This is a genomic window from Nostoc sp. 2RC, assembly GCF_014222165.1.
In the GTDB taxonomy this organism is placed as follows: Bacteria; Cyanobacteriota; Cyanobacteriia; order Cyanobacteriales; family Nostocaceae; genus Nostoc; species Nostoc linckia.
The window spans coordinates 1-43,054 of sequence record NZ_JACKZU010000017.1 but is presented as its reverse complement, the minus strand read 5'-3'; the positions used below and the strand labels follow the sequence as shown (position 1 = coordinate 43,054).

The 43,054-nt window shown below is 39.5% G+C and carries 15 protein-coding genes and 3 pseudogenes; 7 read left to right on the top strand and 11 right to left on the bottom strand.

What is annotated here, in order from left to right; translation table 11 throughout:
• Window positions 1-100: 100 nt before the first annotated feature.
• Window positions 101-322 (bottom strand): annotated as a pseudogene (locus tag GNE10_RS03840) (transposase); the annotation flags it as partial.
• A 207-nt stretch (window positions 323-529) separates the two neighbouring features.
• Window positions 530-1,027 (bottom strand): annotated as a pseudogene (locus tag GNE10_RS03835) (transposase); the annotation flags it as partial.
• 102 nt (window positions 1,028-1,129) lie between these two features.
• On the opposite strand from GNE10_RS03835, the gene GNE10_RS03830 reads away from it, so the two are divergent.
• The 3 genes and pseudogenes from GNE10_RS03830 to GNE10_RS03820 all read left to right on the top strand — a co-directional run bounded on the left by GNE10_RS03830 (window position 1,130) and on the right by GNE10_RS03820 (window position 3,375).
• The gene (locus GNE10_RS03830) at window positions 1,130-1,357 is read left to right on the top strand and encodes an MbtH family protein (RefSeq protein ID WP_185563727.1); all 228 of its coding nucleotides are present in this window, start codon (window positions 1,130-1,132) and stop codon (window positions 1,355-1,357) included.
• A gap of 213 nt (window positions 1,358-1,570) precedes the next feature.
• Window positions 1,571-2,137: pseudogene (locus GNE10_RS03825) on the top strand (thioesterase II family protein); the annotation flags it as partial.
• 11 nt (window positions 2,138-2,148) lie between these two features.
• Window positions 2,149-3,375 (top strand): NF041680 family putative transposase, encoded by a 1,227-nt coding sequence (locus GNE10_RS03820; protein ID WP_185563725.1) that lies wholly within the window; start codon window positions 2,149-2,151, stop codon window positions 3,373-3,375.
• Window positions 3,376-3,448: 73 nt separating this feature from the next.
• Here GNE10_RS03820 and GNE10_RS03815 read toward each other — a convergent pair whose 3' ends face one another.
• The gene (locus tag GNE10_RS03815) at window positions 3,449-4,009 is read right to left on the bottom strand and encodes a hypothetical protein (protein WP_185563724.1); all 561 of its coding nucleotides are present in this window, start codon (window positions 4,007-4,009) and stop codon (window positions 3,449-3,451) included.
• Between the two features lie 382 nt (window positions 4,010-4,391).
• On the opposite strand from GNE10_RS03815, the gene GNE10_RS03810 reads away from it, so the two are divergent.
• Entirely contained in the window at window positions 4,392-4,601 is a 210-nt protein-coding gene (locus GNE10_RS03810) for a helix-turn-helix transcriptional regulator (RefSeq protein ID WP_185563723.1), read from the top strand.
• Window positions 4,602-4,855: 254 nt separating this feature from the next.
• Window positions 4,856-5,758 carry a hypothetical protein gene (locus GNE10_RS03805; protein ID WP_185563722.1) on the top strand — a complete coding sequence of 301 codons (903 nt, stop codon included), beginning with the start codon at window positions 4,856-4,858 and terminating at the stop codon, window positions 5,756-5,758.
• Between the two features lie 117 nt (window positions 5,759-5,875).
• Here the strand turns inward: GNE10_RS03805 and GNE10_RS03800 are convergent, their stop codons facing one another.
• The 8 genes from GNE10_RS03800 to GNE10_RS03765 form a co-directional block, all read right to left on the bottom strand.
• Window positions 5,876-10,126 carry a non-ribosomal peptide synthetase gene (locus GNE10_RS03800; protein ID WP_185563721.1) on the bottom strand — a complete coding sequence of 1,417 codons (4,251 nt, stop codon included), beginning with the start codon at window positions 10,124-10,126 and terminating at the stop codon, window positions 5,876-5,878.
• An 82-nt stretch (window positions 10,127-10,208) separates the two neighbouring features.
• Complete coding sequence (locus GNE10_RS03795; protein ID WP_185563720.1) at window positions 10,209-18,803, bottom strand: non-ribosomal peptide synthetase/type I polyketide synthase; 8,595 nt, start codon at window positions 18,801-18,803, stop codon at window positions 10,209-10,211.
• Window positions 18,804-18,811: 8 nt separating this feature from the next.
• Window positions 18,812-25,156, bottom strand: a complete 6,345-nt coding sequence (locus tag GNE10_RS03790; RefSeq protein ID WP_185563719.1) for a non-ribosomal peptide synthetase — start codon at window positions 25,154-25,156, stop codon at window positions 18,812-18,814.
• Between the two features lie 64 nt (window positions 25,157-25,220).
• A complete protein-coding gene (gene asnB, locus GNE10_RS03785) occupies window positions 25,221-27,056 on the bottom strand; it encodes an asparagine synthase (glutamine-hydrolyzing) (protein ID WP_185563718.1) in 1,836 nt (611 codons plus the stop codon).
• 59 nt (window positions 27,057-27,115) lie between these two features.
• Window positions 27,116-27,844: a class I SAM-dependent methyltransferase gene (locus GNE10_RS03780; protein WP_185563717.1), complete on the bottom strand. Its 729-nt coding sequence runs from the start codon at window positions 27,842-27,844 to the stop codon at window positions 27,116-27,118.
• Between the two features lie 4 nt (window positions 27,845-27,848).
• On the bottom strand, window positions 27,849-29,276 hold the full coding sequence (locus GNE10_RS03775; RefSeq protein ID WP_185563716.1) for a condensation domain-containing protein: 1,428 nt from the start codon (window positions 29,274-29,276) through the stop codon (window positions 27,849-27,851).
• A gap of 1 nt (window position 29,277) precedes the next feature.
• Window positions 29,278-29,721 carry a phosphopantetheine-binding protein gene (locus GNE10_RS03770; protein WP_185563715.1) on the bottom strand — a complete coding sequence of 148 codons (444 nt, stop codon included), beginning with the start codon at window positions 29,719-29,721 and terminating at the stop codon, window positions 29,278-29,280.
• A gap of 16 nt (window positions 29,722-29,737) precedes the next feature.
• Complete coding sequence (locus tag GNE10_RS03765; RefSeq protein ID WP_185563714.1) at window positions 29,738-38,116, bottom strand: non-ribosomal peptide synthetase; 8,379 nt, start codon at window positions 38,114-38,116, stop codon at window positions 29,738-29,740.
• Window positions 38,117-39,133: 1,017 nt separating this feature from the next.
• Here GNE10_RS03765 and GNE10_RS03760 point away from each other — a divergent pair.
• Window positions 39,134-41,725, top strand: coding sequence for a TonB-dependent siderophore receptor (locus GNE10_RS03760; RefSeq protein WP_199342056.1), 2,592 nt, complete (start codon window positions 39,134-39,136; stop codon window positions 41,723-41,725).
• A 2-nt stretch (window positions 41,726-41,727) separates the two neighbouring features.
• Complete coding sequence (locus GNE10_RS03755; RefSeq protein WP_185563713.1) at window positions 41,728-43,047, top strand: glycosyltransferase; 1,320 nt, start codon at window positions 41,728-41,730, stop codon at window positions 43,045-43,047.
• Window positions 43,048-43,054: the final 7 nt, after the last annotated feature.

Here is a 43,054-nt window from a genome sequence, read left to right as displayed (position 1 = left end):
TTTACCTCTTCGTTTACCATTTTTTCTAATTTCAGTAGAGTTGCAGTATGGACATTGCACAGTAGATGACCTCAATTCATCCCTCTATTATGCAACGCCCATCTAGCCTCATTGTTTGTTGATTATTTTCTTGCTCACTAATTGTGACTTTTCGATTTTTGGCTACTCCTCCTAAATACTTTAATTTTCGCTTTTCTAGTTCTAATAGGAATGATGTATTGTTACCATATCCCGCATCTACAATCACTATTCCTGGTTGATATCTTCGCTCCAGAGTTTGGTCTATTAACTTGATTGCTATCTCTGTTTTTTTCTCAAATAGCAGGGCGGCCGCATCATGTCAATAAGGCTAGTCTATTCTCAATAGACGTAAAATTAATCTCATTAATCCCTGCTTATTGACAAAGATTTTAGCGATCGCTTTAAGCCTGGGAAAATAAATTAAGCCAGAAATAATGATTTTTTCGTTGGGTCTTAATCTTTGTCGTGATCAATAGTACTTTAGATGCGTTTGCCCTGTCTCAAATAGTGGGTCTTGTTTTCCCTCTGGTAGTGAATCAGCGTGCTGATATAACTCTATATCTAATGGTACGCTTTTTCTCCCATCATATAAATGACTTGTTACTACTACTAACCCATTATCTGTTTTGCCAATTTCTCCGATATATTGTCTTCCCACCCCCTGGGTAAAATTACCACTTTTTCTATGACCTGAATCATCTATTATCAAGCTGAATCCTCTACTAATTCTGGTCTGACTACATTTGTTCATTACCTGTAAGCGTCGTTCATTCACTAGTGAACTAGACCAAGGTGCATCTGTTAAAAAGTGGTGTAATCGATGGTAATTCACTCCTACGGCGTTCTCTGCTATTTGGAACAGGTTTTTACGCTCGCTTTCTCCTAATAATCCCCCTAAATAATGCCTAAACTCCCTTTTTTGCGCTTTATGACTAAATACATCGTCAAACCTTTGACACCATTTTTCAAAGCATGGGGGCATAGCTGTGGGTGTTGTCTCTTTCATCGGGGTTGGTTTGACGTAAAAGCTTTGCTATCTCTGTATCTTACCCTTTTTTAACTTCTTTTTTTGCCTAAGTCCCGTTAATTAAATAGTAGGAGCCAAATTATGTACCAAGACGACAAAGAAGACACAACAATTTACAAAGTTGTAGTCAATCATGAAGAACAGTATTCCATTTGGCCTGCTGACCGAGAAAATGCACTCGGCTGGAAGGATGCTGGCAAAAGTGGTTTAAAACAAGAATGTCTGGATTACATCAAAGAAGTTTGGACTGACATGAGGCCACTTAGTCTTCGCAAGAAAATGGAAGAAGCTGCTGGGGGGAAATCATAACGCATTTGATTTTTCGTAAAGGTTGTCCAAGGTCTAACCAATTCGCTGCTTTTCGCAATGGGCAACTCTTAAAGACGCTACGCGTAGCTTGTTTCTCCGTTCGCGTAGCGTTCCGTAGGAAAGGAGTACGCCCTGCTGCGCTAACGCAATTCGTTATTAAATCAGTGGGGGCACTAAGCCACCACTGATTTAACAGAAATTCGACAAGAAAATATGACAACTGCACAAACATTTAACTCCTGGCTAACATATACCAAACCTAATCCTCGTGCTTCGGTGCGTTTATTCTGCTTCCCCTATGCAGGTGGTAGTTCTATAATTTTTCGCACATGGGCTGATAGTCTACCTACAGCTGTAGAAGTTTGCTCTATTGAACTTCCTGGACGAGGAACCCAGATGAAGTCAGCCCCATTCTCGCGGCTAGAACCTCTTGTCGGTGCTTTAGCTCAGGCCTTGTTTACACATTTAAACAAGCCATTCGCCTTTTTTGGTCATAGCATGGGAGCAGTTATCAGTTTTGAACTAGCTCGTTTACTCCGCAAAGAGTACGGTCTTGAACCAGTACATATGTTTGTTTCCGGTCGCCACGCTCCACAAATTCCCGATCCACATCCACCTATCCATGCTCTAAGTGAACCGGAGTTCATAGAAGAACTACGCCGTCTCAATGGTACTCCCGAAGCACTACTGAAAAACGCCGAATTAATGCAACTTCTTGTCCCAATTCTACGAGCAGACTTTGAAGTTCTAGAAACCTATGTATATACTACCGAGCTACCACGTTTGAACTGATGGATGCAATCTTGCTCACACGTAATGTTTACAGCTTGGCAGATTTATCAATGTGTCCAGTATTCCGTCGTCAATGGTCAAGTATCTATGAAGCAATACAGGATACCAGACCACAACGTCAGAAGCTGATGCGACTGTATAGTGAAAAAATACCCAATTTTGGACGTATCGTTCTGGCAGGAGACCATACGGCATGGTCGAGGCCGGATGCGCCAACCCTGAGAGAAAGAACTTACGAGCATTATACTCAAGGGGGAAGAGGAGGTCGTCCCATTACTCCTGGATACGGGTATAGTACCATAGCTTGGATACCAGAAATTGAAGGAAGTTGGGCATTACCACTTAGACATGAGCGAATAACAAGTTGGGAAAATCCCATAGATAAAGCCGTATGGCAGCTAAAACAAGTGTGTCAGAGTTTACCATCTCGACCAATCACATTATGGGACATCGAATATGGATGTGCGCCTTTTGTGAATAAAACTGCTGACATTAAGGCAGATAAACTGATGCGGTTGCGTTCCAACTTGTGCTTATGGGGAGAACCACCAAAATACTCAGGCAGGGGGAAACCAAGAGTACACGGTGATAAGTTTAAACTCAACGATGTCACTACCTGGTCTGAGCCAGAACAAACCATTGAACAACAAGATGCCAAACTAGGTAAACTCAGAATTCGGTTTTGGACAAGAAAGCATTTTCGTCTTTCTCCACACCACCCAATGTCAATCATACTGGTTGAGAGGCTACTTGAGGACGGTTCTCCACGAGTCAATAAACCGATGTGGTTGGCTTTTGTGGGTGAAGAAATACCGTCTTTATCTCAACTGTGGAAACTCTACTTACGACGGTTTGCTGTTGACCATTGGTATCGCTTCCTAAAACAAAGGTTACATTGGACACTACCAAAGCTGGCAACGCCCCAACAATGTGACCGATGGAGCGACCTTATGCCACTTATGACTTGGGAGTTGTGGCTGGCTCGTGATATTGTCAACGACAATCCGCTCCCGTGGCAAAAACAAATGACTCAACTCACGCCTGGGCGTGTTGCACAAGCAATGCCTGCGATTTTGGTCAGAGTTTCCACTCCATCCATTCCGCCAAAACCACGTGGTAAATCTCCAGGTTGGAAGAAGGGGCAGTCTCGCCAGCGTAGAATTCGCTATCCCATCGTTAAAAAACGTACTTCTTGTTTACGTAGAACCGAGCCTCAACCTGCTTGATTCGCTATTTTTCTAATTTTTTACTTTACTTTTTCTCAACTCAGTTTCCCTGAGTCATTTTGCGCTTTTTAGTCTAAAGTCCAGCGTCATCCCGGTAAATGCCATCGTCGAGCAGTTCTAAGCCTTGTTTCTCGCATTCAGTGGCAATCTGAGCCATGATTTCATTGCCAGTAGTGCAAGGTTCTTCAAACGGTTCCTGCACTGGTAACGTGCATTGCTGGTACTGCTGCTTGATGTAACTTTGGCATCGCTCTGGTGTGATGTCTCGGAAAATCTCTTTGTTATTTACCAAGACTCGCCAGTACAGGTTCTCATGGTTCTCGTCATCGAAGCTAATGCTGGCTACCAGTTCGCCATTAACCAAGGCTTCTTGGTCGTAAAACGAGATTTCTGCAATTGTCGGAACTTCTGTAAACTGGGCTGGTGCGGGTAATGGGAGTGTTCCGTCTTTGTAATGCCATTGGATGAAGCGATGGCATCGGGCAAAAGTGGTATAGCGGAAGATTTCGTTACCATTCACCATAACTACCCAAGGCTGGGTGACGAACTCGCCGTTATCGTAGCTGATGTACGCGATTAGCTGTTTACCAGCAAAAATCTCGAAATGGTGGGGGTTGATTTCTTTGATTGCCAATTCTTCTGGTGCAACAGCTTGGGCTTGGGCTGCGATGTACTGGTCGAACTCGCCTTGGGCTATGTCCTGCTCGTCAATTTTCTGGAGTTGGGCGGCTTGGTGAGAAGCGATCGCACTAATCCACGCAGCCCTGCGTCGTCTGTCTCGTACTTCGATGGTGCAGCCGATTTCGCTGTAGATGCGCTTTAGCTGGGCTAGGGATTTTAGGCACAGCTGTTGTGCTGTCTAAATGGCATGAGTCATAATGAGTAGGTTCTTGAATAGGACTAGAGAGGCGCTTCAGATTACCAGTCCAGGCGCTTTCTCTATATCTATTAAATCAAGTTCACTTGTAGTTGTTAAGTTTGCTTGTAGTTGTATCTTGTAGTAGAATTTTGTATAGATGAGTTCGGAGCATCCATTTATGAAGCTAAGAGAGTCTCTGGGATTAACTCAGAGGCAAATTGCGGAGGCCGTAGGCGTCACAGATCAAACTGTTTCCAACTGGGAACGAGGAGTTTATTTGCCGCGACTAACTCCTATGCAAACAGCAAAATTATGTAAAATTACGCGACTGTCTATTGAAGAGCTTGCACAAGTGTTTGAGAAGTGAACCGAAATGTTTGTTGACGAAACTGTTGATTTATTAGCTTTTTTATCATTTGTGCTCCCAGCAGCGATCGCCAAAACTATTCTTAACTAGCAACTTATGACTGCTTACCCTAACTTTGAGTGGAGAGATGGTAAAGCAGTTAAAGTGCTTGTTTTTAGTATTGTGTATAGCAAGTTGGCTGTTAGATAGCACACTTGAAATTTAGCTGTGATGGATTTTGAGCAAGCAGTATATTAATTAGGAGAGGTGGATTGATGAACACCCCACGCCATAAGCGCAAACAAGCCACCTCTGCCGCATCAAGCAATCCGAAACTACCCAACTCAGACATTTCCTCTTCAGAAAATCCAGCTTCTGCAATCATTGATGTTTCTGCTGTCGAAGTCCCAGAATTAACTGAGCAAGAACAGAGCGATCGCTTGCACTTAGAGCGCAAAGTTGAGAGGGCGTTTTTTGAAGCGGGTAAAGCTTTGGCAGAGTTGCGCGACCGCAGGTTATATCGCTCTACTCATTCCACCTTTGAGGAGTATTGTAAAGATAGATTCGGTTACAACCGTTCTCGCTCTTATCAGTTAATTGATGCAGCTGTCGTTGTGGACAATCTGCATAAATGTCCACAAATTGTGGACATTTTACCGACAGCAGAGGGACAGGTTAGACCATTGACAAAGTTAGAAACCCAACAACAACAGGAGGTTTGGCAGGCTGCTGTGGAAAAAGCTGGTGGTAAAGTCCCAACGGGCAGGATTGTTAAAGACGTGGTGCAACAAATTATAGAACGTACCAAAGTACCCAACACCTACCAGATCGGTGAAGTTTGCCAGATTTTAGTCAAAGATAATCCAGAACTTAGGGGCAAGAGTGGCTGTTGGGCTATTGTTACTCAAGTAAACGACTTTAGCTGTACCGTGAGAACCTGGGATAGTGAATTGACGGTTGCAGTGCAGCATCTCAAGTCTTATGATTACTTGCCTGCCGAATGTCAGCAGGTGCAGCAGATTTGCGATCGCATTAGTCGGGTGTATTCGAGTGAACTGGAAGAGTCGGTGCAGAGATTTTTGGAGTCGTTGGGGAAACTGAAGCGGGCTTACTTAACCCAGTTGGAGGAGAAGGTGTTGAGGGTGCTGGAGTCAGAGTACGATAGTGAAATAACTTGACTAAACAATTTTGCTAAACTGCCAGTCAATGTATTGCAGTTTCAATGAAAATATCAAAAATAAATCAAATGTAACTTTTAATTTTGATATAAAATTAATACACGCAATTTAAACTCTTTATTTTTCAATATTTTCTAAATATTTATTTATTGCTTTTTGTAATTGATAAACGCTAGGCTTTCTAAGCATTGTGTAGTGATTGCCAAGAATATTAATAATTTGTAATGCTTGTGTTGAAAATACTTGCCAATTTGAATTTAAATTATCATGAATAACACTTTTACTTGCACGAAGCAATAAAATGCTATTAACAGATTTTTTCGGATTATAGTCAATCAAAGCTTGGGTATTATTCTGAAAAACTTTCCATAGATGGTGAAAATGTTGACGTTCAAGGTATTGAGGTAAAAATTTAAATATTTTGCCTTGTTGCCAAAAATAATCAAGTTTTTCTTCTAGCTTAAGCTTTGTGAGATTTGTATATAGAGTATTAAGATGATCTAGATTTAAGTTTTCATCTCCTGTAGATCTAGCTATATCTTGAGCTAAATCAATTAATAGCCGATCTCGCTCGTAATAATTGATATTTATGGATTGTGTTTTTGAAATTGGTGCTTGGCTATCTAGTAAAGCAAGTAAGTCAACCTTTTGACCTTGCTTTTGTAATTGAGTTGCCATCTCAAAAGCTATTACACCTCCCATCGACCACCCTCCTAAAAGATATGAACCTTCTGGTTGAATAACGCGTATAGCTGAGATATATGCAGATGCCATATCTTCGATGCTAGTATAAGGCTTACATTCTCCATCAAGACCAAGCGATCGCAAACCGTAAAATGGTCTATCTAAACCAAAAGAACTGGCTAATTCGTAGTAACAAAAAACATTTCCCCCTACAGGATGAACAAAAAATAAAGGTTTTTTTGAACCGCGAGGTTGAATGGCTACTAGTGGAGATGGATTTTGAGAAGAGTGAATGTTTTGGCTAAGAAGAGTTTTAAGTTTTTCAATAGTAGCTTCTTGAAAAAGTTGAAAAAGTGATAATCTACATCCAAAGAGTTTTTCAATTTTAGCCATCAAGCGCACAGCTAAAAGTGAATGACCTCCAAGTTCAAAGAAGTTATCTGTAACACCAATGGGAGAAATACCCAAAACCTCTTCCCATATTTGCGTAAGTTGAAGTTCTAAGTCATCACGAGGTGCTACAAAATCTTTCTCTAAACTTGGTTGCTTGAATTCTAGTGCTAGAAGTTTTTGACGATCTACTTTACCATTAGGCATCTGTGGTAAGTTTTCTATCAGCATAAAAGCTGACGGAATCATGTAATCAGGTAACTGTTGTTTCAAGAAGATTCGTAGTTCTTTAGCAGTAGGTTGCTGCTTGTTGTTAGGGACTACATAGGCAATTAATTGCGTATCCCTTGCATCATTTAGATGAGTTATTACAACTGTCTCTTGCACATTTGGGTGTTGTGTTAGTGCAATTTCAATTTCCTCTAACTCTATACGATACCCTCGGATTTTTACTTGATTATCTATTCTGCCTAAGTATTCAATATTGCCATTTTGTAAATAACGGGCTAAATCACCAGTTTTATACAAGCGATTAAATTTTGAATTTTGAATTTTGAATTTTGAATTATTAAAAGGGTTAGGAATAAATTTCTCAGCTGTTAAATCAGGTCGATTCAGGTAGCCTCGTGCTAAACCAAGACCACTAATATACAATTCACCAGGGATACCAATAGGTGTAGGGTTGAGGTGTTTGTCTAGTATATAGATTTGGGTGTTGTCTATGGGGCGACCAATAGGTACACTAGCAATTTGGAAGTTTTCTGGCACATCAACAGGTTCGTAGATTGTTGCGCCAATAGTCGCCTCTGTTGGCCCGTAGGCATTAAGCCAGCGAACTTTAGTGCCTACCTGTTGCTGCCATAGTGCTAATTTTTCGCGTTGTGCTTGTTCCGTTCCCACAATTACCAAGCGCAATTTAGGCGGCAATGCAATGTTTGAATTAGATAATTCAGATACCCACTGATGCCAGTAGGCAGTAGGTAGATTTAAAACCGTAATTTTTTCTGACTCTAGGAATTGCTGGAAATTTGAAAAAGATAGTACCCAATCAGGGCGAATCACAACTGTTGAACCGCATAACCAAGATGGAAAAAGTTCTTCTGCGGCAACATCAAAGCTAATAGAGGCAAATTGTAAAACTTTATCATTTGACCGGAGTTGATAGATTTTGGCAACAGCAAGACTATGGTTTACCAAAGCTTGATGGGCAATGATTACTCCCTTGGGTGTGCCTGTAGAACCGGAGGTATAAATTATATATGCTAAATTTTGTGATTTAACCTCAGTTGGATATCGTTGCGTAATTGTTTCAGAAATATTATTTTGCCATGATGTATCTAGACATACAACCTTAACTTTGTGTAACGATAACTCTGTAATTAGCCGCGTTTGGGTAAGCAACACTAAAGGCTTGGCATCTTCTAAAATAAAAGCTAATCTTTCTTTTGGATAAGAAGGATCTAATGGCAGATATGCGCCGCCTGCTTTCAAAATTGCTAGGATGCCAATTACCATTTCTAATGATTTTTCCAGGCAAATTCCTACGAGTACTTCTGGTTTAACACCAAGTTGCTTGAGGTAATGGGCTAAAGCATCGGCTTGCTGGTTCAATTCTTGGTAAGTTAACTGCCGATCTGCAAAAACAACTGCCACAGCATTCGGTGTTTGCTCTACTTGATCTGCAAATAATTGGTGAATACAGATATCCTGGGGATAATCGGCTTGAGTATGATTCCAACTCACCAACAACTGCTGCTGTTCGGCTGGAGTCAATATCGGCAAGTCTCCGAGGCGTTGTTCTGGATTAACCACAATACCTGTTAACAAAATCTGTAAATGTTCCACCATCCGACAGATAGTGTTAGCGTTAAATAAGTCGGTGTTGTATTCTAATTCCCCATACAATCCACATTCCTTTTCTTGCATTACCAAACTTAAATCGAATTTGGCTGTTTGATTTTCTAGGGGGAGTAAATTCAAATCCAAACCAGGAAGTTTTAATTCTTCCATCGGAGAATTTTGGAGAACAAACATTACCTGGAATAATGGATTGTAGCTGGGGTTGCGTTCAGGCTGGAGTTGTTCTACTAAATACTCAAAAGGTAAATCCTGATGGGTATATGCAGACAAAGTACACTCCCGCACCTGATGAAGCAGTTCTTGAAAAGTAGGATTGCCCGCACAATTAGTACGTAGCACTAGGGTATTGGCAAAAAGCCCTATTAATCTTTCTAGTTCTTTATAGTTACGATTGGCGATCGCAGTTCCGATCAGAATATCATCCTGCTGACTGTAGCGGTAAAGCAAGGTGACAAAAGCTGTTAGCAGCGTCATGAACAATGTCATTTCCTCTTGACGACTTAGTGCTTTGAGTGCTTCAGTCAAGTCTGAGGATAAGGAGAAAGATTGTGTTTTCCCACAGAAGCTTTGTAGCGCAGGTCGAGGACGGTCTGTAGGCAATTGTAGTATGGGAGGATAGTTAATTAATTGCTGCTGCCAATAATTGAGTTGAGATTGGAGGCGATCGCCAGTTAACCACTGTCGCTGCCAAATAGCAAAGTCAGCATACTGTATAGGTAATTCTAGTAAAGGTAAAGGCTTGTTACTACAAAAAGCTGTGTATAATACTGCTACCTCTTGCAAAAGAATACCCATCGACCAGTTATCACAAATAATGTGGTGGATTGTAAACGAAAGTATATGTTCTGTTTCGTCTAACTTTATTAAAGTGGTTCGCAGCAATGGTGCTTCAGTTAGCTGAAAAGGACAGTTTGTTGCCTGTGCAAGCAACTTCAACGCTTCGGCTTGGCGTTGATGACATTGGGGTATTTCCCGTAAATCAATGAGTGACAACGATAAATGCAAATCAGGAGAGATTGTTTGAATCGGTTTTCCATCAATACAAACAAAAGTTGTGCGTAAAGCCTCATGACGACGCACTATTTCATTGAGGCTGTGTTGCAAAGCAGATAAGTTGAGTAAACCTTTCAGTCGCACAGCTACAGATTCGTTGTAAGAAGCGTTTTCACCTTCCCACTGGTTGAGAAACCATAGCCTTTGTTGGGCGAAAGATAAAGGAATTTCTTGATTTCGTGAAATGGGCTGAATGGATGTAATTTTAAGATTGACTTGACGAAGGAATGCGAGAATTTCTTGTTTGCGTTCTACTAATTGCGATCGCACGACAGATGACAATTTACCTTTGGGTGCGTCATAACGTAAATAATCGCCTTCTGCCCAAATTTTGATGTCTAAGCGTTTCAACTCAGATAAGAGTTCTTCGATAGGTTTCATAATAGGTGTTGCTCAATTGGGGCATGGTTTTTTCTCACGCAGAGACGCAGAGGCGCAGAGAGTGAGAGTTTGAGATAACGATTCATAAAACTCCTTGTTCGCGCTCATCATCCGAGTTATCGCTAACCATATCTGCGATATAATTTGCCAGACGCGCCACTGTTGGTTGCTCAAACAAACTGGCTAAGGGTAGTTCAATTTGCAATTCTTCCCGCATTCGCGCGATCGCTTGGGTTGCTTTCAAGGAATCGCCTCCTAATTCAAAGAAGTTATCGTGGATTCCGATTTGTGTAATCTTGGTAACTTCAGTAAAAATAGCAACCAAAGTAGTTTCAATAGAGTTACGAGGTGCAACACTGTCTGCTGAATTTTTTTCCTGAGTTGGTAATGGTAGAGCTTTTCTATCCACTTTGCCATTTGCTGTTAATGGTAAAGTATCAAGTAAAACATAAGCTGAAGGTTTCATGTATTCGGGTAATTTTTGCTGTACAAAAGTACGTAATTGCTCGGTAATAGCCTTTGGCTGTTGGATAGGTTGAGGCTTTAACCATTGTTGAGTTTGAGTATGGTCTATTTTGCCGCCGACAAAGCTGTGGAGTAAAATTTGACTGGATTCTAGGATGAAAAATTCACGTAATTCCGCAAATTCTAAGTAGCCAATAGGACAAAGACCAAGATGATATTCTGGTGCGTGGTTCATCAGCAATTGACCGATATAACCAGCTTCCAACAAACAAAAATCTTTCGCCAATTCGCCATACATAGGAGCGATCGCATTCAATTGTCCAATCAAAAATACTGAAAAAGCGGATTGTTCAAAAATAAGTTGATTGCTACCATAAATATTGCTGGCGATCGCCGATTCTGGATTTAGCAACACTAGGCTATGTTTGGCAGGATGATAATAGTAAAAACCAGCAGTCAATCCTGCTATGCGATGCGGTTTGACATATAGGTAAGTTTGAACTGGATAAAGACTACCAGCAGAAGGATAGCGATATTTTGGTAAAGGGAAGCCATCTAGGTGCAATTGTCGCAGACAGCCAAGAAACTGGCTAAACAGTTCTAAGGAAATAAGTTCGTTTTGAAAGTGACGATAACTCTGACGCTGTAAATAAGCTTGCTTGAGAACTTCATCAAAAGAGGCATCTGGTAATTTAACAATGGAATCATCAATTCTGGTTTGTCGCAATCCTGATTGTTTGAGCTTAAATTCAATCCTTTCTATAGGATCGAGCAATACATTAGGAAGTTGACTAGGTTTGTAGGCTTCAGGTTGTTGATGATTGGTTGGCACTATATAAGCTACTAATTGCTGATTCTCTCGTGACTCGCCCACAGCAGCCACTACCACCTCTTTAACGCTGCGATGTTGTTGTAGGGTAGCTTCAATTTCACCTAGTTCGATGCGATAACCATTAACCTTAACTTGAAAATCTTCTCGTCCTAAAAACTCAATATTGCCATCTGGTAAATACAGCCCCAAGTCACCAGTTTTGTACAACCGTTCTTTAGTTTGGGGATGAATGATAAAACTAGCATCAGTTTTATTTTGGTCTTGCCAGTAGCCTTGGGCAAGTCCAACACCACCAATATAAAGTTCTCCCACTACCCACACGGGACACTCTACCAACATTTGATTAAGCACATAAAACTGCTGGTTAGTCATAGGACGACCGTAGGGAATACTCTTCCAATGGGGATCAACTGTTGTTAGAGGATAGATAATTGACCAAATGGAGGCTTCTGTCGCGCCGCCTAAACTAACAACTTGGACATTTTCACAAACAGACTGAATTTGCGCGGGTAAACTTAAAGGCAACCAATCACCACTTAACAATACCAAACGCAACGATTGAAGTATATCGGCTTGATTATTTGCATACTCCATCAACATCTGCATCAAAGCAGGGACGGAATTCCAAACGGTGACTTGGTATTGTTGTATAAGTGTTAACCAGTGGGCTGGATCTTTAGAACTTGTCGCTTCTGGAATGATAATTGTCGCGCCGGCAGCTAATGTACCAAAAATGTCATAGACTGATAAATCAAAACTAAGAGAAGAAAGAGCTAAAACGCGATCGCCCGATCCAATAGCAAAGCGTTTGTTAATATCCAAGATAGTATTTACAGCCCCGCGATGGTCAATCATCGCTCCTTTGGGTAAACCCGTGGAACCAGAAGTGTAGATAACATAAGCAAGGTCAGTAGATGACTGCACTGTTTCTAAAGTTGGAATATCATCTACCAGCGTCAAAGTATCTATACAAAGACGTTGAATCGAGTCCGGCCATGTTAAAGTTGCATCTAGCCAGGACTGAGTTAACACTATCTGAACTTTTCCTTCTTGAAGTAAATGCCATTGACGTTCATGCGGTAATTCGGGGGCAATGGGTAAGTATGCAGCACCAGAGTGGAGAATTCCTAGTACCGCCACAACTTGTTCCCAACCTTTATCCATGACGACTGCTACCAATGTATTCGGTTGCACACCTAAGCGCCGTAGTTGATAAGCCAGTTGATTGGCTAAACAATCCAACTGTTGGTAAGTTAAAGTCCGGTTTGGGGTGATGACTGCCGGCTGATGCTGTTGTTGGGGTACTTGGGCAGCAAAGAGAGTGTGAAGCAATGCCTCAGATATTGGTGATGCAGTATCCTTGCGAGTTGTCAGTGGTTTTTGCTGTGTTACCGTTTGCCAGATTGTTTCTTCAGTAGCTAAAGAATCCAAAAGCCGACAATAAGCTGCAAACATATCGTCTAATAGCCCGGCTGGAAAAAGTTCTTCAACTGCATCCCAACTCCACATTAAAGCCCCGTCTCTTTCAGAAACCTGATGATCTAGCCAAACTTGGGGTGTCTGAGAAATGCTGTAAATTACCTTTCCTATTTTCTCTAACCCTAAAGTGTCTGGTTCGGGAGTACCTTGAGTTAAGGTACTAGTAAACACAATCGGTATAGCTGCTTTAGTTGTTCCTCCTTGGCTACGGGCTAATTCCCGCAAAACTTCCACACCACTGATATAACGATGTTCCAAGTCTTGCCAAAGCTGTTTTTGCAAACGTCGCGCTTTGGATAAAAAAGCTTCTGGAGTGGAATAATCCACAGCCAATAACGTCAGTGAAGTAAAGTCTCCGACAATTTCGTTAACTTGGGGATGGAGGGGGAGACGATTAAATAATGTCAAATTAAGTGTAAATTGAGGGTTTTTACTCCATAAACTCAAAATTTCGGCAAAGGCAGCTAATAAAACTCCCGAAGGTGTGACTCCTGCTTGAATAGCACGGGTTTTTAATTGTTGCCAAGTGGTTGGCTGCAAATGGGCGCTGCGACGCACAAAGCGGGGCTGTTTGATGGTACTGGGATGCTTTGCTAAAGGTAATTCTGGTGCAGGTGGTAATGTGGCAAGTCGTTGGAACCAATAAGCTTGGGAACGTTGATAAAGTTCTGTATTTTTGAGGGCTATTTCTGCTAAAACGTAATCTCGAAAAGAAACTTGCAATGGTGCTAAGACTGCCTGAGGATTTTGATAAAGCTGATACAACTGTGGTGCGAGAATTTCACCCAAACTCCAAGCATCGACGATTAAGTAATCAAAACTCAGATGTAAACGAATACGGCAATCATCTAAACGAGAAGCACGGATTTCAAACAAAGGTACTCGATCGGCTGCTAGTAATTGATGAGACATCCTCTGTCGTACAGCTTCTAACTGGGATGCAACGGCTGTAGGGTTTTGTCCGCGTAGATCGAGGATTTCTATGTGATAAGTCTCTATTTGTGGTAAAGTTCGCTGCTGTCCATTTGGTAAGACGATCGCACGTAACATATCATGATGGGCAATCAGCCTTTGTACAGCCAAATTTAACCGTTCTAAATCCAGGCGCTCCGTCTCCAACTCAATATAACCGTGAGTTGCCACATTCCCTAATTCAAATGCTTGACTACGCCCAATCCAGTATGCTTGTTGGACATCTGTTAAGGGAAAAGGTTGATAGCGTTGCCCAAGGTTTGGTGTAATTACAGGTAGAACGGGTATAACTTTCTCTGGATTTTGTTCTTTCTGAATTTGGGTAATTGCATCTGCTTGAGCTTTTATAGTAGGCGATTCAAACAGGCTACTCAAAGATAACTCTACCTGGAAAGCTTTGCACATTTGAGCAATGACCTGAGTTGCCAGTAAGGAATGTCCACCGAGTTCAAAAAAATCATCGTGGACACCGATAGACTCGACACCCAAGAGTTCTTGCCAGATATTAGCAATGGTTTGTTCTAGCTGATTTTGCGCTGCAACATAGGCATTTTTTAAATTTGGGCGAGAGTGTAGTGAGGTTGTGATTACTGGGGATTGTGGTTGAATCCATTGCTCAATCCGAGTTTTTAAATCTGCGGTAGAAATAATTACTTGATTTGATGTATTAAATAAAACACGCTGAAAAACTTCTACACCTTCATGGGGTGCGATCGCTAATTCTGCCAAAGTCGCACCTAAATTATTTGTTTCTTTTTCTGGATTAATTTTCCAGCCATCCCAATTTATGCTTAACCAAGGAATTTCGTTGGATTGGTTGCACTTGTGGGCAAAAGCATCCATAAACAAATTAGCCGCAGAATAAGCAACAAACCCCAATCCTCCTAGTACAGACGATAAAGAAGAAGTCAGCAAACAAAAATCAGGTTTTTTCCCTTGTAATATTTTTTGCAAGACATAAAGCCCGTGTACCTTGGCATGAAATTGTTGTTCGCATTGGGCTTGAGTTATTTGTTGAATCTCCCGAAAGCATTCTGGATTGAAAATTCCCGCCGCATGGATGACACCATGAATTTTACCAAAGCGATCGCTAGCTTGTTCAATTACTGCTTGCATTTGTTCTAAACTAGCAACATCAGCACTTTTGACCATAACCTCTGCGCCGTGTGCTTTTAGAGCTTGCACTTTTAGTATGTGCTGGCTAATTTTATCTTCAGGATCGTGAGTGTCTAACCATTGCTGCCAATCTTCTGTAGCTGGTAACAGCGAACGTCCAATCAAAATTAATTTTGCTTGTACAGTCTTTGCTAAATATTCTGCTAACGCAAAGCCAATACCACCCAAGCCACCAATAATTAAATAAACGCCTCCTTCTCGTAACCCAGGTTTTTCTGCATCAGGCGTTTTCAATGGTGCAGGTTCAAAAGTTTGTATCCATCGCCGATTTCCACGATAGGCAACAATTGAGTTAGGCACTTCTGCCACCATTTCCGCTAGAACAAAATCTATGAGCTTTTCCTCATAGCAACTAGGCGAAATAAGACTACCAATATCTATATTTTGGCAAGTCATATAAGGATATTCTTGGGGAATCACCAAACAAGCCCCTAACACAGTAGCTTTTTCTGGAGAAAGAATTTCTTCCCCCGTCACCATTTGAATATTGTTAGACACAACCCCAATTTTGATTTGCTTGCCTAGATGTTGTTTACCTAGTGCCTGAACAATAAATAGTAAGCTGTAAAAGCCTAAATCTTGGGTTTGATTAAACAACTCAATTTCTGAAGATGGGCTTTCATTTGTTGTGATACTCCACAAATGCAAGATTGTTTGAGGGATTTTGCCCAAGACGCGGAGTGTATCAAACAATGCCTGATAATCTTCGGATTTTTGCGGATTTATAACATAGGTGCAATTATCAATCTGGGTAAACTGCTGCCCTACCTTCACAGTTATTACATCCTGATTTCCTGTCACCAGCCTGTTTAGTAGTCGAGAACCAAAACCACATTCATCGATGAATATCAGCCAACATCCTATATTGGCTTTGTGGAAAGGCTGAGGTAATCTAGTTTGCTGCCAACAAGGTACATAAAACCAATTGGTAATATCCGGCTTTTTAGCCAAGTTTGCTGGAGAAATATCTGTGATTTTGGCTGGTTTTTCAGGCTCAATCCAATAACGTTGGCGCTCAAAGGGATAGGTTGGTAACGGGACGCGATAGCATTGCTGATGCTGATAAAAACCAGACCAATTAACCTCAACACCTGTTAGCCAAAGCTGACCGAGTGAGTTTAACAAACACTGTGTATCTGACTGATGTTTTTGGGGATGGGGAAGAGTAGTAAGTATAACTTTCGGACTAAAAGAAAGTTTTTCCCCAATCATTCTTGCAAACGTACTCAAAGTATGACCAGCACCAACCTCCAGCAAAACCTGTTCTGGTTCTTGTAACAACAATTGCACGCCTTCAGCAAAAAGTACTGTTTGGCGTAAATGTTGTAACCAATAATTGGGGTCTGTAGCTTGAGTAGCCGTAATCCAAGTACCAGTTAGATTTGAGATATACGGAATTTGCGGTGGTTGGAAGTTAATCTTTTTTACTTCCTCTGCAAACGCTAGCAAAATAGAATCCATCGTTGCAGAATGAAAAGCATGGGAAGTGTGGAGATGACGAGTTTTGACACCGTTTTTATTGAGATGATGTTCTAGTTGTGCGATCGCCTCTACATTACCAGAAACAATACACAATGAAGGAGCGTTAATTGCCGCTAGAGAACAATGTTCATTTAAAAAGGGTTGTACGTCCACCGCAGACAAGGAAACAGCCAACATTGCTCCTAGAGGCGTTTGTTGCATCAGCCGTCCTCGTGCTGCTACTAATGCTAAAGCCTCTGCTAAGGAGAAAACACCAGCAAGATGAGCTACTACATATTCCCCAATACTATGACCAATCATTGCTTGCGGTTGAATGCCCCATGATTTTAACAATTTGGTTAAAGCGTACTCAATGGTAAACAGTGCTGGTTGGGTAATTGCAGTTTGTTGTAACTGCTGGGTGGCAATTTCAATCTCTATCGGAGCAGGATACAGTACACAGCGCAAGTCTAGCCCTAGATGTGGTTGTAGAATTTCTGCACACTGGTCAACTGCTGCTTGAAAAATTGGCTCTGTTTGATACAATTCCCGACCCATATTTACATACTGCGTACCCTGACCAGGAAACATAAAAACTACAGGTGGATTGTGGCATTCTTGATAGCTTGATAAAACTCGTGGTGAGTCTGGGCTTGTCAGAGTGATGATTGCATCTTCTAAGTTTTGACAAACTAACATCTGGCGATGGTTGAAAGCCCGGCGACCAATGCCCAAACTGTAAGCAACATCCGCCAGATTGAGGTCAGAATGTAGTTTGAGATGTTGAACCAGATTTACTGTTGCTGTCTCCAAGGCAGAGCTAGTTTTAGCCGATACTACTAGTAATTGATAATTTCTCCCCTGCTCCCCATCTCCCCTGCTCACGCCAGTTGCTACAACGGATAGCGAAGCGGTAGCGAATCCTTGAGCGTCGGGAACCTCCGCAACGCACTGGCTCCCCTGCTTTCTTACAGATGGGGCTTCTTCCACAACGATGTGAGCATTTGTGCCGCCAATACCAAAAGAACTTATCCCGGCACGGCGAGGAGTACCATGAGGTTCCCAAGCAGAAAGAGTAGTGTTGACGTAGAAGGGGCTATTGGCAAAATCAATTTGCGGGTTCGGTTCCTGAAAGTGCAAGCTGGGCGGAATTTGCCTATGTTTGAGAGCAAGGACGGTTTTGATAAATCCTGCCACACCAGCAGCCGTATCTAAATGACCAATGTTAGTTTTGACTGAACCAATGGCACAGAAACCTTTTTTTTCGGTATTAGCACAAAACACTTGATTAAGGGCAGCAATCTCGATGGGATCGCCTAAAACTGTGCCAGTACCGTGAGTTTCGATGTAAGTGATGCTTTCCGGTTCTACGCCAGCTAAAGTATAACTCTCGGCGATCGCTTTGGCTTGTCCTGCCATACTAGGAGCTGTGTAACCTACTTTCACAGCACCATCGTTGTTGATGGCCGATCCTTGAATGACTGCATAAATATAATCTCTATCGGCAAGGGCTTCTTCTAGCCGTTTTAATACTACAATTCCCACACCACTACCGCTTACCGTGCCGTTAGCTTTGGCATCAAAGGCGCGACAGTGACCATCAGGAGCAAAGATTCCTCCTGGCTGATAGGTATAGCCAACTCGATGGGGTACGGCAATAGAAACACCGCCAGCTAAGGCGATATCGCTTTCACCAGCAATCAAACTTTGGCAAGCATAATGAATGGCAACTAAGGAAGTAGAACAAGCAGTTTGCACCACAACACTGGGGCCAGTCAAATTTAATTTATAGGAAATCAGGGTGGAGAGAAAATCGCGATCGTTACCCAACCAAATTTGATAGCTGCCTACCGAATCAATTAATTCTCGATTGGCAAGTATATTATTTAATAGATAAGTACTCTGACTTAAACCAGCATAAACTCCAATTCGACCAGGATAAATATCACTGTTGTAACCAGCGTTTTCTAAACTTTCCCAGGCACATTCTAAGAAAATTCGGTGTTGCGGATCTGTAATTGTGGCTTCTTTAGGATTAATGCCAAAAAAGGACGCATCAAATAGTTCGATGTTTTCTAAGACACCCTTGGCTTTCACGTAGTTACTATCTTGCAATAGTGAAGGAGTAACACCCATTGCCATCAGTTCTGCATCCGATAAAGCAGTAATTGACTCAACGCCATTACGTAAATTATCCCAAAACTCATTGATATTGTTAGCTCCAGGAAACCGACCTGCCATACCAATGACAGCGATCGCATCAGGGTTAGTTGATAATACTGCTTGATTCATAAAACCTCTTAATAACTTCGGCGCTGGCGTTGTTGTCTTAAGGCATCTCTGCGGTTTTGGGTGGGAGTGCCAGTTGGTTGTAACGATGGTTTTTGACTGAGATATCGAGATAAAGAATTGATGGTTGGGTAGTTAAATAAATCCATCATTGATAAGTTTTTGTATTGTAATTGTTGCAACTGGTTGAAAACACGCACCAATAATAAAGAGTGACCACCTAAATCAAAAAAATTGTCATAAATTCCCACTTTTTCCACAGTAAGAACTGCTTGCCAAATATCAGCGATCGCTTGTTCAATTTCAGATTGCGGCGCAACGTAAGTATTTTCTTTTTTTAGATATAAGCCTATTAAATTCAACAACCGTCTACGGTCTACTTTGCTATTAGGAGTTAAGGGAAAAGTTTCTAATAATATAAATTCACTAGGTATCATGTAGTCGGGTAACTTCTGCTTCAAAAAGTTCCGCAACTCATTATTTGTAAGATTTTGCTGGTTGGTAGAGACTATATAAGCGACTAATTGCTGATTGAGCAAAACTACAGCCTGTTTCACCCCTGCATATTGATTAAGTACTGCCTCAATTTCTCCTAGTTCTATCCGAAAACCCCTGAGCTTTACCTGGTCATCAATCCGTCCTAAATATTCAATACTGCCATTTGGTAAGTAACGAACTAAATCACCAGTTTTGTACAATTTTAAATTTTGGATTTTGGATTTTAGATTGTAAAAAGGATTAGGAATAAATTTCTGAGCCGTTAACTCAGGTTGATTTAAATAGCCTCTAGATAAACCAGAACCCCCGATGTGTAATTCCCCCGCGACTCCTCTCGGCACGAGTTCACCATGTTGGTCAAGAATGTACATTTGTGTGTTGGCAAGGGGGCGACCAATCGGCACAATACCGTTCTCTATTTCTACTTTGCAAACTGCTGACCAGATGGTAGTTTCTGTAGGGCCGTACAGATTCCATACAGATGCACATTTTTGGCATAGTTGATTGGCTAAATGTCTAGGAAAGGCTTCACCACCACAAAGAATTTTTAGTTGAGAATTGCCCTGCCATCCTGCTTCTAATAGCAGCTGCCAAGTTGCTGGCGTAGCTTGCATAATTGTTGCTTGAGATTTATTTAACCAAGCTGACAATTCCACACCATTTGTCGCTACTTCTCGACTGACCACAATGACACGCGCACCAACTGTTAAAGGCAGAAAAATTTCTAAAACCGCAATATCAAAAGCTAAAGTTGTCACAGATAAAAGAATATCTTGCTCTTTTAGCTCCAAAGTTTCACCTGTAGAGTACAAAAAGTTAACGACAGCACTATGAACAATTTCTACTCCCTTGGGTCGTCCTGTTGAACCAGAAGTAAAGATGACATAAGCTAAGTTTTGAGTATTAGTTTGGCTAGTAAGGTTGCATTGATTTTCTGTGGCGATCGCTTGCCAATCAGTATCTAAAAATACTAATTTTGCTGTATTTTCTGGTAGCGTTGCTGCCAATTTTTCTTGAGTTAATAGCACTGATACTTGAGCATTTTCTAAAATCAAAGCCAAGCGTTCTTGAGGATATATTGGATCTAGAGGTACATAAGCCCCCCCAGCTTTAAGAATCCCCAATAAACCTATTACCATTTCAATCGAACGCTCAACATATATACCTACTAATACTTCTGTTCCTACACCTAATTTTTGTAGATAACGTGCGAGTTGATTGGCGCGAGTATTAAGTTCGTGGTAAGTAATTTCCTGCTCTTGATAGGCAACAGCAACCTTATTTGGTGTTAGTTCTACTTGAGCTTCAAATAAATGATGAATACATTGATTGAGAGGATATTCAACTTCTGTGTTGTTCCACTCCACCAATAATTGATGTTCTTCCGTGGCACTTAATAAGGGTAAATTTGCTAGATGCTGGTCTGGATTATCTACTACACCTGCTAGTAATATCTGAAAATGTTCTACCATCTGCCGAATTGTATCGGCACTAAATATATTCGTGTTGTACTCAAAATTACCCCGCAGTTCTTCAGCGTCTACTTGTAGTGACACACTTAAATCAAATGTGGCAGCTTGACGCTCAACGTTCAAGAAACTGGTATTTAAACCAGGGAGTTTGAAGTCTACCATTGGGTTATTTCCAAGGGCAAACATAATCTGAAATATCGGGTTGTGGCTTAAGTTCCGTTCCGGCTGAAGTTTTTCTACTAAATATTCAAAGGGTAAGTCTTGGTGGGCATAAGCGTCTAATGTTACTTCTCTGACTCTATGCAACAATTCTCGAAAGGTAGGATTGCCACTCAAATCAGTACGTAAGACTAAAGTATTGACAAAAAAGCCAATTAGTCCTTCTAACTCAGTGCGATCGCGATTAGCAATAGGTGAACCGACTACAACATCATTCTGTCCACTGTAGCGGTAAAGCAATGTCTTGAAGGCAGCAAGCAAAGTCATAAACAGAGTAACCCCTTCCCGATTGCTCAGTGTTTTAAGTGCCTCAGTCAAATTTGCAGGTAAGAAAAAAGGCTCTGATGCACCGCGAAAGCTTTGAATCGGCGGACGGGGATTATCTGTAGGCAACTCTAATAGAGGAATTTGGGCTAATTGCTGCTGCCAATAAGCTAATTGAGATTTGAGTGTCTCGCCTTGAAGCCATTGTCTTTGCCAAATAGCAAAGTCAGCATATTGAATTGGTAATTTGGGAAGAGGGGAAGGTTTACCAGCACAGAAAGCTTGATAAAGACTAGTTAATTCACGCAAAAATATTTCTATCGACCAGCCATCAAAAACTATATGATGTACCGTGAATAGCAAAACACGATCTACATCACTTAAACATATCAAAGTAATTCGTAGCAATGGCACTTCAGCCAAATTAAAAGAGTGTTGTGCTTCAGATATTGCCAAACGTTGAATCTCTGCTTCTTGTTCAATTTTGGAGAGATGCTGTAGGTCTACCACAGGCAGATTTAAAGTTAAATTAGAAGCTATGACTTGAACAGGTTGGTCATTAATAAGGGTAAAACTTGTTCTTAAAGCTTCGTGGCGACGGACAATTTCATTAAAACTCTGATGCAGTGCGGTTTGATTGAGTTGCCCTTGCAGGCGGACAGATGTGGAGATATTGTAAGCAAAAACATCTGATTCTAATTGGTTGAGAAACCACAATCGCTGTTGAGCAAAGGAAAGCCGATAAGGCTCACTTCTTGTTGTGTGAGGAATAATCTGTGTTTGTGGGGTACTAGTTTGGGCGATTATCTCTACTAATTCTGCAACGGTAGGCGCATCAAATAAACTACGTATAGGCAGTTCAATTTTAAAAGCTTTATTTAATCGGGAAATAATCTGAATTGCTAATAGTGAATGCCCACCTAACTCAAAAAAATTATCGTAGATACCTACCTTCTCTAGATTTAAAACTTGTTGCCAAATATCCGCCACAATTTGCTGTGTTGCTGTTTGCGGTGCGACAAAATAATTTTCCGGTTCTGGTTGTATTCGTTCGGCAGTTAGTAATGCTCGACGGTCTATTTTCCCATTGGATAAAAGAGGCAGTGCTTTTAAAAATATAATTTCTGACGGAATCATATATTTAGGTAGTTTCTGTTCGAGAAAATACCGCAATTCTGAAGTTTTAGGCGTTGATTGTGGGTGCGGCACTATATAAACAACCAAGCGTTTTTCATCAACTTGATTTTGCGCCTGAACAATTGCAGTCGAAACACTAGAATGCTGGTGTAAAACTGCTTCAATTTCACCTAACTCAATGCGAAATCCTCTAATTTTTACTTGGTCATCTATACGTCCCAAGTATTCAATATTGCCATCAGGTAAGTAACGAGCTAAATCACCTGTTTTGTACAGTTTGTTACCCTCGGAATTGAAAGGGTTAAGAATAAACTTTTGAGCAGTCAAATCAGGTCGATGCAAATAACCCCGCGCTACTCCTACACCAGCAATGTGTAACTCACCTGGAACACCAATAGGGACAGGACGCAAATACTTATCTAAAATATATGTCTGCATATTAGAGATTGGGCGACCAATGGGTACAAAATTGCGATCGCTATCTCGTTGGCAATGCCACCAAGTTACTTCGATTGATGCTTCTGTCGGCCCATAAAGATTATATAATTCTGCATTTACGTGAGCAAAAAAACTCTCTTGAATGTCAAAAGAAAGTGCTTCTCCACTACAAAAAACTTGTTTGAGACTTTGGCATTTTTCTAATTCTGCTTCATTTAGAAACACTGCTAACATTGATGGCACAAAATGAACAATAGTAATTTGTTGCTGGGCAATTAAGTGAACTAAATAATTACTATCTTGATGACCATCTGGTTTAGCTAATACTAGACTTGCACCTGCTAAAAAGGGTGAGAAAATTTCCCAAATAGAAACATCAAAACTTAAAGGGGTTTTTTGTAAAAATCTATCTGCGGTTGTGAATTGAAAAGTCTCTTGCATCCACAACAAGCGATTATTTACACCTTTATGATTATTCATTACTCCTTTGGGCTTTCCTGTTGAGCCAGAAGTATAGATTACATAGGCTAAATTATCTGGAGTTAGATTATTAACAGGGTTTTCTAAACTTTCCTGGGCAAATTGCTCCCAGTCCCTATCTATACAAATGACTTGCGCTTCATGTTCTGGAATTAAATCTAACAATGGTTGTTGAGTTAATAAGACTGGTGTTTGTGTATCGGCTAACATAAAACCTAGACGTTCCTGTGGATAGCTAGGATCTAGTGGTATGTAAGCTCCTCCAGCCTTGAAAATAGCTAACAGCCCAATGATTAAATCTATAGAGCGTTGCATACAAATGCCAACTAAAACCTCCGGAGCTACCCCGAACTTTTGCAGATAATGTGCTAGTTGATTAGCTCGTTGGTTCAACTCTCGATATGTTATCTTTTGGTCTAGAAAAACAACAGCAACTGCATCGGGAGTTTGTTCTACTTGAGTTTCAAAAATTTGATGAAGGCATTGAAACGCTTGATAGTCTCTATGGGTGTTGTTCCAAGTAAATAAAACTTTTTCTTGTTCTGCTTTATCTATAATTAGTAAATTATTTATGGTTGCTTTTTCTTCAGTTAAGATACTTTCAATTAATGTTTTAAATTGTTTTGATAAATTTCTGATAAAATCCAATGCAAACGAGTTTGAATTATAATTAAATTCTATATCAATAGAATCTTTTCTATCAATACAATTAAGTTTAATTTTAAAAGGTGATAAACAGACATATTTCTGTTTATCATAAAATGAAACCCCATCAGCTAAATACGTTTGCCGATAATCTTGAAAATCAAAACAATATAAATGAGGCGGTAAAATATGAGAATTATCTGTTGTTCTGATGATTTGATCCCAAGCAAAATACTCTTGCCAAGAATAAGCCTCACAAATTGCTGCATCAACTTGTTGTAACACTTGAATACAAATGTCTTCAGCTTCTAAGTGAGAGTGAATTGGTAAATATTGAGCTAACAAACCAAATGTAGTTTCTAATTCTGGGTATGAACGCCCATTGTAATTAGTTCCGATGACAATATCAGACCGATCCGTAAGATGCCAAAGTAAAATTTTCCACCCAGTCAGAAAAAAAGCAGATTTTGATATTTGATGTCTTTGAATAAATTCTTCTACTTGATTTACCAAACCGCAAGTCAGTTTGATAGATAAAGCTTCTGGTTCAAATTCTTTATCTTTAAAATTATCCTTTTCAAAAGGAAGTTGAAGATTTAAAAAATCTGATATTTGCTTGTTGTGCCAATAATCTCTGCCCAATTCTAACTCTTCATCAGTTAATAACTCATTTCTCCATGCAGAAAAATGTACATACTGTAAAGGAGAATTGTTTAAGCAATTATATTTGTTACTATATAAAAGAGTGATTTCATGTAATAAATTATCCAGGCTTATAGAATCAGCGCAAAGGCTGGGTAAGGTGACGATAAAAATATATTTTTGTTCTGATATTTTTATTAACTTTACATGAAATAAAGAAGAAACAGCATAATTAAATTTGCATTGATTATCTGTTGTTAAAAATCCTGTAATTTGACTTTCTTGCTCATCAGCATTTAGATCAGTCCAATCTAATTCTTGCCAATTTAGAATACTGGTACTACTAATAACCTGAACAGGAAACTCTATATTTGATAATATTTTGAATGTCGTGCGAAGAATTTCATGCCGATTAACCAACCCTTGAAAAGCTTTTTGTAAAGCTTCCACGTTCAATTTTCCATCAATTAAAACACTCATCTGTGTTCGATAAACTGAACTGTCTTGCTGTAACAGCCAGATATTCTTTTGCTGGGGTGATAGTTCAAAGCCTTCAATCATACTCTGTGTTCCTCTGCGCTTACCTCAGCGCACCTTTGCGTTTAAAATTTTATATATTTTGCAACTAAAGATTAAAACGACTTTGTAAAAAGCAAGTACCTAGTAGCATCAATAAAGCTGGTTCTAAATTAATACGCTGACTTTCTTTCATAGTTGCAAGTCCATCTAAGAGTGTAGCGATCGCCGATTGATTAAAAAATGGTACAGATGCCATAACTGAACTCCGCAACACATCTTGAATTAAAATATAAAGAGAATTATTAGTTGTAATAGTTACAGGTGGAGCCGTAAAAGGTTGTTTTGGACGAGTGTAGACTGTATCAGTCAGAAAAGGTCTAGCCGCTTCTCTTAGCACATATTTTTCTTTCATCCCCCGAACTAATAAAGAAACTGGCATTTCACGTACTAATTCAAAAAGATGATGATCTAAAAAGGGTAAACGTACCTCGATCGCATTAGCCATTTCTAAACGTTCAGCAAACAAAATATAGTTAGGTAAAATTGACTTAGACCACAAATATAAAGATTGAATAACTGGTTCTCTTCCTAAAACTTGTTCTTTTATATCAAATTGGTTTAAAAACTTGCCATAAACATCTAGGTCAGAATAATCAGAGGTATAATCAGGATTGAGAAGCAAGTTAAAAACAGAACGTTTAACTGCTATTTCTTTTAACCAAGAAGGGATAAATCCTAATTTCTGCTCTACACTAGCTAAAGCGGTTGGTGTTTTTTGAATAGAATTATTGAAAAGTAAATCTTGGCGTGAATGACTATACCCTGCCAAAATTTCATCCGAACCTTCCCCAGATAAAACAACTTTATAACCCGATTGTCGGACTACACGACTTTGTATATATCTCGCTACACCATGTGAATTTACACCCAAAGTTTCAGCGTGCCAAATTGCATCAGCAATATGTTCAGCAAAATCAGATTGATTAAGCCGAATTACTTGAAAATCAGCACCAACATATTTTGCTGTTTCACGAGCGATAGGTTCTTCATCATAGGCTGGGCGATCAAACGAAACATTAAAAGCGCGGATTGGATCGCAACTAGATTTTGCTGCTATTCCCAAAACAGCTGATGAATCAATACCGCCACTCAAGAAACTACCTACAGGTACATCAGCCCGTAGTCGAATTTGCACAGCTTCTTCTAATTTATGACGGAATAGTTCAATATATTCATTATCCTGACGTTGTGGGATTTGTTGATTAACTATTGGATAATCCAGATCCCAATAGCGAGTAATTTGACTTTGATTGGGCGTTGCTAACAAATAGTGTCCAGGCGGAATTTGCTTGACACCTGCAAACAAAGTGCTGTCTTGATTGACGTAAATGAATAACTGCTGAAAATATGATTCATAATCCCAACTGGCGGGAACTCCAGCAGCAAATAAAGCTTTGGCTGCTGATGCTAGATAAAGTGTGTTACCAACTGTAGTGTAAAAAAGTGGTTTAATTCCAAAGCGATCGCGTGCTGCAAATAAAACCTGTTTCGCCTCATCCCACAAGATAAATGCAAATTCACCCCGGAGATATTGCAGACATTCAGTGCCAAATTCTTCATATAGATGAAGTACGATTTCGCTATCAGAACGGGTTCTCAGTCGATGACCTAAGTTTTTTAATTGATGCTGAATTTTTTCATAATCATAAAACTCCCCATTCACGACAACGTGTAACTTTTCATCTTCATTGGTTATTGGTTGATTGCCTGTTGCTAAATCGATAATACTAAGTCGAGTATGCCCTAATCCCACTTTTTGGTGGTCAGCAACCCAATGTGATTGGCGATCGGGGCCGCGATCGCGCAACTGTTGTGTAGCCTTGGTTAATGCTTCTACTATAATTGGTTCTTGTCTAGAAAAAATGCCTACAATACCACACATCTATAATAAACTCCCCATAAAAACTATCGGTAAATTTGATTTTTGCGTTGCGATATTATTTACTTGTAGGCAACAAAATAACTTTCGCGTGATTTATCTGGTTCACTATAATAAACACGAACTTGCTTAAAACCTACATTTTCTAAAGCAAATATAATTTCATCTGCGGCATAAGTTTTAACTAACATGATGTCGTCAAAACGTTGCCAATTTTTTTCAATAAATTTAAAACCAGTAATTTTGATTTGACCTATCTTCTCTTCTGGATTATAAATATGTTTTACAATCCAGGCACAATCATCTTTGGCATCACTTAAAACAATATCATTCCAGCCAGCTTGAAACCCTTGTTCTAACAAAATATTAAAGACAAATAAACCATTACAACATAATGCTTTGTAAACACTCTCAAAAGCACTTCTCAATTCTTCACAAGACATAAAATGATTGAAAGCACCTGTAGAAATTGCTCCCTCAAAAACAGGTAATAATTCAAAATAACGTGCATCACTGCAAATAAATTCTCCATTGCTGGCATTTTCACGAGCATAATGCAGCATTGCTTCTGAGCTATCAATTCCTGTGACTTTATATCCTTTGTTTAACAACATCTGTGCTAAACGACCAACGCCACAGCAAATATCAAGAATATTAGAACCAACAGGCAGCTTTGATAAAAATAATTCGTGAATAAATGGCAAATTATATTTAAGATAATCTTGACTATAATATTGATTATTAACTGAAGCAATAAGATTGTAGTCGGGATGAGTAATTGTAGAAGACATAATTTTATGAAATTACAATGGTTTTTGGTTGAATGTTTTTTAATTTATTAGCAGCTATATTTCGCATTCTTTCTAAATCATCAGCTTTTTGTTGATTTTCATATTCCTGAATTAAGTTAACTAAATTTTCCAGTTGTGTATTAGGTTCTTCCCCGAAAGCATTAAATAATATTTGCAAGTAATTTAGGATTCTAGTAATGTTTATAAATTTGAAAAAAGATGAATCATAGTGAGCCACTAGACCTAAGCTTGAACCAAGTAATAAGATAAGTGTGAGGGGATAATTAGAGCGTGAAAACAAAGAAACGTTATTAATTTTTAAATTAGTTGTAGATAAGCGAGAAATATCTACTAAAGAGTTCTGACACGCTAACAAACTTTCAAATAATGGTAATCCCCCAGAAACTTCACTCCAACTTTGAATGTTTATCAAAGGAGTATGTTCATACTGGCGTAGTTGGTTATATTGAGACTGGAGTTTTTTTAACCAAGGTACGAGTGAATCTTGAGGAGAAATTTGCACTCGCGTTGGTAAAGTGTTAACGAAAAGACCTACTATTGATTCAACTCCTGGTAAAGTTACAGGACGACCAGACATAACAGTACCAAATACCACATCTTTTTCCTTGCTATAGTGGCTGAGTAACAAAGCCCAAGCACCAAGAAATAAAGTATTTAAAGTTAGATGGTGGTGTTTTGCAAAGGATTTAAGTTTTGCTGTAACAGTTGCAGATAGTTGAATCTGTTGTTGAGCATAGTTGTCTTTTTTATCATAGTTAAAACTGCGGTTAATTGCCAAAGAAGTTGTTTTTTTGAATCCCATAAGTTTTTGTCGCCAAAAGGCTTCTGCTGCTGATAAATCCTGCTTTTTCAACCAAGCTATGTAATCCCGATAGGGACGACATGATTGTAATTGCAGATTATCACCTTGGCAAAATGCTTCGTAAAGAGTAAAAAATTCTTTTAGTAAAATATCAGTACACCAACCATCTAATATCAGATGGTAAGTAGTCCAAATCAGCTGATAAACTTCCTTATCAAGACAAATCAAAGTTAGTCGCATCAAAGGCGGTTCAGAAAGCTGAAAACTACGCTGACGGTCTAGTTCTAGAAAAGTATTTAATTGTTCTTTCTGCTTATAATTCGAGAAGTTCTGCCAATCATACTGCTCTATTACCAGTTTCACACGCCGATATACTACTTGAACTGGTTTATCTAAATTCTTGGAAATAAAACCTGTTCTTAAACTAGGATGGCGTTCTACAATTTGCTGCCAAGCTTTATTAAAAGCAGAGAAATTTAGTTTTCCTTGTAATGTACATAAAATTTGCTCCAAATACATTCCTGAATTTGGTTCCGCCAGGATGTGAAATAGCATCCCTTGTTGGGTTGGCGAAAGAGTGTAAATGTATTCAACATCTTCAAGTTTCATGTTAACTGAAAAGCTCGTTTAGCTCTGATTGACTTAACTCTGATTCTGGAAAGTCTGAAGGTGGAAAACTAGTTAAATTTTCAGATTGCGCTTCTTCGCTGTTCGTAGGAGTAAGCAAAGTTGTTTCCGTGATTTTTGCTAATTCAGCAATAGTTGGATAATCAAACAGTTGATTAGTCGTCAGTTGCCAACCTAATTGATTTGCTTTGGCAATAATTTGAATGCTCTGAATAGAATCTCCTCCCAACTCGAAGAAGTTATCATAAATACCCACCCTTTCAATACCAAGAACTTGACTCCATATACTTGCTAGTACTTTTTCAACTTGTGTTGTAGGTTCTACATAGTTTTCTTCTATCTGTGCGTTTTCTTCTTGGAGGAAGAGATTTAGTAGTTCACGTTTTTCTGGTGATAGTTGTTCAAGGCGTTCCAAAAAATCACTCATTTTTTGTTTCTCTAGTTTATTCAGGTTGTAAAGTTAACATTTTCTTTTGAGCAAGTATAAGTTGTGCTTCTTCGTCAGAAATTTGTTCTAGCTTTTGTAAAAGATGGGCTATTTTCATCTCATTCATGAATTTTTGATTAGGTGCTGGTAAATTCCGACGGTCAACTTTGCCATTAGGAGTCAAAGGCAAGGTATCTAAGATTATGAAATTGTTAGGTATTTTGTAAGCTGGCAATTTCTGTTTTAAGAAATTTCGTAATTGGCTGGTGCTGGGTGCAATATCAGATGTTACAACATAGGCTAGTAAATGTTTTTTGCCTAATTCTTCTTTGGCTAAAACCACCGCATTTTTGACTTCTGGGTGTTGTTTTAATACTGTTTCAATCTCTTCTAATTCAATGCGATATCCATTGATTTTGACTTGATAATCGCGGCGACCAATAAATTCGATATTGCCGTCAGGAAGAAAACGCCCTAAATCTCCTGTTTTGTAGAGAATATCACCTTCTCGATCGCTGAATGGATTAGGAATGAATTTTTGGGCGGTTAATTCAGGATGATTTAGATATCCACTGACTACACCTTCTCCGCCAATATATATTTCTCCCACAACTCCAATAGGTACAGGTTGTAAGTAGATATCTAGCAAATATATTTGGGTGTTAGAAATGGGGCGACCGATGGGAATAGCATGGCTTGATTCATAGTCTTGACAATTGCAGACACTACTCCAGACGGTTGCTTCGGTCGGCCCGTATTCATTGAAAAGTGATGTTTGGGGTAATAGTTGACGGTGATGTTTGACTAAGACGGGCGAACAAGTTTCTCCCGCAACAATTACGGTACGCAGAGAAATTAATTCAGTTGGTTGGATATGGTCTAATAATAGTTTATACAAAGAAGGAACACTCAACCAATGGGAAATTTGATGTTGCGCGATCGCCTTTCCTAAATGCCAAATATCTCTTTGTCTATCTTCGTTAATTAATACTAAGGTTCCTCCTTGGCATAAAGTCCAGAAAATCACCGCCACTGAACTATCAAAGGCCAATGAAGGAATTAATAAAAAACTGCGAACGGGTTCTGAGTAATAAGCAATTCTAGCACTGGTAGAATGCACTAAATTTTTATGATTAACTGGTACTCCCTTCGGTTTGCCAGTAGACCCAGAAGTATAAATAATATAGGCTAAATGATTTGGCTCTGTGCAGTTAATGAGCTTATCTTGGCTACTTCTTGTTATTAATTCCCAGTCTGTATCCAGGCAAATAACTGTCATTTGACCTAAGCTATTAACTAATGACTTTTGACTAACGACTAATGACACCCCAGCATCTTGCAGTATGAAATTAATATGCTCTAGCGGATAGGCAGGATCTAGCGGTACGTATGCGCCACCAGCTTTAAGAATACCTAATATCCCTACGATCGTTTCTATAAAACGTTCTACATAAAGTCCCACGGGTACATCAGAGCTTACCCCTAAATTTTGCAAGTAATGAGCAAGTTGATCGGAACGTTCGTTGAGTTCTTGATAAGTTAACTGCTGATTCCCAAACACTAACGCTGTTGCATCCGGTGTCTGCAATGCCTGATTTACAAACCATTGATGAATGAGCAATTTTTCGGGATATTCCCTACTTGTATCATTCCATATCAATAACTGATGCTGTTCATTAACAGGAAGCAAACATTGAGACTCATAGCGATCGCTTGGTTGGTGAGACATAGCTGTTAATGTCTCAAAATAGTAACCGCCAATGGCTTCTAGTTGAACTTGATTAATCTTGGTGAGGTCGCATTCTAAATCAAGTTGAATATTATCCGAAAATGGCTCTCGGTTAAACTCAACTCTTAAAGCAAAATGGGTTTCACCAAAACCTTGCGCGCCGATAATTTCTAAACCTGTTAATGATTGAAGATTCTGGAATATATGAAAGTGAGTGTAATTAAAAACAGTTTCAAATAGCTGTTCTCCACGATTAAGCTTTTTCAATTCTGCGTAGGGATAGCGTCTATAAGGTAATAATTCACTTTCTGCTTGAAAAGTTTGTTGTACTAAGTCTATCCATGTTCCTCCATGCAGTTGTAAACGCAATGGGACAGTGTTCAAATGAATACCTAGCGTCTGTTCTCCGTCTTCAGTCTCTAATCTACCGTTAGACTCCAAACCCGTTAATACATCCGTTTCACCACTTAATAAACTCATGACTCTGATATGTGCAGCTAGTAAAACGTGCTTAACAGGAACTTGCGCTATCTTCGCCAGCTGTTTGAGTTTATCGGACAATTCAGAGGAGATAGGAACATTTAAAATACCAATTTCAGGATTGGTACTGCTAGAACTGTTACAATTCCAACGTGGTAATTGCATTGTGATGCAATCTTGTAGCTTTTGCGTCCAATAGTTACGACATTCTTCTGACTCCAAGGTTGAACGTTCTAATGCAACAAAATCTCGATATGTAATTGTCGGTGACGAATCAAGAGGATATGTCTGGTTGTGAAGTAAAGCCCAATAACGATGTAGTAATTCAGTTAGTAATGAAGCAGTACTCCATCCATCTAAAATGCAGTCGTGGAAACTCAAGACGAGATAAAAAGACTCGTCAGTGAGGCGATGAACGAAAAAGCGAATCATTGGTGGACAAGTCCAATCAAAATTTCGCTGTTTCTCAGTTTCTATCCAAGTGTTAATTGCTTGTTTTTGCTGAGTTGGCGATAGAAAGCGTAAATCTTCTACCTGTAGCGATACACTCACTTGCTCATGGACTAGTTGCAATGGTTCGCTAAAGTTGATTAAATCAAACGAAGTCCGTAAAATTGGGTGACGATTTACTAATTGCTGAATTGCTTGTTGTAAACATTCGACATCAAAACGAACTCGCAACTGGTAGAAGAATATATCATGATACATTGGCGAACCAGGGCTGTATTGAGAATGAAAAATAACTCCCGCCTGGATTCTCGCTAAAGGATAGGCATCTTCTATATCAGTTGGTAATTTTTGGCAATCGCTTGCAGCAATCAAACTGAATCTTTCTGTTTTCGGCTTCCATAAAGAACTCGGTTCAGCAATGTTGACTTCTTGCGCTAATTCATAAATCGTTTGATGTTGAAAAATTTGTTGTAGCGAAAAATTCAAGCCTCTTTCTTGAGATTTGGCTAACACCTGAATACTACGGATAGAATCTCCTCCTAACTCAAAAAAGTTATCGTGGATACCTACTCGTTCAATCCTCAATACCTGTGTCCAGATTTGAGCTAATGCTTTTTCTGCTGAGGTAGTCGGAGCAATGTAAGCTGTATCTAGTTCTGGTCTGATGCGATCGCAGTTTGGTAATGCTCGTTTGTCTACTTTCCCACTCGGCGTTAAAGGTAGACTATCTAACATGATGAAAGCCGCAGGTATCATGTATTCAGGTAGCTGATTTTTGAGCCAACGACGCAATTCAGTTATAGTTGGTGCAGGCTGTTGAGTAGAGACGCAATACGCAATTAATTGGCGATCGCTAAAATTTTCTGATTTATTTTGTTTAATAAATTGGCGCAGTTCCGTAACAGTAGCATCAGGCTGAATGTCACCAACAAACTCAGTTTCTCGCATCAAAACCACAACTTCTTCAATAGCTGGATGTTGACGCAATACGGCCTCAATTTCTCCCAACTCAATGCGGAAACCGCGAATTTTTACTTGTTCGTCAATACGTCCTAAATACTCTAATTCGCCATTAGGTAAATAGCGTCCTAAATCTCCGGTTTGATAAAGCCTTATAGAGTAATTTCCAAAGGTGCAATGTTTAAACCTCGCAGCAGTCAGTTCGGGACGATTCAAATAACCCCGCGTTACACCAGCACCACCAACGTAGATTTCTCCTGGTACTCCAATGGGTACGAGTTGACGATGTTTATCTAATATATACACCTGTAAGTCAGGAATTGGACGACCAATTATACTGTTGGTGCGTTCAATATCGGCTTTGGTAAGAGGGTAATAGGTGACGTGTACAGTAGTTTCTGTAATGCCGTACATATTAACTAACTGTGGTGAATCGTCATGACGGTCAAAGCAAGGCTTTAAGCTCTTGATTTCCAAGGCTTCCCCACCAAAAATTACTAAACGCAAGGCAAGTTTAGAAGCTTGTTGTTCTACTCGCATTAATTGACGAAAAGCCGAAGGAGTTTGATTGAGAACTGTTACCTGTTCTTGGCAAAGTAAATTATAAAAAGCTTCAGGCGAACGACTAATCCAGTAGGGAACGATTACCAAGCGTCCGCCGTACAGCAACGCCCCCCACATTTCCCACACAGAAAAATCAAAAGCATAGGAATGGAACAGCGTCCACACATCGTTACTGCCAAATTTAAACCACTCGTCAGTTGAGCTAAATAAGCGCACAACATGGAAGTGATTTACCAAAACGCCTTTCGGCTGACCGGTGGAACCAGAAGTATAAATTACATAAGCTAAGTTATCGGCAGTAACTTCGCTGATGGGGTTGTGTTCTCTCTCTTGTTTAACTCGATCTAGGCAGACGATGGAACCTGTAAAAGTAGAAAGTTTTTCGATTAGCTGCTTCTGCATTACTACTATCGTTATATTTGCATCTTCTAAAATGAATGCCAAACGCTCTTGGGGATAATTCGGATCTAAGGGTACATAAGCACCCCCAGCTTTGAGAATACCAAGTATACCCACAATCATTTCTAAAGAACGTTCGACGCATAAGCCAACTTTAGTTTCTGGCTTTACACCCAAGCTTTGGAGATAGTGCGCGAGTTGATTTGCCCGTGCGTTGAGTTGCTGGTAAGTTAGATGTTCATCAGCAAAGGTAATTGCTACAGCATGAGGTGTTTTTTCTACTTGGGTTGCAAACAATTCATGCAGACATCGCACCCCCCTTTCTTCCCCTCTTCTCAAAGGCAAATATAATATTTGATGCTGTTCTGCATCTGTCAAAAGTGGTAATTTAGCGATGGGTTGTAGTGGGTTGGCGATCGCACTTTCCAGTAAGGTCTGAAAATGACCTGCCATGCGGGTAATAGTATTACTATCAAACAGGTCAGAGTTATATTGCCAAGAAGCTGTCAGAACCCCATCAATTTCAGCCATCATTAGGGTTAACTCAAACTGCGCTATTTGCTGTTCGAGTCTCCAAGTTTCTAACTGTAAATCTCCTAGATTCATACATATTCCAGTTTCACCTAGTGCTAAGGCTGTCAATCCTGCTTGCTGTGCGATTTGGGCTTTTTGTAAGACAAACATCACCTGAAATAAAGGCGATCGCCCCAAATCACGAACAGGTACTAACTGCTCTACTATCAGCGAAAAGGGATAATCTTGATGAGCAAAAGCATCTAAAACTGTTTGCTGGACTTGTTGTAAAAATGTTTCAAAGCTAGGGTTGTCGGCGAAACTGGCTCTAAGAACTACCGGATTAACTAAGTAACCGACAACTCCCGCCCAAGCAGCTCGATTTCTGCCACTGGTAGGAGAACCGACGAGTATATCTTCTTGTCCTGTGTAGCGGTAAAGCAGCGATTGAAAAACTGCAAGCAGTGTCATGTAAAGGGTGACTTGGCGATCGCAGCTGAAGTCTTTGAGTTTCTGTGTGAGTTCTACACTGAATTTACAGGTATAAGATGCCCCTCGGTAACTTTGCATAGATGGGCGCGGACGGTCGGTGGGGAGATTAAGTATAGGTAATTCCCCTGATAATTGCTTTTGCCAGTAAGCCCAAAGTCGCTTACCTTCTGGATTGGCTAACATTTGTGCTTCAGCATTCACGTAATCAGCATATTGTTTGGTTAAGGGAGGAAGGGTTAGAGATATACCGTTTTTTTGTGCCTCATACAACCTGCCTAACTCATCCACTAGCACAGTCAAACTCCAGAGGTCTGCCACAATATGATGAACTACTAGCAAAAGAATATGTTCTTGAGGTGAGCGAATAAATAAACCTACCCTCATTAACAGCCCTTGTTGTAAATCAAAGGGAGAATAAGCTAGTTGCATCAGGCGATCGCTCAAAGATAATTCATCCCATTCGCTAGCATCTTCCTGTTGCCAGTAGACTTGTAACTGTTGATGGACTCGCTGTACAGTTTGTCCCTGCTTGGTAATAAAAGTAGTACGTAGACCAGAATGGCGATCGGCTAATATTTGAAAAGCTCGATGTAGCGCTTCAATATTTAAATCGCCCCGGATAAGCACCGCCCTAGCAATGTTATAAGCAGTATTTTCTAGCGCTAATTGCTGTAAAAAATACAACGCTTGTTGACCATGAGAAAGCGGATATTCGGTAACAGCATTAAGGGATGAGAGTTCGTTAACCGAATTTGATTCTAACTGCGCTATTATCTTGATTGCTAGTTGTTCAATACTGGCATTTCCTAAAAAACAAGCCATTGGCAAAACCATACCTAAATCAGTTTCAATGGTGTGTTGAAGTTCAATTGCTATTAACGAATCAACACCCAAACTACCTAAAGGCTGCCTTGGATTTACTTGCTTCAGAGATAGTTTCATCACCATGGCGACTTGTTCGTGAAGATAAGATTCTAGTTTTGACTGACGTTGTAATGCCTCCAATGCCAAAATATCTTCACGACTCAAGCCGACTTGACTATTTATTTGACGATCATTTTCTAGAATACTGCTAGCTATTGTTTCCAAAGTTTCTGCCAAAAACCCAGCCCGACAAGCATGACGTTGAATCTTGCCGCTAGAAGTTTTGGGAATACTACTTGGTTTGAGAAGTAACACCGCATAAACTTGCACTTCATGTCCTTCTACCACCGCCTGACGGATAGCTCCTACTAGTTCCTCAGTCTCTAAATTTCGTAGATAACTGCGCTGTACTTCTTGGACGATAACTAGCCTTTCTTCGCCGTTCACATCAACAGAAAACGCTGCTCCACTGTCTGCTTGTAGTGCTGGGTGGCTCTTAGCTACCGTCCATTCAATGTCTTGCGGATAATGATTCCGCCCCCGGATAATTATCAAATCCTTCAGACGACCAGTAATGAAGAGTTCGTCTTCATACAAAAATCCCAAGTCGCCTGTACGCAAAAACGCCCCTTCTTTTGTATCTCTCAGGCAAGCTCGGAATGTATACTCTGTTTGTTCTTTTCGACACCAATATCCTTGAGTCACACTATCTCCTGCAACCCAAATCTCGCCTACTTCACTAGGTAGACAAGACATTAAAGTATCAGGGTTGACAATGACTATCTTTAAATCTGGCAAAGGATAACCACAACCTACCAACGTCCTGACATCAGCTTCTTCTGTACTTGCTGGAACGATCTGATTTTGTGCCAATGCTGACGACTTTACCGACTGTAATACTGGTGGAGCCGCTTTACTACCACCAGAAACAATCAATGTCGTTTCCGCCATCCCATAACAAGGATAAAAAGCCTCGCGGCGAAATCCGCACTCAACAAAGGTGAGAGCAAACTGTTCTAATGTTTCTTTGCGAATCGGTTCGGCTCCGTTAAAAGCAATTTCCCAACTACTCAAATCTAAGTTTTTTCGTTGTTCGGGGGTAATTTTACGAACACATAAATCATAGGCAAAATTCGGCCCGCCACTAGTTGTGGCTTTATACCGGGAAATTGCTTGTAACCAACGAAGAGGTTTTTGCAAAAACGTCACAGGAGACATGAGAATGCAGGGTATTCCCAAGTACAAAGGCTGGAGCATATTCCCCACCAATCCCATATCATGAAATAGAGGTAGCCACCCGACAAAAACTGTTTCTGCGGTATGCTCCATTGCCAGTTGAATCAACTTTTGATTATGTAAAAGATTGCCATGACTGACCTTCACTCCTTTTGGTGCTGCTGTAGAACCTGAAGTATATTGCAGCAATGCTAAAGTATCACTGGTAAGATTAGCTTCTTGTTGCCATTTATCTTTTCCCTGAATGCTAATCAGGTCAGTTGCTAGGCATTGCATAGTTGCCAGTTCTGGAAACTGGATAAACTGACGCTTGATATCAGTTAAAAGGTTTGTAGTTGTTAAGACAATAGTTGCCTGTGCATCTGCAATGATGGCTTGTAATCGGGGCATGGAACGGTTTGAGCGTGGCGGATAAGCAGGAACCGCTATTACTCCGGCATAAAGACATCCAAAAAATGCAGCAATGAATTCTAAACCTGGTGGGTAGAGCAACAATGCTCTTTCTCCCCTTTTTGCACAGCTTTGAAGTAAGGTAGCAATCAGCCGAGCTTGCCGATCTAATTCTCCATAGGTTAAATAAGAACCCTCCACTTCCCCATCTACAAGAAAAGTATATGCTTGCTGTTGGGGTTGCTTGCTTGCTCTCCAGTGAAGCAGTTCAACCAAAGTGGAAAATTCAACTGGTAACTCGAAAAAGCTTTTGCTCATTTGGAAACCTTCTCAATTGTGCATTCAAGGTCATTAATCACTTGAAATTCAGGTGTTGCAATGTTAAACGACTAGAAAACACATTTTTATCATCTCAAAATGTTTATCTAATAGTTTGATAACAGAAAATTTTATAACAGCATAAAATGAGATTTTCCTTGCTAGTTGCAAGAAATATAATGGTGCAATTAGCCTTAATTAATGTTTATTTAAGAAACAAGAATGTGTTTAGCGTGATAAAATATCTTACCTCGCAATATTTTTCTTGCGTCTTAGTTTTTTAGGACGAGAAACAGTAAAGAATCAGACGAAAGCAAAAAAATTTGAATTCGTCTATTGTCAGATTATTAACAATTTCCTTCAAAACTTTTTTGGAGGATAAATTTTCTAAGTGATATCGAAAACTATTCTCAGCAATCCTCAACAAACAATATATTACACGCTTCTCTTGGTTATACAATTATTAATAACTTATTACTATTAATTGCTTGCATAATAATTAGCTAAATTAATAGCATTAAATAAATCTGGTTATTATTGTTTTGTAAATTTGTAAATATTTAATACTTAATATATAAATAAATTAATTTTTTAATTTTTATTTAACATACAGTCACGTTTTACGGACAGTCTTTTGAAATAAACAACTGCTTTAGGTACGCTCAGTAATATTTTTGAAACTCAAAAATTTCATTGATATATCCAATTTTATCTAAATCTTCATAGGTAAATTACCCACAAAATTACATTCATGCCATTTGTATTTATTTATTTATTTATTTTCAATAAAGAGCTTGACTTTTTTTACAAGCTTGGTATTGTAAGAATGATTATCGTTATAGTTTTCAGCAGTACTTCAACAAAAATCTTTGAAAATTCTTAAAGCTGAGTAGGTTGAACTTGCCAAAGTTTGATTTACTACTTTTTCATCCTGCAACAGCAGAAATGGAATTATTTGCGATCGAACGCAAGTAATACCCTGTTGTTGTGGTGTGCAATGTGGTGTGGAGAAATATTTTGAAACAAAGACTGTTTTTTGATTTGGGAATTGTAGGAGCTATTTGTCTATTAGCAATTGCACCTGTGAAAGCACAGGAAGTACCTAAGGAGGATACTTCCAGCACAAAGATCCCCCGACTCAGTGATATTCAGATTCCCTATACCAGTGTGAAAGACTGGCTGCTTGCACAAACTGAAGTCATACAAGTAACTGGAGTGCGTCTTTCCTCAACAAATGATGGTTTGGAAATCATTCTAGAAACTTCTGCATCTGATAAACTACAAACCTCAACGACAAGTGAAGGGAATAGTTTTATTGCAGACATTCCTAACACTCAACTGCGCCTAGCAACAGGTGACTCCTTCCGCCAAGAAAATGCGATCGCGGGAATTACAGAAATAACTGTGACAAACCTAGATAGCAAGACTATCCGCATTCGAGTGACAGGTGAAGCAGGTGCGCCAAAAGTTGAACTGTTTGATAGCGATGAAGGTTTAGTTTTCGGGATTACACCAGCCATATCTTCTACATCCCAACAGCCGCCACCACAGACACCTGAAACAGAAGAACAGCCTAGTAGTGAAACAGCACCAGAACAGCCATCTGCTCAAGACGATCAACCCATTGAATTAGTAGTAACAGGTACACAAGATGGCGAATACAACGTACAAATTGCTCCTAGTTCTACAAAAATTGACGTACCCCTACGGGACATCCCCCAATCTATTCAAGTTGTGCCTCGTCAGGTACTAGAAGATAGACAAGTAACACGTCTAGACGAATTTACAGATAACGTCAGTGGAGTGCAACGGATATTCGGCTTCGGCACAGCATCCGGTTACAATATTCGCGGTTTGTTTGCAGGTTATGAAAACCTCCGCAACGGCTTTCGGGATTTGGGTAATCCTCGTGATATTGCCAACGTTGAGCGTGTAGAAGTACTAAAAGGCCCGTCATCAGTTCTTTATGGTAGTGGTAGTTCTTCTGCCTTGAGTGGATTAGTTAATACAGTCACGAAAAAGCCGCTTGACAGTCCCTTTTACCAAGGTCAGTTGACCATTGGCAGTTTTGATTTTTACCGTCCCAGTATTGATATTACAGGGCCACTGTTAAGCGATCGCTCTGCTTTATACCGCTTAAATGTTGCTTATGAAAATAGTAACAGCTATCGTGATTTTGTCTCTAGGGAAAACTTTTTCATTGCTCCCGTTTTAACTCTGCAACTGAGTCCACGTACAACTTTGACCACTGAATTTGAATATCTTGACTACAGTTATATTTTTGACAAAGGTTTACCTTTAGATCCCGTATCTTTACAACTGCCAGTTAACAGGTTTATTGGCGAACCCAATCTCGATCCCACTACTGGAAATGTTGCTTCAATTACTGGTAATTTTGAGCATCAGTTTAGTGAAAATTGGAAATTTAGACAGGGGTTAAATGCAACTATTAATAATACTGAAGTTGGCAATGCTCGGATATATTCAATATCCTTACGAGATGATGGTCGTACACTAGATCGGACATCTTCTATAGGAGCGCAAAAAACAGAAAACTACTCCTCGCAAACCGAAATTTTGGGAAAATTTAATACAGGTTCTTTACGTCACAATGTTTTATTTGGCGTAGAGTTAGCGAGATTCAAATATGGCTATGATATTTTTGAATCTCCCTTAGATCCTATTGATATTTTTAACCCAGTTTATGGTGCAAGACCAGGAGAATTTACTCTCAGTTTTGCTGGTGAGCAAGGTGGAGACAATATTGGCATTTATGTCCAAGATTTAATAGAAATTTTGCCTAATCTCAAAATTTCGGCAGGCGGTCGTTTTGATTTGGTTGACTCTTTCTATAAAGACCGTCCAACTAATACAGTAGTAAATGAGCAAACAGACAGCAGATTTTCGCCACGAGTTGGAATAGTTTATCAGCCAAGTCAGTTTACATCTGTTTATTTCAATTGGACTAATGCTTTCGTTCCCCAAATCTTTAGTAGAAGTCGGACAGGTGAACAATTCAAACCAGAAATTGGCGAACAGTTTGAAATAGGAATTAAGCAAGATTTTTTTGATAGTCGCGTGTCAGCAACTTTGGCATTGTATCAAATCACTCGTCAGAATGTTTTAACACCAGATCCAGTTGATAGAAATAACTTCAGCATTCAAACAGGCGAACAAAGAAGCCGTGGTATTGAACTAGATATTGCTGGGGAAATATTACCAGGTTGGAAGGTAATTGCTAGTTATGCTTATATAGATGCTGCTGTTACAGAAGACAATGTGATTCCCATCGGAAACCGACCAGCAGGCGTACCGGAACACAGCGCCAGTTTGTGGTCTACTTACGAAATTCAAAATGGTAACTTGCAAGGTTTAGGTTTTGGCTTAGGGTTAGTATATGCAGCAGAACGTGAGGTATCTTTACCCAATACATTCACAGTTCCCTCATATCTAAGAACTGACGCATCTGTTTTTTATCGTCGGAGTAATTATAGAGTTGGTCTAAATATCAAGAATCTCTTTGATGTTAAATATTACGAAGTAGATGGTTTTAGTCTTCTCCCCGCAGCACCATTGACGCTATTAGGTACATTTGCAGTAGAGTTTTAGTCATGGCAAAAATTGTATTTTGTATTTGGCGATTGCAAGGCGAATTTTATGGCACTTTGAAGTTGGCGAAAACTCTAAAATCTTTTGGTCATGAAGTGCTTTATTTGGGGATACCAGATTCTGAAGAAAATGCTCAAAATCATGGGTTTACTTTTCTACCTATTCTCGAAAGATGGTTCCCAAAAGGTTTTATACGAAAAGTCGATGATAATCATCTTAAAGCTAGTGGGCTTAAGCTCATCTTAGAGCAAATAAAATATATCAAATATTTTAAATCTATGATTGATTCCTTTCTAACAGGAGAGAACCGCGAAGTACATACTTTGCTCAAACAGACTCATCCCGATTTACTTTTGATTAGTACATCCTCCCCTTTGTTCTCAACTTTACTGGCTTTAATAGCTTATGAATCCCAAATTACAAGCATTTATTTAACGGATATGTTTACGGCACTACCACCGCCTAATTCAAACCGACAAATACAATTTTCTCCTCAGTTTTGGATACAACAATTTAAATTAGCATTCAGTTGGTTAATTGGTATCGATATCAATATTAAAAATATTATCAAAAAAATTGCTATCAAGAGTAAAGTTCCTCTGGACTTACTAGATTTTCAGCAGGTGATTCCTTTGAAATTACCACATTTATTTTTATGTCCTAAAGAATTAGATTTTCCTGGCACTGTAAGACCAGGATGTTATTATGCAGAAGCTTCTATAGATTTAGAAAGACAACAATCTGATTTTAATTGGTCAAAACTCAAGCAAGATAAAGCTCTAATTTATTGTGCTTTAGGAACTACAGTAGGAGCGGTAGAAACTTTAACTGTAGCTAAAGCAAAACAATTTATTCAAAACATCATTGATGCTATTTCCAAAAAACCTAAATATCAATTAGTGGTTTCAGTGAGCGATTATCTTTGTGTTGAGGATTTTACTTTTATTCCCGATGATGTCATCATAGTTAATAAAGCACCGCAATTAGCACTTCTAGAACGAGCTTGTTTAGCAATTATAGCTGGAGGAATACATACTATTAAAGAATGCATATTTTCAGGAACACCAATGATAGTATTTCCCATTTGTGCTGACCAACCGGAAAATGCTAAAAGGATTCATTATCATGGATTAGGGTTGGTGGGTGATATTCAAGATGTAACAGTCCAGAAAATAACTAATTTTATTGAAACAATAGAAAGCAATTCTTCATTGCAGCAGCAAGTAGAGGCATGGGGTAAAAAAATTAGAGAAATAGAAAGTTCTGGACTTTCTGTCAAAATTATTTCCCAAATTTTAGCTACTACAAAATCAGTTAATTAAATTGTTT

Excerpts from the sequence above, each read along its gene's own strand:
- GNE10_RS03830 (WP_185563727.1), top strand. The coding sequence starts at position 1,130 with ATGTACCAAGACGACAAAGAAGACACAACAATTTACAAAGTTGTAGTC.
- GNE10_RS03820 (WP_185563725.1), top strand. The coding sequence starts at position 2,149 with ATGGATGCAATCTTGCTCACACGTAATGTTTACAGCTTGGCAGATTTA.
- GNE10_RS03810 (WP_185563723.1), top strand. The coding sequence starts at position 4,392 with ATGAGTTCGGAGCATCCATTTATGAAGCTAAGAGAGTCTCTGGGATTA.
- GNE10_RS03805 (WP_185563722.1), top strand. The coding sequence starts at position 4,856 with ATGAACACCCCACGCCATAAGCGCAAACAAGCCACCTCTGCCGCATCA.
- GNE10_RS03800 (WP_185563721.1), bottom strand. The coding sequence starts at position 10,126 with ATGAAACCTATCGAAGAACTCTTATCTGAGTTGAAACGCTTAGACATC.
- GNE10_RS03795 (WP_185563720.1), bottom strand. The coding sequence starts at position 18,803 with ATGAATCAAGCAGTATTATCAACTAACCCTGATGCGATCGCTGTCATT.
- GNE10_RS03790 (WP_185563719.1), bottom strand. The coding sequence starts at position 25,156 with ATGATTGAAGGCTTTGAACTATCACCCCAGCAAAAGAATATCTGGCTG.
- asnB (WP_185563718.1), bottom strand. The coding sequence starts at position 27,056 with ATGTGTGGTATTGTAGGCATTTTTTCTAGACAAGAACCAATTATAGTA.
- GNE10_RS03780 (WP_185563717.1), bottom strand. The coding sequence starts at position 27,844 with ATGTCTTCTACAATTACTCATCCCGACTACAATCTTATTGCTTCAGTT.
- GNE10_RS03775 (WP_185563716.1), bottom strand. The coding sequence starts at position 29,276 with ATGAAACTTGAAGATGTTGAATACATTTACACTCTTTCGCCAACCCAA.
- GNE10_RS03770 (WP_185563715.1), bottom strand. The coding sequence starts at position 29,721 with ATGAGTGATTTTTTGGAACGCCTTGAACAACTATCACCAGAAAAACGT.
- GNE10_RS03765 (WP_185563714.1), bottom strand. The coding sequence starts at position 38,116 with ATGAGCAAAAGCTTTTTCGAGTTACCAGTTGAATTTTCCACTTTGGTT.
- GNE10_RS03755 (WP_185563713.1), top strand. The coding sequence starts at position 41,728 with ATGGCAAAAATTGTATTTTGTATTTGGCGATTGCAAGGCGAATTTTAT.